Annotated in this window: 50 protein-coding genes; 21 read left to right on the top strand and 29 right to left on the bottom strand. The window is 71.1% G+C overall.

Annotation, left to right across the window (positions count from 1 at the left end; all coding sequences use genetic code 11):
• Window positions 1–16 precede the first annotated feature (16 nt).
• Both Afe05nite_RS24175 and Afe05nite_RS24180 read left to right on the top strand, forming a co-directional pair.
• Window positions 17–625 carry a class I SAM-dependent DNA methyltransferase gene (locus tag Afe05nite_RS24175; protein ID WP_203819471.1) on the top strand — a complete coding sequence of 203 codons (609 nt, stop codon included), beginning with the start codon at window positions 17–19 and terminating at the stop codon, window positions 623–625.
• On the top strand, window positions 622–1,179 hold the full coding sequence (locus Afe05nite_RS24180; RefSeq protein WP_203819472.1) for a hypothetical protein: 558 nt from the start codon (window positions 622–624) through the stop codon (window positions 1,177–1,179). Before Afe05nite_RS24175 ends, Afe05nite_RS24180 begins: the two co-directional genes overlap by 4 nt.
• A gap of 54 nt (window positions 1,180–1,233) precedes the next feature.
• Here Afe05nite_RS24180 and Afe05nite_RS24185 read toward each other — a convergent pair whose 3' ends face one another.
• The gene (locus Afe05nite_RS24185) at window positions 1,234–1,707 is read right to left on the bottom strand and encodes a hypothetical protein (protein WP_203819473.1); all 474 of its coding nucleotides are present in this window, start codon (window positions 1,705–1,707) and stop codon (window positions 1,234–1,236) included.
• Between the two features lie 173 nt (window positions 1,708–1,880).
• Here Afe05nite_RS24185 and nhaA point away from each other — a divergent pair, with 173 nt between their 5' ends.
• Window positions 1,881–3,746, top strand: coding sequence for a Na+/H+ antiporter NhaA (gene nhaA / locus Afe05nite_RS24190; protein ID WP_203819515.1), 1,866 nt, complete (start codon window positions 1,881–1,883; stop codon window positions 3,744–3,746).
• Between the two features lie 980 nt (window positions 3,747–4,726).
• On the opposite strand, the gene Afe05nite_RS24195 is transcribed toward nhaA, so the two are convergent.
• The 10 genes from Afe05nite_RS24195 to Afe05nite_RS24245 all read right to left on the bottom strand — a co-directional run bounded on the left by Afe05nite_RS24195 (window position 4,727) and on the right by Afe05nite_RS24245 (window position 13,809).
• The gene (locus Afe05nite_RS24195) at window positions 4,727–5,323 is read right to left on the bottom strand and encodes a DedA family protein (protein ID WP_203819516.1); all 597 of its coding nucleotides are present in this window, start codon (window positions 5,321–5,323) and stop codon (window positions 4,727–4,729) included.
• A gap of 85 nt (window positions 5,324–5,408) precedes the next feature.
• A complete protein-coding gene (locus tag Afe05nite_RS24200; RefSeq protein WP_203819474.1) occupies window positions 5,409–5,744 on the bottom strand; it encodes a class I SAM-dependent methyltransferase in 336 nt (111 codons plus the stop codon).
• A gap of 33 nt (window positions 5,745–5,777) precedes the next feature.
• The gene (locus Afe05nite_RS24205; RefSeq protein WP_203819475.1) at window positions 5,778–7,049 is read right to left on the bottom strand and encodes a glycosyltransferase; all 1,272 of its coding nucleotides are present in this window, start codon (window positions 7,047–7,049) and stop codon (window positions 5,778–5,780) included.
• Window positions 7,050–7,077: 28 nt separating this feature from the next.
• Entirely contained in the window at window positions 7,078–9,288 is a 2,211-nt protein-coding gene (locus Afe05nite_RS24210) for a glycoside hydrolase domain-containing protein (RefSeq protein WP_307835647.1), read from the bottom strand.
• Between the two features lie 90 nt (window positions 9,289–9,378).
• The gene (locus tag Afe05nite_RS24215) at window positions 9,379–9,858 is read right to left on the bottom strand and encodes a hypothetical protein (protein WP_203819476.1); all 480 of its coding nucleotides are present in this window, start codon (window positions 9,856–9,858) and stop codon (window positions 9,379–9,381) included.
• 16 nt (window positions 9,859–9,874) lie between these two features.
• The gene (locus Afe05nite_RS24220; protein ID WP_203819477.1) at window positions 9,875–10,198 is read right to left on the bottom strand and encodes a plasmid stabilization protein; all 324 of its coding nucleotides are present in this window, start codon (window positions 10,196–10,198) and stop codon (window positions 9,875–9,877) included.
• 66 nt (window positions 10,199–10,264) lie between these two features.
• Window positions 10,265–11,356 carry a GTPase family protein gene (locus Afe05nite_RS24225; protein WP_203819478.1) on the bottom strand — a complete coding sequence of 364 codons (1,092 nt, stop codon included), beginning with the start codon at window positions 11,354–11,356 and terminating at the stop codon, window positions 10,265–10,267.
• A gap of 4 nt (window positions 11,357–11,360) precedes the next feature.
• Window positions 11,361–12,461, bottom strand: coding sequence for a GTPase (locus Afe05nite_RS24230; protein ID WP_203819479.1), 1,101 nt, complete (start codon window positions 12,459–12,461; stop codon window positions 11,361–11,363).
• 129 nt (window positions 12,462–12,590) lie between these two features.
• Window positions 12,591–13,133, bottom strand: a complete 543-nt coding sequence (locus Afe05nite_RS24235; protein WP_203819480.1) for a hypothetical protein — start codon at window positions 13,131–13,133, stop codon at window positions 12,591–12,593.
• Between the two features lie 406 nt (window positions 13,134–13,539).
• Window positions 13,540–13,809 carry a VOC family protein gene (locus tag Afe05nite_RS24245; protein WP_239118156.1) on the bottom strand — a complete coding sequence of 90 codons (270 nt, stop codon included), beginning with the start codon at window positions 13,807–13,809 and terminating at the stop codon, window positions 13,540–13,542.
• 97 nt (window positions 13,810–13,906) lie between these two features.
• Between Afe05nite_RS24245 and Afe05nite_RS24250 the strand changes: the two genes are divergently transcribed.
• Together Afe05nite_RS24250 and Afe05nite_RS24255 are read left to right on the top strand one after the other, a co-directional pair.
• Window positions 13,907–14,368, top strand: a complete 462-nt coding sequence (locus Afe05nite_RS24250; RefSeq protein ID WP_239118157.1) for a GNAT family N-acetyltransferase — start codon at window positions 13,907–13,909, stop codon at window positions 14,366–14,368.
• A gap of 88 nt (window positions 14,369–14,456) precedes the next feature.
• Complete coding sequence (locus Afe05nite_RS24255) at window positions 14,457–15,737, top strand: outer membrane protein assembly factor BamB family protein (RefSeq protein ID WP_203819482.1); 1,281 nt, start codon at window positions 14,457–14,459, stop codon at window positions 15,735–15,737.
• A gap of 48 nt (window positions 15,738–15,785) precedes the next feature.
• Here the strand turns inward: Afe05nite_RS24255 and Afe05nite_RS24260 are convergent, their stop codons facing one another.
• The 10 genes from Afe05nite_RS24260 to Afe05nite_RS24305 all read right to left on the bottom strand — a co-directional run bounded on the left by Afe05nite_RS24260 (window position 15,786) and on the right by Afe05nite_RS24305 (window position 24,874).
• Complete coding sequence (locus tag Afe05nite_RS24260; RefSeq protein WP_203819483.1) at window positions 15,786–16,859, bottom strand: cellulose binding domain-containing protein; 1,074 nt, start codon at window positions 16,857–16,859, stop codon at window positions 15,786–15,788.
• A gap of 139 nt (window positions 16,860–16,998) precedes the next feature.
• On the bottom strand, window positions 16,999–18,330 hold the full coding sequence (locus Afe05nite_RS24265) for a nitrate/nitrite transporter (protein ID WP_203819484.1): 1,332 nt from the start codon (window positions 18,328–18,330) through the stop codon (window positions 16,999–17,001).
• Window positions 18,331–18,348: 18 nt separating this feature from the next.
• Window positions 18,349–18,654: a Rieske (2Fe-2S) protein gene (locus tag Afe05nite_RS24270; protein ID WP_203819485.1), complete on the bottom strand. Its 306-nt coding sequence runs from the start codon at window positions 18,652–18,654 to the stop codon at window positions 18,349–18,351.
• Window positions 18,651–21,107 carry a nitrite reductase large subunit NirB gene (gene nirB, locus Afe05nite_RS24275; protein WP_203819486.1) on the bottom strand — a complete coding sequence of 819 codons (2,457 nt, stop codon included), beginning with the start codon at window positions 21,105–21,107 and terminating at the stop codon, window positions 18,651–18,653. Before nirB ends, Afe05nite_RS24270 begins: the two co-directional genes overlap by 4 nt.
• Window positions 21,107–21,454: a molybdopterin oxidoreductase gene (locus Afe05nite_RS24280; RefSeq protein ID WP_203819487.1), complete on the bottom strand. Its 348-nt coding sequence runs from the start codon at window positions 21,452–21,454 to the stop codon at window positions 21,107–21,109. Before Afe05nite_RS24280 ends, nirB begins: the two co-directional genes overlap by 1 nt.
• Window positions 21,455–21,566: 112 nt before the next feature.
• Complete coding sequence (locus Afe05nite_RS24285) at window positions 21,567–22,241, bottom strand: sirohydrochlorin chelatase (RefSeq protein WP_203819488.1); 675 nt, start codon at window positions 22,239–22,241, stop codon at window positions 21,567–21,569.
• Between the two features lie 29 nt (window positions 22,242–22,270).
• A complete protein-coding gene (locus tag Afe05nite_RS24290) occupies window positions 22,271–23,374 on the bottom strand; it encodes a uroporphyrinogen-III synthase (RefSeq protein WP_203819489.1) in 1,104 nt (367 codons plus the stop codon).
• Between the two features lie 107 nt (window positions 23,375–23,481).
• Window positions 23,482–23,661 (bottom strand): hypothetical protein, encoded by a 180-nt coding sequence (locus tag Afe05nite_RS24295; protein WP_203819490.1) that lies wholly within the window; start codon window positions 23,659–23,661, stop codon window positions 23,482–23,484.
• A complete protein-coding gene (locus Afe05nite_RS24300) occupies window positions 23,645–23,848 on the bottom strand; it encodes a hypothetical protein (RefSeq protein WP_203819491.1) in 204 nt (67 codons plus the stop codon). Before Afe05nite_RS24300 ends, Afe05nite_RS24295 begins: the two co-directional genes overlap by 17 nt.
• A 39-nt stretch (window positions 23,849–23,887) precedes the next feature.
• Window positions 23,888–24,874: an AurF N-oxygenase family protein gene (locus tag Afe05nite_RS24305; protein ID WP_203819492.1), complete on the bottom strand. Its 987-nt coding sequence runs from the start codon at window positions 24,872–24,874 to the stop codon at window positions 23,888–23,890.
• Window positions 24,875–24,934: 60 nt separating this feature from the next.
• Between Afe05nite_RS24305 and Afe05nite_RS24310 the strand changes: the two genes are divergently transcribed.
• Both Afe05nite_RS24310 and Afe05nite_RS24315 read left to right on the top strand, forming a co-directional pair.
• The gene (locus Afe05nite_RS24310) at window positions 24,935–25,618 is read left to right on the top strand and encodes a TetR/AcrR family transcriptional regulator (protein ID WP_203819493.1); all 684 of its coding nucleotides are present in this window, start codon (window positions 24,935–24,937) and stop codon (window positions 25,616–25,618) included.
• Window positions 25,608–25,922, top strand: coding sequence for a DUF4873 domain-containing protein (locus Afe05nite_RS24315; RefSeq protein WP_203819494.1), 315 nt, complete (start codon window positions 25,608–25,610; stop codon window positions 25,920–25,922). Before Afe05nite_RS24310 ends, Afe05nite_RS24315 begins: the two co-directional genes overlap by 11 nt.
• A gap of 26 nt (window positions 25,923–25,948) precedes the next feature.
• Here the strand turns inward: Afe05nite_RS24315 and Afe05nite_RS24320 are convergent, their stop codons facing one another.
• Window positions 25,949–26,956, bottom strand: a complete 1,008-nt coding sequence (locus Afe05nite_RS24320; RefSeq protein ID WP_203819495.1) for an AraC family transcriptional regulator — start codon at window positions 26,954–26,956, stop codon at window positions 25,949–25,951.
• Between the two features lie 70 nt (window positions 26,957–27,026).
• On the opposite strand from Afe05nite_RS24320, the gene Afe05nite_RS24325 reads away from it, so the two are divergent.
• Genes Afe05nite_RS24325 through Afe05nite_RS24335 form a run of 3 tightly spaced genes read left to right on the top strand, consistent with a single transcriptional unit; the run spans window position 27,027 to window position 30,180 of the window.
• Window positions 27,027–28,484, top strand: a complete 1,458-nt coding sequence (locus tag Afe05nite_RS24325) for a flavin-containing monooxygenase (protein ID WP_203819520.1) — start codon at window positions 27,027–27,029, stop codon at window positions 28,482–28,484.
• Window positions 28,481–29,344 carry an SDR family NAD(P)-dependent oxidoreductase gene (locus Afe05nite_RS24330; protein WP_203819496.1) on the top strand — a complete coding sequence of 288 codons (864 nt, stop codon included), beginning with the start codon at window positions 28,481–28,483 and terminating at the stop codon, window positions 29,342–29,344. Before Afe05nite_RS24325 ends, Afe05nite_RS24330 begins: the two co-directional genes overlap by 4 nt.
• A complete protein-coding gene (locus tag Afe05nite_RS24335; RefSeq protein ID WP_203819497.1) occupies window positions 29,341–30,180 on the top strand; it encodes an alpha/beta fold hydrolase in 840 nt (279 codons plus the stop codon). Before Afe05nite_RS24330 ends, Afe05nite_RS24335 begins: the two co-directional genes overlap by 4 nt.
• 19 nt (window positions 30,181–30,199) lie before the next feature.
• On the opposite strand, the gene Afe05nite_RS24340 is transcribed toward Afe05nite_RS24335, so the two are convergent.
• The 4 genes from Afe05nite_RS24340 to Afe05nite_RS24355 are packed head-to-tail and all read right to left on the bottom strand — an operon-like array spanning window position 30,200 to window position 35,110.
• A complete protein-coding gene (locus Afe05nite_RS24340) occupies window positions 30,200–30,859 on the bottom strand; it encodes a GNAT family N-acetyltransferase (protein WP_203819498.1) in 660 nt (219 codons plus the stop codon).
• A 31-nt stretch (window positions 30,860–30,890) separates the two neighbouring features.
• Complete coding sequence (locus tag Afe05nite_RS24345; RefSeq protein WP_203819499.1) at window positions 30,891–31,556, bottom strand: hypothetical protein; 666 nt, start codon at window positions 31,554–31,556, stop codon at window positions 30,891–30,893.
• Window positions 31,557–31,605: 49 nt separating this feature from the next.
• Window positions 31,606–34,401, bottom strand: coding sequence for a PAS domain-containing sensor histidine kinase (locus tag Afe05nite_RS24350; protein WP_203819500.1), 2,796 nt, complete (start codon window positions 34,399–34,401; stop codon window positions 31,606–31,608).
• 4 nt (window positions 34,402–34,405) lie between these two features.
• Window positions 34,406–35,110: an NUDIX hydrolase gene (locus Afe05nite_RS24355; protein WP_203819501.1), complete on the bottom strand. Its 705-nt coding sequence runs from the start codon at window positions 35,108–35,110 to the stop codon at window positions 34,406–34,408.
• Window positions 35,111–35,183: 73 nt separating this feature from the next.
• Here Afe05nite_RS24355 and Afe05nite_RS24360 point away from each other — a divergent pair, with 73 nt between their 5' ends.
• From Afe05nite_RS24360 to Afe05nite_RS24370, 3 genes are all read left to right on the top strand, one after another.
• Entirely contained in the window at window positions 35,184–36,206 is a 1,023-nt protein-coding gene (locus Afe05nite_RS24360; protein WP_203819502.1) for an SPFH domain-containing protein, read from the top strand.
• Window positions 36,203–37,096, top strand: coding sequence for a diacylglycerol kinase catalytic domain-containing protein (locus Afe05nite_RS24365; RefSeq protein ID WP_203819503.1), 894 nt, complete (start codon window positions 36,203–36,205; stop codon window positions 37,094–37,096). Before Afe05nite_RS24360 ends, Afe05nite_RS24365 begins: the two co-directional genes overlap by 4 nt.
• Window positions 37,097–37,224: 128 nt before the next feature.
• On the top strand, window positions 37,225–37,917 hold the full coding sequence (locus Afe05nite_RS24370; RefSeq protein WP_203819504.1) for a hypothetical protein: 693 nt from the start codon (window positions 37,225–37,227) through the stop codon (window positions 37,915–37,917).
• Here Afe05nite_RS24370 and Afe05nite_RS24375 read toward each other — a convergent pair.
• Window positions 37,912–38,328 (bottom strand): MmcQ/YjbR family DNA-binding protein, encoded by a 417-nt coding sequence (locus tag Afe05nite_RS24375; RefSeq protein WP_239118158.1) that lies wholly within the window; start codon window positions 38,326–38,328, stop codon window positions 37,912–37,914. The genes Afe05nite_RS24370 and Afe05nite_RS24375 overlap by 6 nt on opposite strands.
• 61 nt (window positions 38,329–38,389) lie before the next feature.
• On the opposite strand from Afe05nite_RS24375, the gene Afe05nite_RS24380 reads away from it, so the two are divergent.
• The 5 genes from Afe05nite_RS24380 (at window position 38,390) to Afe05nite_RS24400 (ending at window position 44,332) form a co-directional block, all read left to right on the top strand.
• On the top strand, window positions 38,390–39,127 hold the full coding sequence (locus tag Afe05nite_RS24380) for an SDR family oxidoreductase (RefSeq protein WP_203819505.1): 738 nt from the start codon (window positions 38,390–38,392) through the stop codon (window positions 39,125–39,127).
• Between the two features lie 11 nt (window positions 39,128–39,138).
• Window positions 39,139–41,067 carry a helix-turn-helix domain-containing protein gene (locus tag Afe05nite_RS24385; RefSeq protein WP_203819506.1) on the top strand — a complete coding sequence of 643 codons (1,929 nt, stop codon included), beginning with the start codon at window positions 39,139–39,141 and terminating at the stop codon, window positions 41,065–41,067.
• Between the two features lie 10 nt (window positions 41,068–41,077).
• A complete protein-coding gene (locus Afe05nite_RS24390; protein ID WP_203819507.1) occupies window positions 41,078–41,884 on the top strand; it encodes an alpha/beta fold hydrolase in 807 nt (268 codons plus the stop codon).
• 216 nt (window positions 41,885–42,100) lie between these two features.
• Window positions 42,101–43,729 carry a methyl-accepting chemotaxis protein gene (locus tag Afe05nite_RS24395; protein ID WP_203819508.1) on the top strand — a complete coding sequence of 543 codons (1,629 nt, stop codon included), beginning with the start codon at window positions 42,101–42,103 and terminating at the stop codon, window positions 43,727–43,729.
• Between the two features lie 309 nt (window positions 43,730–44,038).
• A complete protein-coding gene (locus Afe05nite_RS24400) occupies window positions 44,039–44,332 on the top strand; it encodes a YiaA/YiaB family inner membrane protein (protein ID WP_203819509.1) in 294 nt (97 codons plus the stop codon).
• On the opposite strand, the gene Afe05nite_RS24405 is transcribed toward Afe05nite_RS24400, so the two are convergent.
• A complete protein-coding gene (locus tag Afe05nite_RS24405) occupies window positions 44,310–44,666 on the bottom strand; it encodes a class I SAM-dependent methyltransferase (protein ID WP_203819510.1) in 357 nt (118 codons plus the stop codon). The genes Afe05nite_RS24400 and Afe05nite_RS24405 overlap by 23 nt on opposite strands.
• Window positions 44,663–45,778, bottom strand: a complete 1,116-nt coding sequence (locus Afe05nite_RS24410; RefSeq protein WP_203819511.1) for a citrate synthase 2 — start codon at window positions 45,776–45,778, stop codon at window positions 44,663–44,665. Before Afe05nite_RS24410 ends, Afe05nite_RS24405 begins: the two co-directional genes overlap by 4 nt.
• 68 nt (window positions 45,779–45,846) lie before the next feature.
• Here Afe05nite_RS24410 and Afe05nite_RS24415 point away from each other — a divergent pair, with 68 nt between their 5' ends.
• The 3 genes from Afe05nite_RS24415 (at window position 45,847) to Afe05nite_RS24425 (ending at window position 48,153) form a co-directional block, all read left to right on the top strand.
• Entirely contained in the window at window positions 45,847–47,082 is a 1,236-nt protein-coding gene (locus tag Afe05nite_RS24415) for a citrate synthase (RefSeq protein ID WP_203819512.1), read from the top strand.
• A 66-nt stretch (window positions 47,083–47,148) separates the two neighbouring features.
• Complete coding sequence (locus tag Afe05nite_RS24420; RefSeq protein ID WP_203819513.1) at window positions 47,149–47,757, top strand: class I SAM-dependent methyltransferase; 609 nt, start codon at window positions 47,149–47,151, stop codon at window positions 47,755–47,757.
• Window positions 47,758–47,811: 54 nt separating this feature from the next.
• Window positions 47,812–48,153 (top strand): hypothetical protein, encoded by a 342-nt coding sequence (locus Afe05nite_RS24425; RefSeq protein ID WP_203819514.1) that lies wholly within the window; start codon window positions 47,812–47,814, stop codon window positions 48,151–48,153.
• The last annotated feature ends 60 nt before the right edge of the window (window positions 48,154–48,213 follow it).

Genomic DNA, 48,213 nt, shown 5'->3' on the forward strand with positions numbered 1-48,213 from the left:
TGACTAGAGTGACGCGGTGAGCTGGGAGCCGGTGCGCGACGCCTATTCGTCCATGTCGGAGCAGTACATCGGGTTGTTCGGCGGCGACTGGGCGCTCCTCGACGACGAGACCGCCCTGGTGCGCGAGCACTTGACCGGGCTCGACGGCCCGGTGCTCGACCTCGGCTGCGGCCCCGGCCACTGGACCGCCTACCTGCACTCGCGAGGCGCCGACGTGACCGGCATCGACCTGGTTCCCGAATTCGTCGCGCACGCCCGGGCGAACTTCCCCGGCCCGCCGTTCAAGCTCGGCTCGATGGCCGAACCGGACGTCCCCCGGCACTCCGTGGCCGGCATCCTCGCCTGGTACTCGACGATCCACCTGCCACCGCCGGAGCTCGACCGGATGCTCACCTCGTTCCGCGACGTGCTGGCCCCGGGCGGCAAGGTGGTGCTCGGCTTCTTCGACAGCGACGACGGGGTGGCCGCGTTCGACCACAAGGTGATCACGGCCTACCGCTGGCCGGTCGACGAGTTCTCGGCCCGGCTGGCCCGGGCCGGCTTCACCGAACTCCAGTGCCTGCGGCAGCAGCCCCCGGACCGCCCCGACCGCAAGTACGCCGCCATCGCCGCGAGCGCCGGATGAGCGCGCCGGGACGGCGGCCGGTGTGGCCGGCGGTCCTCGTCCTCCTGGTCGTCACCGCGTGCACGTCCAGCCGCCGGACCCCGGCACCGGCACCGGCACCGGCCGGCCCGACGCCGGCCGCCACCGGTTCGCCCCGAAACGTCGACTGCGTCCTCGGGGAGGCGCACCTGACGACCGACTTCGCACCCGGCCCGGATGATCTGACGGTCGGTTCGGTCAGCTGGCCCGGCCTGCGGACCTGGGCCGCGAAGAAACCGGCGGATCTCGCCGGCGACGACGCCCTCGACTTCAAGATCGGCGTCGCGGTCCGGGCCGGCGCGACGGTCACGGTCGAGGTCGCGGACGACGACGGCGGGGCCGTCGGCCTCAACTACGGCCAGGGCTCGGGCTATTCGCCCACCCGGGCTGTCACCTTCCACGGCTGCCCCGACACCGACACCGCCTACATCGGCGGCTTCCACGTCGCCGGCCCCCGCTGCGTGCCCCTCGTGATCACCGAGCCGGGCCGCCCGGCCGAACGCGTCCGGGTCTCCTTCTTCGCCGGCCCCTGCTGACCGACGCCTCCCGGGCCGCGCCTTTCGGGCCGTTCCGGCCGGTCAGTGGAGCCCTCACGAACAGTGGTGCGTGACCGGCGAGAGCCATTCCTTGAGGCTGGGGCCGAGGACCTTGTTGACGTCCTCGGTGGTCTTGATGCCCGCGAAGAACTTGGCGTCCTTCGACTTGGCGGTCAAGCTGTCGGCGGTCGACTTGCCGTCCGACTTGATCTGCGCGTCGGTGCTGGTCGCGGTGGCCGCGCGCACCGCCGTGGCGAGGCTGCCGAGCTTGCTCTGCGCGGCCGCCTGGGTGTCCTTCGTCGGCCCGGCGACCATCTTGCTGAGAGCTTCGGCGAACGGCCCGACATTGTTCGTGTACGCCTGACCCAGTGCCTCGCAGGACTGCTTCGTCTCGGCCAGCCCGGACGGGAGAGCCGTGGCACCGGGTGCCGCCTGGTTGGAGCCGGGGCTGGCACCGTTGGCGGTGCCACACGCGGTCAGGACAGTGAACGCACCGCCCACCATCAATGCGATTACGGCACGGCGCATGACAAACCTCCCACGAGCGAACGAAACATTGAGGAAACAGGCCGTACGATACGTCCGCCGTGACAGCGACGTCCATAGATCTAAGGGAGATTTTGGGAGCGCTCCCAATTTTATGGACCCGGGTCTGACGCGGTTCTTAACGAAGACATGCTTGGGTGTACGCCGTGAGCGACATGAACGGCAGCACCGCCTGGACCCGCCGGGTGACCACCCCGGTCCGCGATTTCCTGCGCACCGAGGCGGGCAGCGCCGGCGTGCTGGTGGCCGCCATCGTGGTCGCGATGATCTGGGCGAACGTCGCCGACGGGTCCTACGAGAAGTTCTGGCACACCGACCTGTCGATCCACCTCGGCGACATGAGCGTCGAGCTGACCCTGCGCGAGTGGGTCAACAGCGGCCTGATGACCCTGTTCTTCCTGGTGGTCGGCCTCGAGGCGCGGCGCGAGTTCGACCTCGGCGACCTGCGCGACCGGCGGCGGTTCATCCTGCCCGCGGCGGCCGGCGTCGTCGGCATGATCCTGCCCGTGTCGATCTTCCTGGCCGTCAACCACGGTGGCCCCGGCGCGGTCGGCTGGGGCGTCGCGATGTCCACCGACACCGCCCTGGCGCTGGGCCTGCTCGCCCTGATCGGCAAGCGGGTCCCCGACCAGGCCCGGCTGTTCCTCGTGACCGTCTCGGTCGTCGACGACCTGGTGGCCCTGCTCGTCATCGCGGTCGCCTACACCGACGAGATCAGCCCCATTCCGCTGATGATCGCGGTGGTCCTGTTCGCCGCCACCCTGGTGCTCAAGCGGCTGAAGGTGCGCAGCGGCTATGCGTACGTTCCGTTCGGCCTCGCGATCTGGGGCGCCATGCTGGCCAGCGGCATCGACCCGGTGGTCGCCGGCCTGGCGCTGGGCCTGACCGCGGCCGCCTACACCCCCGCGCGCGACGAGCTCGAACGGGCCAGTGACGTCTACCGCTCGTTCCGCGAACAGCCCACCCCCGAGCTCGCCCGGTTCGCCCGGGTCAGCATGGTGCAGGCCCTGTCCCCCAACGACCGGTTGCAGCGCACCTACCAGGGCTGGTCGAGCTACCTGATCGTCCCGCTGTTCGGCCTGGCCAACGCCGGCATCGCGATCGACGCCCACTTCCTGCGCGAGGCCATCACCTCACCGGTGACGATCGGCGTCTTCCTGGCCTACGTGCTGGGCAAGCCGATCGCGGTCACCGGCGTCTCCGCCCTGATCGCGGTGGTGACCCGCGGCCGCATCCGCCCCGGCGTCGGCTGGGCCTCGGTGCTGGGCAGCGGCACGATCGCCGGCATCGGCTTCACGGTCTCGTTCCTGATCGCCGCGCTTGCCTTCGAGGGCCCGATGCTGGCCGAGGCCAAACTGGGCGTCCTCGCCGCCGCGGTCGCCGCCGCCGTGCTGACCTGGACCGAGTTCCGCATCACCTTCATGCTGCCCAAACCCAGACGCGCGGTGGCCCTGCTCGGCGACGCCGACCAGCTGACCGACCTCATCCCCGACGTCGACGAGGAGCGGGACCACATCCGCGGCCCCGCCGACGCCTCCGTCACCCTCGTCGAATACGGCGACTTCCAGTGCCCCTACTGCGGCCGCGCCGAGCCGATCGTCCGCGAGGTCCTCACCGACGACGACCTGCGCTTCGTCTGGCGCAACCTGCCGCTGACCGACGTCCACCCGCACGCCCAGCTGGCCGCCCAGGCCGCGGAGGCTGCCGGCCTGCAGGGCAAGTTCTGGGACATGCACGACCTGCTCCTGGAGAACCAGGAGAAACTGCGCGTCATGGACCTCCTCGGCTACGCCCGCCAACTCGAGCTCGACGAGGAGCGCTTCCACGCCGACATGACGCAGCCCGCCTGCACCGACCGCATAGTCGCCGACGTCGAATCCGCCGACCTCAGCGGCGTCTCCGGAACCCCCACCTTCTTCATCAACGGCCAACGCCACTACGGCGCCTACGACGTCCACACCCTGAAGGAAGCAATCCGCCTGGCCCGAATCCGCGCCAAAATCGCCGCCCGCCGCCACTAGCCCGCCCCGCCACTAGCCCGCCCCGCCGCCAATAGCCCGCCCCGCCGCCGCACTCCCGCCCCGCCACCGCACACCCGCCGCCGCTAGCCTTTCCGGCGCCCCCGCTAGCCTGTCCGGCGCCGCCGCGAGCCTGTCCGGCGCTGCCACCCCTGCCGCCGCACACCGAGGGCGACCATGCCGCCGGCCCGTAAGGCGAGGACCGCCTGCGCCTGGACGGCGGTGCCTGGACAGAATGCCTCGGCGCCTGCATCTCGGCGCCTGCGCCTCGGCGGCTGCGCCTCGATCGCGGGCCGCACCAGCGGGAGCGCGATCGGCTGATGGGTGCGGCGCGCCGCCCTGCGGACTCCGGTGGCCGGCGGCGTGCCAGTTTGTCGCATATATCCGACTTATCGGGTAGTGCCGGCCCCTTGGCCCGGCATGGTGAAGCCTCGTGCGGGAGGCGCTCACTTCCGAGCCGGCCCGTGCACTCCGGCGCGAGCTCGCCGCGGAAACGAGGCCCCTTCCGCAGTGAAAAGGGGCCTCACCGCGTTCGGAGGCCCCTTTTTCAGTGAAGATGCGGTCTCCCTCGTGGCGAAAGCAGCTGATTCAGGCCCAGTCCACGATGCGGCGCGAGGGCTGGCGCGGATGCCCCGGGCGGTGATACGAAAGCTGGGCTAAACGGTCACGGCGGGCAATTGGTTCTTGCGGGGCTCGCAGTCTGCCGGGCCACGAAGCTCGCACCAGGCCGCACGAAAGTCGTCGCGCCGGGCCGCTGCAAGAAGGTCGCGCTCAGCCGCGTGAAGTCGCGCCGGGCCGCGCGAAAGGCGCACCGGGTGCGGCAACGGGCGGCGCGGGCGGAACACGGCGCGGCGACGCTGGCGCCGCCAGGACACGGCGCGGCGACGATGGCGCCGCCAGGACACAGTGAGGCGACGGTGGCGCCGCCAGGACACAGTGAGGCGACGGTGGCGCCGCCAGGACACGGCGGGGCGACGGTGAGGTCAGGACTCGACTGGGTGGCGGCGGTGGCGGCGGTGGCGCAGCCAGAAGTAGGTGGCCAGGGCGGCCGCGGCGATGGCGACGGCAGCGACCACATAGTGGCTGATGGTGGCGGCTATCTGGTCCAGGTGGTTGCCGGCGAAATAGCCAGCGGTGGACCAGCAACCGACCCAGAGCAGGGCGCCCAGGAGGTTCCACAGGAGGAACTTGCGGAACGGCATCTGGGTGCTGCCGGCGACGACGCCGTTGAACTGGCGCAGGCCCTCGATGAAGCGGGCCACGATCACCATTTTGGGGCCGTGCCGGGACATGAAGGACTCTACTTTTTCCAGCCGGGGCGGGGTCAGGCGCACGTACCGGCCGAAGCGGAGCAGCAGGGGGCGGCCGCCTCGGCGGCCGATCCAGTAGCCGAGGGTGTCGCCGCCGGCGGCGGCCAGGAAGGCGATGAGGGCTACCGCGAAGATGTTGAAGTGGCCGCGGCCGGCGTAGGCGGCGCCGGCGATGATCACGGTTTCGCCGGGGGCGGGGACGCCGAAGCTTTCGATGAAGACGATGGTGCCTATTCCGGCGTAGCCGAAACGGTCCACCGCACCGAGCATGTCGAGCACGCGCCGCCACCTCCCGCCGGGCCTTCACCGTAGGGCCTGCGAAGGGCCGGTGACACGTGTCAGCGATTCACGTCACTCAGGGTCGGCCTTGGTGCCTTCGGCCAGCACGGCGCGGCCGAGCACGTTCGGGTGGCGACTTGTTGTCTTTGATCTCATGGAAGGTCATGCAGCTGACCACCACGTCGAACGTGCCGTCGGGGTAGGCCAGGGCGGCGGCGTTCTGGCGCTCGAAGGTGACGCGGTCACCCACGCCCTCGGCCTCGGCGCCGAAAACCGCGAGGGGAATCAGGAAGAGCAGGAACCACCAGGAGAGTACGGCCAACGCGCACCCGGCCAGGCTCAGCGCGGCCGGCCCCACGATCGGGAACAGCCGGCCGGGCCTGAGCCAGGTGCGGTATCGAGCCTTCGGCATGCGTCGATCCTCAAGGCGGCCGTCGAGGCCGATTCAGGCCACGACGCCCGCCCGCTCCTGCGGGAACAGGCTGTCGAAGACCGCGCCGCGGTCGAATTCCAGCGCTTTCGCCCGGGCCCGGCGCTCGAGATCGGCCTTTTCCTCCGGGGTCATCTCGAGTACGACCCGGTCGAGGGTGTCGGCCAGGGCGTTGATGTCGCCCGGCTCGACGACGACCGCCGTGTCGCCGACCGCCTCGCCGGTGCCGCCGGTCAGGGTCGTGACGATCGGGCCACCGCCGGCCAGCATCTTCTCGGCGAGGGCGATGCCGAACGTCTCGACGAAGTCCGGCTCCGGCTTGGTGGGCAGCGCGTACACCGCGCAGCCACGCATCAGCAGGGTCTTCTCCTCGTCGTCGACGTCGTCGAGGAAGATGATCCGGTCGTCCTCCTTGGCCATCGCCCGGACGTGCTCGAGGGCGGGACCCGTGCCGGCGACGACCAGCTTCACCTTGTCCCGGCACCGCATCTGCCCGTACGCGATGACCAGGTCGTAGATCCCCTTGGCCCGGGCCACCCGGGAGAGGAAGAGGATGTAGCCGTCGCGTTCCAGTCCCCGGCGGGCCAGCGCCGCGTCGACGGCGGCCGGTTCCGGGTCGAGGAACGCGGCCGAGTCGATCGGCGGGTAGCTGACCGTGACCCGGTTGCGGCACTGGTCGGCGAAGTTGGTGCCGCAGTGGGCGTCGACCTCCGCGGCCGACGCGATGATCTCGTCGCGGGTGTATTCGGAGACCGCGACCAGGTCGTCGTTGGCGAGGAACGTCGTGAACAGCACGGTGGCCGCGCCGAACCGGCCCTCCCGCAGGCAGGACCGGATCACGTTGGTGACGTCCGAGCCGACCGCCTTGGCGATCGTGCGGACCTGCGGGTTGAAGCCGGCGGCGCGGGCCGAGGTGACCGCGTCGACGACCACGGTGGTGTGCGGCACCAGGTACATCGACAGGCAGACGGTGGGGACCGGTTCGCTGAGCAGCTCGACGAGCCGGCCGGTGAGCCCGGCCAGGTGGCGCCCGTCGGGTACGCGGTAGTCGCCGACCGCCTCGGGCCGCTCCACCGTGATGCCGTCGCTGTACGGCAGGAGCCGGTCGAGCGGCTTCAACGGCAGACCGGCGGCTTCCAGGGTGGCGATCGGCCAGGTCAGCAGGCGGACGTCGTCGAAGCCGCGGGTGAGGGCGACTTCGGCGAGATTACGGGCCTCACCGGAGTGTCCGCAGATAACCGGATCGGCTCGGACCACGATGACGAGGCGGCGCGAGGGGTGATTCATGGGGGTCCTTGGGGGGTTTTGGGAACATTCAAGAAAGGGATGGCGGCCGCAGGCCCTGTCCCCAGCTGCTGGGCTCGGGGCCCAGCCTCAAATGCAGCCGGCCGCCTCGATGAACGTCAGCGGCGGACAGATGGGTGGTGTGCAGCGGCTCGCCGTTGAGGGTGGCGGACTGCACGTACTGGGCGGGCGGGTCCCGGTCGAGGCCGTCCACGCCGATCGGGGTCTCCCGGTGCCCACTGGTTTCGATCACGAACTCGCCGTCGCCGGCCTGGAGCACCGCCCGGCCGAACGCCGGCGCGTTGATCAGGAACAGGTTCTGGCCGGCGACCGGGAACAGGCCCAGCGACGCCCACACGTACCAGGAGCTCAGGCCGCCGGAGTCGTCGTTGCCCGGCAGGCCGCCGTGCCCGGTGCCGAACTGCCAGGTCAGCGCCGCGTGCACGATCTCGGCGGTACGGTCCGGGCGGCCCGCCCAGTGGTACGACCAGGGCGCTTCCATGTCCGGTTCGTTGTTGAGTCCCTCGAACCGGTTGAGGGCGTAACCGGCGGCCATCTCGGCCTGCTGGGGGCGCTGTCCGGGCTGCTTGACCGGGTCGGCGCCGTAACCGAAGAACCGGTCGAGCATGCCGACGAACGCGCTGTCGCCGCCGGCGAGGTCGATCCGGGCGGCCATGTCCTGGACGAGGCGGAACGAATAGTTCCACTTGCCGCCCTCGTAGAACTCGGAGTCCCGCAGCAGGCCGGTGTCGGGGTCGAACGCGTTCACCCACTGGCGGCCGCGGCGTTCCAGGTCGTCGGCCAGCCGCCGGTCGTTCAGCGAGCGGGCCACCCGGGCGGTGCAGTGGTGGCCGTACGCCAGGTCGAGGGTGTGGGTGATCGGGTGGACCCGGCCGTGCTCGAAGAAGTCCTCGCCGTACATCCGGCGCAGGTCGTCGACCATGTGCACGAGAGCCCACGACCAGTCGATGCCCGGCCGACCGAGTGCGTGCGCGTCCGCGAGCGCGGTGTGCGCGAGAGCGCTGGCCTGCCGGAAGAACCGGTCGGCGCCCCGGGCCATCCGGTAGCCGATCGGGAAGTTGCCCTCCTCCTCGCACACCCGGATCAGCGACTCGAGGATGTCGGTGAAGCGGTCCGGGGCGATCGCGGCCAGCAGCGGCAACTGGGTCTTGTAGATGTCCCACATGGTGCAGACGTCGAACGCGTACGGTCCGGAATTGGGCCAGAACGGGCTCTCGTCGTCGGCCACGCACGGTTTGATCAGCGCGTGGTAGAGAGCGGTGCTGAATACCGTGCGGCGGGCTTTGGTCCCGCCTTCGACCTGTACGCGTCCGACGTGGTCCCGCCAGCGGGCGCGGGTGCGACTGCGGACCATGTTGAAGGCCGGCTCACCCGTACCGCATTCCCGCTCGAGGTTTCGTTTCGCCTGTTCGTGGCCGCGCAGCGAGAAGCCCATCCGGATCTCGACGACCTGCCCCGGCCGGGCCGAGCCCATGAAGAGCATGCCGAACGGGCGCAGGTTGGTGCTCCGGATGCTGTCGAAGTCGAGCCGGGTGCCGCCGTCGATGAGGCGCCTGTCGTACCAGAGCATCTGGCGCCAGTTCGGGGTGTCGGCCTCGACGTAGACGGACAGCGGCACGCCCTCCATCACCACGGTGCCGTGTGCCCGCCCGTACCCCATGCTCTCGACCTGCGCGCGCAGCGGAACCGTGCGACCGAGGTCGATGGCGAGCCCGCCGCAGGACATGTCGATCACGACTCGGGCGGACCGGTGCTCCGGGAACGTGTAGCGGTGCACGGCGGTCTTGGCCCCGACCGTGATCTCGCAGCGGACGCCGGTGTCGAGGGTGGCCGCGTAGTAGCCGGCCTCGGCGACCTCGTCGTGCAGCTCCCACGACTCCCCCAGCGCGTCGAGCGGCTGGACCATCGGGGTGACCCGGACGTAGTTGTAGTACTTGCGGATCGCGCCGGTCCCGGACTGCTGGAAATGCGTGAAACCGGACGCCTGGAGACGGTCGAACATCTCCTCCGGGACGCCCTCGGTGTTCTTCGCGTAACGGCCGTAACCGGTCGGGTAGGCGCCCGAGTAGGCGCACGCCGACACCATGCCGAGCGGGCTGGTCGCCCCCGGGTGCGTGTTGCCCACCTGAGGTTTCGGCCACCACCAGGTGGCGGCCAGACCATGCGCGCGGGGCAGGTCGGTCGCTGCGGTTCCGATGAAGGGATCGATGTCGTCGAGGATGGCGGAACCATACCTACTGCAAGTCGTCCGCCGGTTTCAAACAGGTGAACTCCGTGTTGATCAAGTTACGATTCGGCGGGTCGGCGCTCCTCAGGCCAGCACTCCGGCCAACTGGGCCAAAACATCAATATATTTCCCCAATTCGCCCTGTACGCGTTCCAACTCCCGGTCGAACTCGGCACGCAACGGCCAGGACGACTCGTCGGCCCCGGCACGCACCGCCTCGCTCTCCTCGAAGCGGCGAAGCTCGGTGTGCCAGCGCGACAAGAACGGCCGCAGACCCTCGTTGAGGATGCGGATGGCCAGCGGGCCTAGCGCGTCCGGCCCCTCGGCGATCTCCGGCCCCGCCTGGCGCAGCACGTCACGCGTGGTGGCGAACAGCGAATAGAGCGAGTTGAGCGCCTCACGGGCGAACCCGTGCCCCGACTCCAGCGGCCGCACCGCCACCCGGGTCGCCAACTCCACGTAGAGACTCCAGGCCGCGCGGGCCTCCGCCTCGGACACTCCGACCTGGACCCCACCCAGGCCGAACGGCAGATTGACGGACACGGTGCGCAGCTTGAGACCCATGGCGAGAAGCTTAGGGTCAGCGGGCCAGCGCCTTCTCCAGCTGGTCCTTGGTCATCGTCGAACGGCCCGCGATGTTGCGCTGCCTGGCCTCGTTGTAGAGCTGCGCCTTGGTCCGCCCCTTGGCGCCGGTGTGCGACCGCTTGCCGCCCCGGTGCCCGGACGAGACATCGTCGATCGACGACCGGCTGGCGGTCCGTGACTCACCCGCGCGGGCGCGCTCCTTGTTGACGGTACGGGCGGCGATCTCCTTGGCGACCTTCGCCGACCCGCCCCGCTCCTCGACACTGTCCTTGATGTGCTCGTACTGCCGTTCCCTCTTCGGAGTGGATCCCGCTGGCACGGCCGCCTCCCGTCGTCGTCGTTGAGAGGTGAATCCCCAGCGTGCGCCCGGTCAAACGCGGCGCGATCAGGTCATGACCGGCGTCCCCGCCTGGATCGCCCGCCGGAGCAGACGGGAGACCTCGTCGTCCCGCACGGACTCCCCGCTGTGCCGACGGCGCACGATGTCGGCGCACGCGGACGCGTAGGACTCACCCAGCCGCTCGGTCTGCTTCTGCGCCTCGGCACCCCGGAACCGCCGGCCCACGACCGGGAGCACGCGGACGAGCAGCAGGTGCGGCCGGGCCAGATAGTCCAAGCCGAAGCGCAACAGGGACTTCAGCCACATGCCGGACTCCGCCCAGGGATCTCTCTCAGCCGTCAGCCCGAACACCGCGGTGAGGCGGGCGAGCATCCCGAGTTGCGCGGCCAGCACCAACCTGCCCTGCGGGTCGAATTCCGTCATCGCGGCCCCGGCCGCGGCTGCGGCCCCTGCGGCGACGACCTTCCCGGCCTCCGCCACCTTGATCTCCAGGGAGATGCGCTGGTGCGTCACGAGAGTCTTACGAGCGGCTGCCGGGAGGACAGCGGCGATCCGCTCGACCAGGTCGTCCAGGCCGAACGGGGGCAGCTCGACCGGGCCGAAGGTCATCGGCCGAGCCAGCGTCAGGAAGGGCACCCCACTCACCACCGGTAGTTCGAGGTCTTTCAGGAAGCCGGCGAACGTCCGAACCCGCTCGTCGCCGGGATGCGGGCACTGGGTCAAGGCCAGGAAGGTGGGCGCGATCGTGGCGAGCGTCGCGACAAGAGTCTGCTCGAACTGCTCGAAGCGGTCGTCGCCCGCGCGTACGCAATAGAGCACGAAATGCAGACGTTCGTTCGGATCGCCGCCCTGCAGGCGGCGCGCGAACATCCGGAACTCGGCCTCCACGCTCACCCGATCCCGGCCGAGCTCGAGACCAGGCGTGTCATAGATGGTCACCGAGCTGCCGGGCAGTTGGTACCCGGTGATGGTCTTGGTCACCGGCTTGCCGGTGCCGACCGCCGCGACCTCGCGTCCGAACAACGTGTTGAGAAGGGTGCTCTTCCCGGCCCCGGTCTTGCCGACGATCATGATGTTCAGCGCCGGTTCGTCGCCGAGCGCGTCCCGCAGCAACCGGGTCAGCTGGCTGTCGTCCACCGGATCAGCCCTGCCACATGTTCTTGAACTCGGCGAGGATCTCGGCGGTCACGTCGTTCGAGACGGTCTCACCGGCGATCTGACGCAGGCAGATCGCCTGGCCCGCCTTGATGTACGCGTTGCCCATCTGCTGCGTGATCTGGGCCGCGATCCCGGCGTTTATGGCGTTGCCGACCACCGGGAAGAAGTTGAGCAGACCCCGCGCCACCTGCCGGGCCACTGCCGCGATGCCCATGATGCCGGCCAGCCCGACGACGAGAGCCTTGATGTCGACCTTGAGGCCGAACGTCGTTGTGATCTTGGCAAGCATCGAGAACTGCAGAGCACTGAGCGGAATGGCATCGAGAATCGGAAGCGGCAGGGCCGCGATCCCGGCCGCGGTGGCGGCGTTGACCCGGACCACGCTCTGCGCCTCGGCCACCTTGACCGCCAGCGAGACCCGCTGGTGGCTCGCCCAGGTGCGCGCGGCCGCCTCCGGCAACGCCCGGTAGATCGCCTCGACCAGCTCAGGCAGCCCGAACGGCGCCAGCGTGGCCGGACCGAACGTCAATGGCCGGGCCAGGACTCGGAAGACGTGTCCCTCCTGCATCGGCACGCCGAGCTCGTCGATCTTCCGGGCCAGGTCCAGAGCACGGGGATCCTCGGGTCCGAGACACTGGGTCAGCACGACGAAGACCGGCAGCTCGGTGGCCAGTTGCCGAATGACGTCGAGTTCGAAATCCTCATAGCGGCTGCCGTTTGAATTGATGCAGTACAGCGCGAAATGGATCCGCCGATCCGGGTCCGATGCATTCTTGCGGATCTCCGCCAGATAGTCACCGATCACTCCCTGATGGTCGCGGCCGAGCTCGATACCGGGCGTGTCATAGATCGCGATCGGCGAGCCGGCGAGTGGATAACGCTTGATCCGGGTGGTGACCGAGGCGCCCACGCCGGTGGGCGCCTCGTCGGTTCCGAAGATGCCGTTCAGCAGCGAACTCTTGCCCACACCCAGCTTGCCGGCCATGATGATGTTGAGGCGGGCACCGCCGTCGAGCAGCGACTTCACCTCGTCGGTGAAATGCTGTTCGGGATCGAAGCCGGTAGCGATCTCAATACTCGTCATGACCGGTCATACGGCCGGAAGGACGCACCCGGTCGAATGTGATCAGACGACAATTCCCACCCGATAGGCTGATCCGATCTTGCCAAGCCGGTGTCGTTCGCAGATCTTCCGCGATTACCCGTGAATTTCTCATGTTGACGATGCGACGGCTTGATGACGCGAGGCGGGTAGCAGGGCGGCCCACTCCGCAGTCCATCGGCAACGGTCCAGACCCACGGCGGCGTACTCGTCGAATTGGTCGGCTCGCTGCACGCCCAGCCATCGCAGCAGCACGTTGACCGCCATCTCCCGACGGTCGGTCACGGTGGCATAGTGCTCCTCCGCCTCCCCGTCGGAGGTAGCCGTGAACAGCGGCCCCCAGGCGATCGCCCCGTCCCGCCATGCCATCGCCGCGTGGAATCCCGCACTCCCGAAGAATTCCGTATGCACATAGGCCACGACCCCGTGCTGCGAGAGTCGGCGGGCCCATTCGGCGACGTCTTTCCTCAGGTCGTAGAAGCCGGTCACGGGTGCGGCACCGGCCGCCGTCATCCCCATAGCCGCGACGATCTCGTCCGTCAGCGGCAGGAGCGTCAACCCGCTCCCCGGGGCCAGCGGCACCTCCGGCAAGTGGACCTGCCCGGAACTTTGCTCCGAGATCTTCAAGAGCAGCGCGTGCACCGTTCCGGCCATGCCCGGAGCATATCGATGCGGGCCGAACCCGGCGCACCCATTTGCCGCCGATGCTCGGCTACGTGAACGGCGTGTAACGCGTCAGCCGGGGAGGCGTCGGCCGGCAGGAACCCGAGCTGCCCGGACGACGGTTCCAGCTCGGCTACGTATTCTGCCAACTCGTCGCGAAGCTTCCCCGCAGGCCCGAGCCGGGCGAGGACGTGCCGCCCCCATTCGGCCAGGTTGCGGATGCGCGGTGCGATCCCGTTCGGGTGCAGAGCCCGGCGATACACATTGCGACCAGGACCGATCAAATCGGCCGGACGGCCACCCGATGACCTTCGCGGACTGGTACCGGGCCTGGCTCGGCGAGTCGGAACGGGCGGCGGCCGAAGCGTGAGTGCTGCCCGTCTCGAGGCGGTCGCGGCTACGCGTCGTGGAAGGGTGCCGGTTCGGCTGGGATCTGCTTGGACATCAGGCAGAACTCGTTGCCTTCCGGATCCTCCAACACCACCCAGGAGCCACTGCCGGTGATGTTCGACCGCTTGGCGCCGAGACCGAGCAACCGCGCGAGTTCCTCGTCCTGTCCGTGATCGGTGGCGCACACGTCGAAGTGCAGGCGGTTCTTCGTGGTCTTCGGTTCGTCGACGCGGATGAACAGGATGTCCGGGCTGATCGTCGCCCCGCGGATGGCCACCCCGGTCTCGTCCCGAGCGAAGATCCGATAGCCGCCGTGGGGAGGCCCGCGCGCCGCGTGGGGCCGGGAACGGCAGGTGGTGCTGCATGATTGCGGGGTGACTGACTTGGCTCTCTGGCCCCTGACCATTCGAGCTCGGGAGGCGCCGGACCTCGATCAGTGTGTGGAGATGCTGCGTGAGGTGCGTCTGACCAACGGCTATCCGGCGAAGTGGCCCGCCGATCCCCGGGCCTGGCTGGACCGGCCGGAATTCGATCAGGCGTGGGTGGCCACCAGCTCACCCGGTCGGATCGTCGGGCACGTCGCCGTCCAGCACGGCCGGGAGGTGACCCGGTTGTTCGTGACGCCCGCGGCCCGCCGACTCGGGGTTGCCGGGGCGATGCTCGACCACGTCAGCATCTGGGCCGGCGGCCGCCTCATCCTCAACGTCGTGGACAAACCGAATTCCGCCGCGGTCGCGTTCTACGAGAGCACCGGATGGCGATACACCCGGACGACGACCGCTGACTGGACCGGCCCGCGCGGCGAGGTCGTGCGGTTGCGGCACTACGTCCGGTAGAGGTCGGGGGCAAGCCGTGCGGGGCCGGGCCGGCAGCATCTCTTGGCCGCGGCCCGCGATCGGCTATCTTGCCTAGCAGGGGCTGACGATGACACTGATCGACCTGGGCGATGTCGCGGAGCCGGCCGAACGTCCGGGGGCCGGTCCGGTGAACTTTCTGCGGGCGGCCCGGCTGACGCTGGCCGCGCTCTCCGTGGTCGGGCTGCTGGCGCTGACCTCCTCCGCGGCGCCGGCACCGTCGCTGGTGCGCCCGCTCTGGACGGCGGACTTCCGGCCGGGGGACGCGATGGCGCTGGACGCCGCGACGGTCTATCTGGACCGGACCGCGCCGGTGGGTCCGCGCGAAGTGACGGCGTACGACCTGCGCACCGGAGCGGTCAAGTGGAGCACCCCGGCCGGTGTGCGGATGTCCGACCGCGGCGTACGCAAAGCCGGTGATGTCCTGTTGGTGCCGACCGAGGCGTCGGGGGGTGCGGGCACGACCGCCCTTGATGCCGCGACCGGCGACCTGCTGTGGCGGTTGAACGGCGTGGCCGCCCCGTCAGTGGGCAGCGACGACGTGGTGCTGGCCGAGACCGACAAGTCGGGCGCAACGACGGGTTTGCGGCTGGTCGGGCTGCGAGACGGCCGTCAGGTGTGGAAGCGGGCGACGGCGCCGGCCGAGCAGTGGATCACGCTGGCCGAGGGTGGCCGGCCGACCTCGATTCTCACGGTCACCAGCAGCGGGGAGACCACCGTCTACGGTTATGCGGACGGCGCCGAGCGGCAGCATGCCCGCATCCCGTGGAACGGGGTCTACGCGTCGACGCTGTTCCCGGCCGGCCCCTATCCGGTGGTGGTGCGGACAGCCTCGGCGCAGACCGTCGCGACCATCTACGACTCGGCCGATCTGCGCCCGCTGTGGCGGTCCGACGAGACGGTCGGCTATGTCACCGGCTGCGGGTCGCTGATCTGTGTCGCCGGTGCCTCGGGGGTGACCGCCCGCGAGCCGGCCACCGGCCGGGTGCTCTGGCAGCGGCCGGACGCGCATTTCGTGTGGGATCTCGGCGGCGGCCGGATGCTCCTGTCGGCCGTCGCCAACCTGGCCTCGGCGACGACGGCGCTGGTCGACGCCGCGACGGGGGTGACGATCGGGCACTCGTTCGGCGGGCAGCAGGCGTTCTCGGCCGATCGGGCCGGTTCGCTGTTGCTGCTGCGCGGCGCGGGGACGTCGCCGGACCGCACCGTTCTGCATCGGCTCGACCTGACCACCGGACGGCAGACCCCGCTCGGTGCGGTCGAGCGGTTCGACGAGCAGGACTGTCAGGGGACCGGTGGTTTTCTGCTCTGCCCGCGCGGCGAGACGCTCACCGTGGCCGCCGTCGGTTGAGCGGCGGCGCACCGCACCGTCCGGGGACGGTGCGGTGCGCGCTCGGGGTCAGCCGGTGACCACCGCGGTGACCTTCCACGGGACCGTCGGTGACGGGCACGGCGTGGGTTCGTGGTTGCAGGCGATGTCGGTCTTGGTGGACACCTCGACCGTGCCGGCCGCCGTGGCGACGTAGCGGGCGGTCAGCGGCTGACCGGTCGGGTAACCGCCGGTGACCTCGCGTTCGACGAGGACCCCGGGGGTGGAGAGCTTCGGCGGGAGGTAGTTCCACGCCAGGCTCACCACGAGGGTGTCGCCGATGCTCAACCGGACCGTCTTGAGGTTGTCGGCGGCGGTGACGACGACGGTGTGCCCGTCGGCGGCCACGACGTTGACGTGCAGGGTCCACAGCATGACCGGCACGGTGCAGGGCGGGGTGGTGTGCAGACAGGCGTTGTCGGAACGGGCGGTGATGTCGACCGAGCCGGCCCCCGCGGCGCGGTAGAGCGCGGTGACCGGATCTCCGCTCGGGTAGCCGCCGCTCGCGGAGACGGCGGTGAGGGCACTGCCGCGTACGGTCGGTGGCAGGAACTCGGCGGGCAGCGACACGCCGAGTGTCTGCCCGGCGACGAGGGTGACGGTGCCCAGGTTGTCGGCCTGGGTGACGGCGACGTCGGACCCGCCGGGCGGCGGTGACGTGGTCGGCGGCGTGATCCCGTTGTCGCAGCCGAGGGCCGGGACGGACGCGACGCCGGCGAGGTACAGGCCGAAGGTGGTCGAGGCACCGGCGGCGAGGGTGCCGTTGTAGTCGGCGTTGGCGGCGGTCACCGTGCCGGCCGCCGCGCTCACCGTGGCGTTCCAGGCCGAGACGATCCGCTGGCCGGCGCCGAGCGGCCAGGTCGCCGTCCACTTGGTGGTGGTCGCCGCCGAGGTGTTGACCACCTTGACGGAGAGGATCTGACCGCCGCTCGCCCCGGTGCCCCACTGCGAGTCGACGTGGGCGGTGGCGGTGCACCCGCCGGCCGCGTACGTCCCGGCGGGTGGGCTGCCGGCCGAGGCCGGCGCCGTCGCGAGCGCGCCGAGCCCGACGATGACGCCGGACGCGGCGCCGAGAAACAGGATCGATTGCCTGGAAAACGCCATGAAGACGCACCTTCCCCCGGTTCGGGGCGGGCCCGTGCGCGTCGGCGTCGACGGCGAGCGGTGGCTCTGTGGGTCCGCCCGACTTCAGCGCAACATAAGACAGGCATCGACCTGTGTCAATCGCATAGGAACCGGCGACTCAGACCCGCGCACCCCGGCGCAGATAGACGGCCCAGGTGACAAGCACGCACAGGGCGTAGAAGGCGATGAAGCCGAGGTACGCGGCGTCCGCGCTCTTGGTCTCCAGGAACGACTGCCGGAAAGCCAGGTTGACGAGCACCCCGCCGAAGGCGCCGATCGCGCCCGCGATGCCGATCACCGCGTTCGACAGGCGCCGGGCGCTCAACTCGTCGGCCGGGAACTTGGTCCGGAAGATGGCCGGGATCATCTTGTAGGTCGAGCCGTTGCCGATGCCGCTGAAGATGAACAGCGCCACGAAACCGACGATGTAGAGCGGCATCGACATCTGCTGCGCCGCCAGCAGCACCACGCCGGTGCCCACGGCCATGGCGATGAAGTTCACGAACGTCACCCGGGCGCCGCCGAGCCGGTCGGCCAGCATCCCGCCGACCGGCCGGACCAGGGAGCCGAGCAGCGGGCCCAGGAAGGTCAGGTAGGCGGCCTTGACCGGGGTGGAGAACTCGGTGTGGAACTGGACCTGAAGCACCTGGCCGAAGGCGAACCCGAAACCGATGAACGACCCGAACGTACCGATGTAGAGCAGCGACATGATCCAGGTGTGCGGGTCCCGGGTGGCGTCGCGCATGGCGCGCTTCTCGGAGCGGGCCTGGGTCAGGTTGTCCATGTAGAGCGCCGCGCACAGCGCCGCGATCACGATCAGCGGGATGTAGACCCCGGCCACGATCCCGGGATGCCCGGCGCCGAACACGGCGAGGACGAAGAGCCCGACGAGTTGTACGGCCGCGACGCCGAGGTTGCCGCCACCGGCGTTGATGCCGAGCGCCCACCCCTTGAGCCGGTTCGGGTAGTACGCGTTGATGTTGGTCATCGACGACGCGAAGTTGCCCCCGCCGACACCGGCGACCGCGGCGAGGATCACCAGGGTGGAGTAGGAGACGCCGGGCCGGATCAGCCAGGCCGCGAGGACGGCCGGGACCAGGAGCAGCAGGGCCGAGAAAACGGTCCAGTTGCGGCCACCGAAGCGGGCCACCGCGAAGCTGTACGGGATCCGCAGCGTCGCCCCGACGAGCGTGGGCACCGCCGTGAGCAGGAACTTCCCGGCCGGGTCGATCCCGTACGCGGGTCCGAGGAACAGCACGAGCACCGACCACAGCGACCACACCGAGAAACCGATGTGCTCCGACAGGATCGAGAAGATCAGGTTGCGCTTGGCGATCGGCGCGCCGGTCGTGGCCCAGAAGTCGGGATCCTCCGGCCGCCAGTCGTCGATCCAGTGTCCGCGGACCGTCCGGGTAGCCGGGCGGGTGGCAACAGGCAGCGTGGCTGTCATCTCAGGTCTCCAGGGTTCTCACACATCGAGGATTATCGAGTCGTTGTCGACGCGGACGGGATAGACGGTCACCGGCGGCTGGCCGCTGAGCGAGCAGCCGGTGGTCAGGTCCCAGGCGTTCAGGTGCAGGGGGCAGACGACCTGTTTCAAGTCGATCTGCCCGTCGGCGAGCGGCCCGCCCTTGTGCGGGCACACGGCGGACAGCGCCCGCAGCGAGCCGTCGCGGAGCCGGAAGACAGCGATCATGGCGCCGTCGACCGCGAACGTGCGGCCCTCGCCGAGCGGGATGTCGTGCAGCGAGCCGAGGATCACGGAGGTCCTCATGCGCGCACCGGAACCTGGGGCAGCACGGTCAGCGGCAGGGAGGTGCGGAACTGTCCGGGTGTGGCCGGTTCGGCCCGCTCCTTCCACGGGTCGACATAGGCGGCGACGGTTTCGTCCATGCGGGCGTCCAGGTCGGCCGCGATGCCGTCGGAGTCATCCACCACCACGGCCCGGATGCGGTCGATGCCGACGCGCGGCACCCAGGCGTAGGTCCGCTCCAGCCAGTTCGCGCTCTCCCGGTAGTACTGCAGGAACCGTCCGGTGAGCGTGATCACCTCATCGGCCGAGCCGACGGTGGTGAGCAGGTCACCCTTGCGGACATGGGCGCCGGCCGCCCCGCCCACGTAGATCTCCCACTTCCCGCCGTCGATGGCGACGACACCCAGATCCTTGACGTACGCCTCGGCGCAGTTGCGCGGGCAGCCGGTGACCGCCAGTTTCATCTTGCCCGGCCCCTCGACGCCCTGATAGCGCTCCTCCAGCGCGATCCCGAGCGCGGTCGAGTCCCCGACGCCGAAGCGGCAGAAGTCGGAGCCGACGCAGGTCTTGACGGTGCGGAAGCTCTTCGCATAGGCGTATCCGCTCGGCATGTCGAGTTCGGCCCAGATCTGCGGCAGTTTCTCCTTGGGGATGCCGAGCAGGTCGATGCGCTGCCCGCCGGTCAGCTTCACCATCGGCACGCCGTGCCGCTCGGCCACCTCGGCGATGCGTTTGAGGTCGCTCGGGGTGGTCACGCCGCCCTTCATCTGCGGTACGACCGAGAACGTACCGTCGCGCTGGATGTTGCCGTGCACCCGGTCGTTGATGAACCGCGCGTCGCGTTCATCCACGTAGGACGCGCCCCACATCATCTTCAGCAGCGACGCGAGCCCCATCTTGCTCTTGGCGTCCTCGTCGCCGCCGAGCTTGCCGAAGACCGCCGAGACGCTCTTGAGCTCGTACTGCCGGATGGCCGCCATCAGCTCGGACTTGGGCATCGGCACGCCCGGCACGTAGTAGGAGGCGGCCGGGTCCTCCTCGACCGCGCCGCCCGCCGCCCACTCGACGATCCGCTGGACGAGCGGTTTGCAGGTGCCGCAGCCCTTGCCGGCGCGAGTGGCGTCCATGACCCCGCTCACCGTCTTGCAGCCACCGTCGACGCACGACTTCAGGGCGCCCTTGGAGACGCCGTTGCAGTTGCAGACCTGCTCGTCGTCCGGCATCTCGGCGACGTTCTCCTCGGCCGCCGGGCCACCCAGGTCGAACAGCAGTTCCGACCGGTTCGCGGGGAGCGGCAGGCCCTTCTCGAACGCCTTGATCAGCGCTGTCGCCTTGCCGTTGTCACCGATCAGGGTGGCGCCGACGAGCCGCCCGTCGCGGATGACGACGTTCTTGTAGATGCCCCGCTTCGGCTCGGCGAACTCGATCAGCTCGTCGTCCGCCGATTCCGGGCCCCGCAACCCCATCGAGGCGACGTCGACGCCCGCCACCTTGAGCTTGGTGGCCACCTGCGAGCCGTGGTAGGCGGCCCCCGGATCGGTGCCGGTGATCTGGTCGGCGAGCACCCTCGCCTGTTCCCACAGGGGCGCGACCAGTCCGTACACCTGGTCACGGTGTTGGGCGCACTCCCCCACCACATAGATGTCGTCCTCGTCGACGGCGCGCATCCGGTCGTCGACGACGATGCCCCGCTCGACGACCAGGCCGCTGTCGGCGGCGACGGCCGAGTTGGGCCGGATGCCGGCCGCCATGACGACCACGTCGCAGTCGATGATCCGGCCGTCGCCCAGCTTGACCCCGGTGACCGCGTGCTTGCCGAGGATCTCGGTGGTCATCCCGTCGACCACGACCTCGATGCCCAGCTTCTGCTCGACGGTGGCCTGCAGGGTCTTGCCGGCCTGGACGTTGAGCTGGGCGTTCATCAGGTGCCCGGCGGCGTGCACCAGGGTCACGTGGCCGAGGTGGTTCTGCAGGCCGCGGGCGGCTTCCAGGCCGAGCAGGCCGCCACCGATCACGACGGCGCGCTCGTGCTCCCGCGCGTACCGGATCATCGCGCGGGTGTCGTCGAGCGTGCGGAACACGAAGACACCCTGGTGGTAGCCGCGGCCCGGGACGTGCGCGCCCTTGATCGGCGGTACGAAGGCGGAACTGCCGGTGGCGATTATCAGCTTGTCGTAGCCGGTGGCGGAGCCGTCCGATCCGTACACCATCCGGGCGTGCCGGTCAATACGCTCGATCCGCACCCCGGTGTGCAGGGTGATGCCGTTCTCGGCGTACCAGGAAAGGTCGTTCAGGAAGATCCCGGACTCGTCCTCGATGCCGGCGAGCACGTTGGACAGCATGATTCGGTTGTAATTGCCGTAGGGCTCGTCACCGAACATGGTGATGTCGAATTCGCCGCCGCGGGAAAGGATCTCCTCCACCGTCCGGGCGCCCGCCATCCCGTTGCCGATGACCACCAGTCGCTGTTTCATCAGACCTCCACCAGGCCCAGGTCGACGATCACGGTCCCGCTGGTACCGGCCGGCGCGGCCAGCCAGACCTCGACGTTCGCACCCGCGTGCAGGTCCTCGACGACCCGCAGGGAGACGTGCACATCGCTCTTGGCGCCGATCGGGAAGTAGCGCATCGGCCGCCCGTCGCGCATCAGCACCGCGCAGACGAGTTCGGCGGCGGCGTTGCCGCCCCGGAAATACACGGCCTGCGCGGCGGCGCCGTCGGGCACCACGTAGGACAGTTCGGTTCCGAGCGGTGCGGGCCGGTCCAGGCCCTTGCCCTCGAAGAGAAAGACGCCCTGCAGAAATCGCGGTGTCGAATGCACCTGTCATTCCCTTCGTGAACGCGAACGCGTATCGGTCGCCGTCACGAAGGAATGTTTCCGGGGATTTGTTTTGCGGCGTGACCGCCGCGATTGCACGAAGGTTCGGAAAACCCTACATGCGGGCCGGAGCGGTTGTGAGGAGTGCCGATTCGTAGCGGCGCACGACGAGCGGGACGACGGCCGGGTCGAGCGCGAGCGGCGGCGTCACCGAATCGGCGCCGGCGCGGTGCAGCGTGCGGTAGAACAGGCCCTCGGCGAGCAGGTAGGCGGCGATCGCGATCCGGCGGGCGCCCTGTTCGCGCAGGCCGGCGACGACCTCGGCAACCGACGGCGAGCTGCCCGAGACATACCCGACGTGGGCGCCGCCCAGCGACCGCGCCGTCGCGGCCACCGACGCGCGCCACCCCGGGTCCGACGATCCGGCGGCGGCGAGAACCACGGCGTCGGCGTCGGCGTCGGCCGGCAGGTGCCGGGCCAGGCTGTCCAGCAGTACGTCGTCGGGACCCAGTGGCGCGGTGACCGGGAACCGGGTTCCGTCGACGGCGCGGGCGATGTCGACACGCACGTGGAAGCCGGCGGACAGCAGCAGCGGAACGACCACGGCGGCGCGGACCGTCGGCACGACCTCGCCGATCCGGGGCTGCTGCACATCGGCGTAGGAGAGCCGGATGTCCACTTCGGGCCGGCGGCGCGCGACCGCGGCGACCAGGTCCCGGATCTGCTTCTGCCCGGTGGCCGAGCGGGTGCCGTGGGCGACCGCGAGCAGCGTAAGCCGAGTCGAGGGCATGGGCACAACCTCCAAGGGCGGACTGGAGCTCAGGCGGCTTCGTCGACGCGCAGGCGGTAACCGCGTTTGATGACGGTCTCGATGTGCCGGCCGGAGCCGAGCGCCGTGCGCAACCGGGCCACCGCCACGTCCACGGCGTGGCCGTCGTTGCCGCGAGGCAGGGACGCGATCAGCTGGTCCTTGGACACGACGACCCCGGGGCGGGCGGTCAGCGCGCTCAGGATGGCCATCGCGGCCGGGGCGAGCGAGCGCGGTTCGCCGTCGAGGAGCACGGCATGCCCGCGTACCTCCAGGGTCTCGCCGGCGACCCGCAGCTTGACCGCCCGGCGGGGCAGTTCGTCGCTCACCGCTTTGACGAGCGCTCCCAGCCGGAACCGTTCCGGCACGATCACCGGCACCTCGCGCGCGACCAGCGGCGCCGACGTGACCGGCCCGACGCAGGCCACCAGGGTGTCCTTGCGGAACCGATCGAGCACGGCGGTCACGTCGTCACCCGCCACCTGCAGGAACGACTTGACCGCCGGCGCGCTGGTGAAGGTGACGGCGTCGACCTGCCCGGCCTTGATCTGCTCGACTAGCCGGCGCACCGGCGTGGTGTCGGCCGGCGGGGTCCAGCGGTAGACCGGCACCTCCACGACGGCGGCGCCGGCGGCCCGCAGCGCGGCGACGAACTCGGTCTGCGGCTCGCCGTGCTCCTGCACCACGACGCGCAGGCCGGCGACGCCCTCGGCGAGAAGCCGCTCGAGGACCTCCTCGGACGCCTCGGTCTTGGCCGCCCACTCCTCGCTGAGCCCGGCCGCCCGCACGGCGCCGCACGGTTTCGGGCCGCGGGCGATGATGCGGGCCTGCCCGAGCACCTCGCGCAGCCTCTCCCCGAGACCCCAGCCCTCGGCCGCCTCGAGCCAGCCCCGGAAGCCGAAGCCGGTGGTGGCGATGACCAGGTCGGGGGCGAGGCCGATGCAGGCGGCGGTGGCGGCGTGCAGGGCGGTGTCGTCGGCGAGCGGCAGGATGGTGATCGTGGACGCGGTGATCACCCGCGCGCCACGGCGCTGCAGCAGCGCGGTCATCTCGTCACGGCGCCGCTCGGCGGTCACCGCGACGGTGAAGCCGGTCAGCACACCGCTCTCGCTCATCCCGCAAGAGTTCCTAGCGGCGGTTACCGACGCGTCGAGGTGGTGTTTCCGGCGAGTCAACGCGCATGCACAACCGGGACGCGGGCGTTGTGAGATCCGGCCGGCGGTCAGTCGTCCTCGACGATCTTGCGGACCGAGGCGAGCATCCGGAAGATCTCGAGCCGGCCGTCGAGGAAGCCGATCCGGTAGTCGCGGCCGCACTCGGGATCGGTCGCCCGCTGCGCGTCGCGGTGCGCGGCCAAGCCGTCGGCACGCCCCACCGCGTACGCCTCAAACGCCCGGTCCATCGCTCTTCCGGTCCAGCGCCCGACGGACGGCGGCGACCAGGGCCTCCTCGAAGGCGGCGACCTGGCCGTCGACGATGCCCACCAGATAGTCGGCGCCGGTGGCCGGGTCGACGGCTTTGGCGCCGTCGTGCGCCCCCGCCTTGCCGTCGGCATGACCCGCGCCGTAGGCCACCAGTGCGTCGTCCATGCCGTCCTCCCGAGCGAGCCGAAACCAGGCGCAAATCTGTCACGCGCCCGGGACGTCGCCCACCGGCTGATCGGGTCGACCGAAATCCTCAAGGACGAGGTCAACCCCACGATCAGGCAGAACAGTGTGATCTCGGCAGGCGGCCGGCAGCAGACCGGAGCGCCGCCACAGCGGCCGGCCGGGACCACCGATCAGGTCCAGCTCATCGAGGTACGCCACCACGCGCTCGCCGGACCAGCGGATCGTCTCCTGGAAACGCGGGTTGGCCATCGCCGCCCGGTGACCGGCCTCGGGGTCCAGGCCGATCGACCGGTAGACCCCGGGGTGGATCAGGCGCCGGCCGCAGAGGTAGGCGGCCCGGCCGATCACCAGCTTGTCGAAGAGCAGCCGCCCCCGGCCCGCCGTACGCACCTGCCGCGCCAGCTCCTCGCGGGCGTAGCGGACGTGCCGGGCCTCCTCGACCACGTGGATGCGTGACACCATGCGCACCAGCGGCTGCACCTGCTCCGAGGCCATCGCCTCGCGCTGCAGGGTGTCGAGGATCTCCTCGCAGATCAGGATGGCGGCGAACATCCGCGGCCCGGTGCCGGTGGCGGCGATCCACTTGCCGAGCGCCTCGTTCACCCCGGTCGGTTTGTAGACCGGGGTGCCGAGCCAGTCGATCATCCGGCCGAACATGACCGAGTGCCGGCACTCGTCGGCGACCTCGGTGAGGGCGTACTGCGCGTGGGCGGCGGTCGGGTCCTGCTTGTAGTAGCCGCGCAGCAGCAGCTGCATCAGGATCGTCTCGAACCAGATGCCGAGCCCGGCGATGCTCGCCACCTCGTGCCTGGTCAGGGTGATCCGCTGGGCCTCGGTCAGGCCCGCCCACAGGTCGGTGCCGTAGAGGCTCGAGCGGTGCGGGGGCACGAAGTAGAGGTCGGGCTCGTACGGCGCGGCCCAGTCGATCTCCACCTCCGGGTCGTACGAGTGCTCGGCCGAGGAGCGCAGCAGGCGGGCGGCGGTGCGGTCGCGTTCGGGGGTCATCGCAATCTCCCGGATGTGATGCACTTGACGTTACCCGAGGTAACAGTTACTCCTAGTACTATGAAGCTGGACGAGGAGCCGGTCAATACCGACGGACGCAAGGGCCGCTGGGCCGGCCACCGTGAACAGCGGCGGCGCGAGTTGACCGAGGCGGCCGTCGAGGCGATCCGGGAACTGGGCCCCGACGTGGGCATGGAGGCGATCGCGGCGCGCGCCGGCGTGAGCAAGCCGGTCCTCTACCGCTACTTCGCCGACAAGTCCGAGCTGTGGCTGGCGGTCGGGCAGAAGTCCGGCGAGCTGGTCCTCGAGGCGATCGTCCCGGCCGTCGCCGCGGTGCGCGAGGAACGCGACGCGATCGCCGCCGCCATCGACGCCTATCTGGCGCACATCGCCGCCGACACCAACCTCTACCAGTTCGTGGTCCATCAGCCCGACATCCCCCGCGGCCGGGACGTGGTCGCCGACGTCGTCGACACGGTCGCGAGCGGCCTGGCCCGCATCTTCGGCGACCGGCTGCGGGCCCGCGGCCTCGACTCCGGCGCGGCCCTGCCCTGGGCCTACGGCGTGGTCGGCTACGTCCAGTCGGCCGGCGACTGGTGGTTGCGCCAGCAGCAGCCGATCAGCCGGGAGGCGCTGAGCGAATACCTGACCACGTTCCTGTGGGGCGGCGTCGCCGGGATAGCCCACGCCGCCGACATTCCCGGCGGCCTGGCGGCCTACCAGGACGTGCGCCGTGAGCACTGACGACCACGAGGCCGGGAACCGGCCCGACGAGGAGTACCGGGGGCCGGCCAGGCTGCGCGTCGGCGACGACGAGCTGGCCGTGCTGATTCGCGTGTCGGCCCGGTTCGAGCCGGTCGAGGGACGCTTCCGGTGGGCCGGGCGCACCAGCCCCGACGCCGGGCTGCGCGAGCGGGTCTCCGGCGGGCTGCGGGAGGCGTCGCTCACCATTCCCGGTTCGCCGGCGGCGACGGTCCGGCTCAGCGAGCCCGACCCGTGGGGCGGCGTGCGGTTGTCCGGCACGGGAACCCCACCGTGGTTCCGCTGACCGCCCACGCCCCCGCCCGCGGCCGGTCAGCCGGTGGCGCGGCGCAGGGCGCGTGGGGAGGTGCCGAACCAGCGCCGGGCGGCTCGGCTCAGGGCCGACTGCTCGGTCAGCCCGACCATGGCGGTGACCTGAGTGAACGGCAGCTCCGTGGTGGTGATGAGGCGGTGCGCCATCTCCCGGCGTACGTCGTCGAGGATCTTGTCGAAGGTCGTGCCGGTGGCCGAAAGACGGCGCTGCAGCGTGCGGGGGTGGGTCTGCAGCCGGCGGCTGACGGCGGCGAGGTCCGCCGGAGCGGTGCCGAGCGACTGGGTGAGCAGCATCCGCACGCGTTCGGCGACGGTCGGCTCGGCCTGCGGGAAGTGGGTGCGGATGTAGTCGAGGGCGACCTCGCGAAGCACCCGGTTGCCGCCGGCGACCTTCGCGTCGGTGAGGGTGGCCGGCACCCGCAGCACCGCCGCCTCCTGGCCGAAACGCACATCCGCGCCGAAGAACTCGGTGTAACGGGCCACCGGCGCGAGCGGACGGTGGGTGAGGTGCACCGAACGCAGTCCGTAACGGCCGCCGCCGAGCCGGACGATGATCCGGTGCAGCAGGCCGAGGCCGTTGTCGCAGATCTGCGGCGGCAGCGGGTCGAGCTCGGTGCTGCCGTAACGCAGCCCCACCACACCCGGCCGGCCCGACGGGTCGGGCACCTGGGCGACCGTCAGCGCCGGCGAGTGCACGAACAGGAAGCGGGTCGCGCAGTCGAGCGCCTCGCCCATCGTCGCCGAGTTCTCGATGGCGATCGCGAGCGGGCCGAGGATCGCGGTGTCCTGCCGCTGGGCGAGGCGCAGTCCCAGGTCGGGGCAGTCGAGCTGGGCCGCGGCGGTCTCCAGCGCGCGGCCGGCGTCGAGCGTGCGGATCACCGCGTCGTCGGTGTCGAGCGCGGCCGGGTCGATGCCGATCCGGCGCAGCAGAGCGCCACCGTCCCCGCCCAGCTCGTCGACGAGGGCGGGCAGTCCGCGCAGCCCAGCAGCCCGCACCATCGACCTCATGGCACGAAAGGATAAATCAGTGTCGCGTGACGGCAAGTCCGGCGGATCGATCGGTGGCGACACTGACGGCATGGCCGAGCATTTCGACGTTCTCATCATCGGCGCCGGGCTGTCCGGGATCGGCGCGGCCTGGCGGCTCCAGGAACAGCTGCCGGGCAAGACCTACGCGATCCTCGAGGCGCGCGACGCGATCGGCGGGACGTGGGACCTGTTCCGCTACCCGGGCGTGCGGTCCGACTCGGACATGTTCACGCTGAGCTACCCGTTCCGGCCGTGGCGCGGCGCCGAGTCGATCGCCCCCGGCGAGCAGATCCGCCGCTACATCGAGGACACGGCGATCGACGGCGGCATCATGCCGCACATCCGCTTCGGCAGCCGGGTCGAGACGGCGGACTGGTCGTCGGCAACCGCCCGGTGGACCCTGCGGCTCACCGACAGATCCGAACTGACCGCCGATTTCGTGTACGGGTGTGCCGGCTACTACTCCTACGACACCGGCTACCAGCCCGACTTCCCCGGCCTCGACGACTTCCCCGGCCAGGTCGTCCACCCGCAGTTCTGGCCGGCCGACCTCGACTACGCCGGCAAGCGAGTCGTGGTCATCGGCAGCGGCGCCACGGCGGTCACGCTCGTGCCGGCGATGGCGCAGGACGCGGCCCACGTGACGATGCTGCAGCGCTCCCCCACCTACCTGACCGTGCTGCCGCCACGGGACGTCGTCTTCGACGTGGCCCGCCGGATCCTGCCGCTCCACGCCGCCAGCAAGGTCGCCCGGGTCAAGAACCTCGCCGTCACCCAGGGCTTCTACCAGCTCGCCCGGCGCCGCCCCAAGCGCGTGCGGCAGCTCCTGCGGGCGTTCGCGGTGCGCGCGCTGAAGGACCCGGCCTATGTCGACGAGCACTTCAACCCGGCCTACGAACCGTGGGACCAGCGGCTGTGCGTGATCCCGGACGGCGACCTCTACCAGGTGATCCGTTCCGGTCAGGCGGCCGTGGTCACCGACCACATCGACCACTTCGAGGCGGGCGGCATCCGGCTGCGGTCCGGCCGGCTCCTCGAGGCCGACGTCGTCGTCTGCGCGACCGGTCTCTCGCTGGTCCCGCTGGGCGGCATCCGGGCCAGTGTGGACGGCACCCCGGTCGACATCGGCGCGCACGCCGCCTACCGCGGCCTGATGCTCAGCGGCGTGCCCAACCTGGCCTACTGCATCGGCTACGTCAACGCGTCCTGGACGCTGCGCGCCGACCTCGTCCACCGCTACGTGCTGCGCCTGCTCCGGCACCTCGACCGGCACGGCTTCGCCGCCGCCGTCCCGAACGACCCCGGTGGTCAGGGCCGTCCACTGCTCGATCTCTCCGCCGGGTACGTGCAACGAGCGCTCGACAAGTTCCCGCGCCAGGGCGACCGCGACCCGTGGCTGGTGCGCCAGAACTATCTGCGCGACGTGCTGAGCTTCCCCCGGGCCGACGTGACCCGGGACATGACCTTCACCCGCCGGCTCGCCCCCCTGGAGGAGATCGCCTCATGACGCCCTACGTGTTCCGCGGCCGCACCGCCGTCCTGACCGGTGCCGCCGGCGGTATCGGTGAGCAGCTCGCCTACGGCCTGGCCGGGCGGGGCAGCGACCTCGTGCTGGTCGACGTCGACGCGGCCGGGCTGGCTCAGGTCGCCGACCGGATCGGCCGGGTCCATCCGGCGGCCCGGGTCGAGACGATCGTCGCCGACCTGGCCGAGCGGGCCGTGGTCGACGACGTGGCGGACCGGGTACGCACCTCGCACCCGACGCTCGGGCTGCTGATCAACAACGCCGGTATCGCTCTCGGCGGGCGGTTCGACCAGATCACGGTGGACGAGTTCGAGACCGTGATGAACGTGAACTTCCGCGCCCCGATGTTGCTCACGCACGCGCTGCTGCCGGTGCTGAAGGCCGGCCCCGGCAGCCACCTGGTGAACGTGTCGAGCCTGTTCGGACTGGTCGCGCCGGCCGGCCAGTCGGCCTACGCGGCCAGCAAGTTCGCGCTCCGCGGTCTCAGCCAGGCGCTGCACACCGAACTGTCGCTGTTCGACATCGGCGTGACGACTGTGCACCCCGGCGGCATCCGTACGCGGATCGCCGAGAGCGCGCGCGTCGGCAGTGGCGTACCCGAGGAGGAGGTCGAACCCAACCGCGAGGTCTTCGCCAAGCTGTTGACCTTCCCGGCCGACCGGGCCGCCACCCAGATCCTGGACGCCGTCGCCAAGCGCCGGGCCCGCCTGCTGATCTCCACCTCGGCCAAGGTGCCCGACCTGCTGGCGCGCCTGCTCCCGGTGGCGCACGAGAAGATCATCGCGGCCGCGACCACCGCGTCGGTGTCCCGCCGGCGAGCCCCGCAGGGGGTCGCCCGATGAACTACGTCGACGTGCGGACGGCGCGGATCCGCTACCACGAGTCGGGCGAGGCGGACGCGCCGCCGGTGGTGCTGCTGCACGGGATCGGCCGCAGCCTGGAGGACTGGGACGCGCAGCACCCGCTGCTCGACACCGACCACCGGGTGCTCAGCATCGACATGCCCGGCTTCGGACTGAGCCGGCGGCTGGCCACCCCCACCACGCTCCCGGTTCTCGCCGACGGCGTGTGGGCGACCCTCGACGCGCTCGGCGAGACCCGGCCGGTGCACCTCATGGGCAACAGCCTGGGCGGGGCCGTCGCCATGCGGATGCTGGCCGACGACCCCGGCCGGGTGCGGACCCTGACCCTGGCCAACAGTGCCGGCTTCGGCAAGGAGGTGACGGTCGCCCTGCGCCTGCTCGCCGTGCCCGGCCTCGGCCGGAAGCTGCTCAGCCGCATCGACACCGTCTCGGCGCCGCGACTGGAACGTTCCGTCTTCGCCGATCGCGCGATGGTCACCCCGGAACGGATCGCGCGGGCGGTCCAACTGGCCCGCCAGCCCGACTTCGCCACCGTCTACCTCGAGGTGGCCCGGGCGCTCGGCGGTTTCCGGGGCATCGCGCCGCACTGGCGTTCCGAACTGCTCCCCCGGGTCGCCGCGCACGCCAAGCCGACCCTGCTGATGTGGGGTGACCGCGACCGCATCCTGCCGGCGGCGCACCTGGCGGCGGCCCGCGCCGCGTTCCCGCACGCGCGGTGGCACCTGTTCGAGCGGACCGGGCACATGCCGCAGATCGAGCGCCCGGCCGAGTTCGCGAAGCTGGTGCGGCCGTTGCTGGCGCAGGTGGCGGCCTGACCTCGCCCCGGTGGGCGGGTCAGTCCGGGTACTTCGTGCCCGGGGCGGCGGCGATCAGCACGTCGGCGACCGGACGCCAACCCAGGGTGCGGTAGAGGTGTTGCCCGTCGTCGCTGGCGATCAGCAGGCCGGTCTCGGCGCCGTGCTCCAGCGCGGCCCCGGCCAGCCCGCCCATCACCACGCTCCCCAGCCCACGCCGCCGGTGCGCCGGGTCGGTCGCGATCCGGTCGGCGACCGCATCGGTCCCGCTGAGGCCGGCCGTCCCGCCGGCCCCCACCGCGCCCGACTCGTCGAGCACCTCGACCGTGACCACGCCGTCCTCGACCCGGGTCTGCGCCCGATAGGCCGCGGCCGGCCCGCGGCGCGGATGTTTCCGCAGATCGACGGTCATCATCTGCTCGGAGCGTTTGAGCAGGACCAGCCCGGCGGCCTCGAGGGCGGCGGCCGCCCGGTGCGGCTCGGTGGTCGGGACCGTTAGCCAGGTGACCGCCCGCTCGCCGAGGACGAGTTCGGCGAGCCGGCCCAGATCCGCGCCTTCGAGGGCGAAATACTCCACCTCGCGCCCGCGTTGCCGGGAGTCCACCCGCACCGCGCCGCCGACGTCCACACCGGCGGGCAGGGAGCGCGCGACACCCCAGCCGCGCTGCCACCGAACGACGAGGTCCCCGAGCTCAGTCATCCGCCAAGTGTGCGCAACGCCGGCGCGCAAGTCAGGCCGGATAGCCGATCGCGTCGATGTCGGCCCCCAGCTGCCGCACGGACACGGCCGGGTTGAGCCGCTTGACCAGCGCATCGGTCAGCGGGGTGAGGGCGAACACGTCGTTGATCACGTCCGGGTCGACCACGACCTCGTAACAGTCCTCGGCGAAGCGCCGGTAGGACGCCGGGGTCTCGTCGAGCAGGATCGCGAACAGGTGGTCCGCGCCGTCCGGGTCGGTGCCGGGCGGATAGTCGACCTCGCCGGTGTGCCAGCGGTCGTCGCCGGTCTCCCGCCAGACGCACACGGTCGCGTAGAACTGGGCGCCCCACCCGAACGCCGGCTCGTCGAGCTGGGCCGCGAACGCCGCCGGAACGGCATCGGTCAGGCCCGGCCACAACTGTTCGTCGTTGCGGGCCGGGCTCATCACCGACTCGTGGTCGAAACCGCGCACGAAGACGCCGCCCGGCCCGAAGACGATGTGCCACTCGTCGCCCGACCCGTCGCGCATCTCGGCGATCTCCGTGCCCGGCCCCCACGAGGAGTTGTAGCCGTAGTACCGGTCCTCCTCGTCGGGGCTCAGGATCGCGTCGAGCATCGCGAGCGCGCGGCACCGGCGGCGCAGCGTCGCGACGCCCGGCAGTGCACCGGCCAGGTCTTGTGCAGTCACGGGGCCCATCAAACCTGATCAACCACGTCGTTGTCAGACCCGGCCGGCCACGAAGCTGTCACATGTCCCCGGTCGGCAGCACGACGGTGAACGTGGTTCCGCCACCCGGGGCCGGACCCGCGCTTATCGCACCGGCGTGGGCCTCGACGATGGCCTTGGTGACGGCGAGGCCGAGCCCGGTGCCCTTGATGCCCGCCTGGGTGGCGTTGCTGGCCCGGAAGAACCGGCTGAACAGGTGGGCGTACTGCTCCAGGGGGATGCCGATGCCGGTGTCGCTGACCTCGATGGCGATGCCGGTGCCGAGCCGGTGCGCGCGCACCGTGACAGTGCCGCCCAGCGGGGTGTACTTGATCGCGTTCGAGACCAGGTTGTCGAGGGCCTGACGCAGCCGCTGACCGTCGGCCTGCAGGGTCAGCCCGTCCTCGATCCGGTCGACGACGGTCAGCTGCTTGGCGGCCGCGAGGGGGGCGTGGTTCTCGATCACGTCGCGGACGAGCCGGCTGCCCGGCAGCGGTTTCGGGTCGATGCTGATGTGGCCGGCCGCCAGCCGGGCCAGGTCGAGCAGATCGTCGACCAGGCTCTGCAGGTGCAGGGTGGTGCGCTCGACGACCTCGGCGTGCTTGCGGTCGGCCGGGTCGAGCCCCGGGTTGTCCAGCAGCATCTCGTTGTAGCCGCGGATCACCCCGACCGGGTTGCGCAGCTCGTGCACGACCATCGCGGAGAGCTCGTCCTTCATCCGGTTAAGTGTGCGCAGCTCCTCCACCTGCAGGCGTTCCTGCTCCAGGAGCTCGTCACGCTTGTCGGCCAGCTCACGCCGCTCGGTGACATCGGTGCTGAGGCCGTCGACGAAGAACGCGCCGTCCTCCCAGCGGGCCATGGCCCGCGTCCAGATCCACCGGACCACCCCGTCGTAGCCGATGACGCGGCACTCCAGCTCGGCCTTGTCACCGTCGACCAGGACGCGCTGGAACGTCGCCATCAGTTCGGCGTCGTCCGGATGGATGCGCTCGGTGATCGTCGGGGTGGCGCCGTCCGGGACCGGCCCGAACACGCCGGACGCGTTCGGGCTGCCGTAGACCACGGTCGGCACGGCGTCGTCGCCCACCTCGACCGTCCATACGTAGTCGTCGACCTGCTCGACGACACGGTTGAAGTTGCGCCGGGCGTTGGCCAGGGCGAGCGACATGTCCTCGGCCCAGCGGCGCTCGAGGAAGTGCCCGAGATGCGCACCGACGGCGTCGAACATGCCCGCGGTGTCGGAGTCGTAGGGCAGGTCCTTGTCGGTGTAGAAGGCGAGCACGCCGAGGGTACGCCGGCCGGAGCGCACCGGGACGCCGACGGCGACCCGGATGCCGACCTGCTGCAGGGCGTGCCGGCCCGGGGACACCATGTCCTCGGGCAGCACGCCGGTGTGCCACCACACCTCGTTGTTGCGGTTCCAGACGAGACCGGCGAGGCCCTCGCCGCGGACGAAGGAGAGCGGCTGCTCGTCGGTGAAGGCGGACAGATCACGGTCGCCGGTGGTGTGTGAGCTCAGCCGTACGATGCTCTTCCGGTCGTCGGTGACCTGCCAGTACTCGCCGACCATCCAGCCGAGTTCGTCGGTGATGGCCGCGACCGCCTCGATGCTGGCGTCCCGCGCGTTCGTCGCGTTGGACAGCACCTGGGCCACCGCGTGCCGGGCCCGGCGCAGCTCCTCGGCCCGGTACGACTCGGTGATGTCCCGGGTGACCGCGACGGCACCGAGCCGGCGGCCGTCGGGGGTCTCGATCGGGCGGGCGTTTATCACCAGCCGGCGCCACGCGTCGTCGCGCCAGAACATCAGTTGCTCGCCCTGAACGATCTCGCCGGCCTGGGCTCGGCCGAGCGGGGTGCGCGTCACCCGGGTGCGGCCGTCAAGACCGTAGACGCCGTAGTGCTCCGACCAGTCCTCCATCGGCAGGTCGGCGGCCGCGTCCTGGTGGAGCATCTCGCGCAGGCTGCGGTTGAAGTAGGTGAGCCGGCCCTGGCTGTCGCAGGCGGAGACGCCGGTGTCGAGGCTGTCGAGCAACGCCTGCAGGAACGCGCTGTCCGGCGCGAAGACGTAGTAAAGGACGTCACCGACCGCCTGCACCATCATCTCGGCCGGGAACTCCCGACCGGAGCTGCCGACGACGGTCACCGACATCTGCTCGCCGACGACCGGCGGCGTGCTCCGGAGCCGGTTCGGCAGGATCAGCTCGGCGATCGGCCGGCCGATCGCGTCGGCGGCGGCGTAGCCGAACATCCGCACGGCGGCGGCGTTCCAGGTCAGCACGAGGCCGTACGGGTCGGTGGAGATGAACGCGTCGTGCGTGCCCCGCAGCACCGCCTCGGTCTTCTGCCGGGCTTCGGACTCGCGGGCGCAGGCGAGCCGCAACGCGACCTCGCCCGCGGCCGCCTCGGCGAGGTCACCGAGGGTGGCGAGCTCGTCGGTCGTCCAGTCGCGCTCGCGGGAGTCGATCACGCAGAACGAGCCGAGCACGTTTCCGTCCGGCGCGCGCAGCGGGAAGCCGGCGTAGGCGACCGCCTGGGGGTCGGCGACGTCCCGCAGCCGCCGGTCGAGGCGCGCGTCGGCGACGATCAGCGGTGCGTCGTCCTGCACCACGTACTTGCAGTACGAGTGCGTGAGGGGCGCGTCCCGGTCGTCGTCCGACATGCCGTGCACGCTGACCAGACGCTGGCGGTCGGCGTCGATCAGCGACACCATCGCGGCCGGCGTGCCCAGCAGGCGCGAGGCGAGCGAAGTCAGTCGGTCCAGGGACGCGACCCGGTCGGCGTCAAGCAGACCGGTGGCGTGCAGCGTCTGAAGGCGAGTGGCCACTCTCTGGGACATGGCCTCAGCAATCGGTCGCCGATCGCCCGCCTTGAGCGGAACCGAGACCGGGGCGCAACAAAGCCGGGTGCAATAAGGTCGCCGACCCACGCCGGAACAGTTGCGCGGGCCGGCCGCGGTCGCGGATGACGCTTTCGCCGGTCGTCTCGACGAATCCGGCGGCGCCGGTGACCTTCCGGTGGAAGTTGCGGGGGTCGAGCCTCGTGCGCCACACCGTCTCGTAGACCGCGCGCAGCTCGGCGATGGTGAACGACGGCGGGCAGAATGCGGTGGCCAGCGGGGTGTACTCGAGTTTCGAGCGCGCCCGCTCCACCCCGTCGGCCAGGATCCGGTCGTGGTCGAAGGCCAGGCCGGTGAACGGCACCGGCCGCCAGGAGGCGTCGGCGGCGTCGGTGCCGGCCACCGGGGCGGGCAGGTCCGGCAGCAGCGCCAGGTAGGCCACGGTGATCACCCGGCCCCGTGGATCCCGCTCCGGCGAGCCGTAGGTGCCGAGCTGTTCGAGGTGCGCCGGCCGGACGCCGGTCTCCTCGCTCAGCTCGCGGGCGGCCGCGTCGCCGAGGTCCTCGCCCGGCAGCACGAAGCCGCCGGGCAGCGCCCAGGCCCCCTCGAACGGCGGGATGCCGCGCCGGATGAGCAGCACTTGCAGCTTGCCTTCCCGGATGGTCAGCAGGACGAGATCGACCGTGACCGAGACCACGCTTAGCGTCATGTTGACGATAATAGACGACACGCTTTATCGTCATGTTGACGACAACGCGATGAGACATCGGAAGGCGGCCACCATGGCTGACGTGACCCGGCGGTTCAACATGCGGCACCTGCGCGCGGCCCCCACCAGCTGGGTCAGCCTCAGCCGGGGTGGGCGCACGCGGCGGCAGGGCACCGGACTCTCGTTCTGGTACCGGCCGCTGACCGCGGTGCTGTCCGAGGTGCCGGTCGACGACCGGGAACTGCCGCTGCTGTTCCACGCCCGCACCCTCGACTTCGCCGACGTGACCGTGCAGGCCACGGTGACCTACCGGATCAACGATCCGGTCGCGGCGGCGACCCGCCTCGACTTCTCCATCGACCCCTACCGGGGACGCCGGCCCGGACAGCCGCTCGACCAGGTCGCCACGCTGCTGGCCGAGCTGGCCCAGCAGCCGGCTCTCGACCTGCTCGCCCGGGTTCCCCTCGCCGAGGCGCTGACCAGCGGCATCGCGGCGCTGCGGGAAGCGGTGGCGGGCACGCTCGCCGACGACCCGCGGCTGACCGAGACCGGGGTGACGGTGGTCAGCGCCCGGGTCATCGCGATCCGGCCCGAGCCCGACCTGGAGCGCGCGCTGCAGACCCCCACCCGCGAGCAGGTGCAGCGGGAGGCCGACCGGGCCACGTACGCCCGCCGCGCCGACGCCGTGCAACAGGAGCGCTCGATCGCCGAGAACGAGCTGCAGAGCAAGATCGAGCTGGCCCGCCGTGAGCAGCAGCTGGTCGAGCAGCGCGGCGCCAACACCCGGCGTGGCGCCGAGCTGGACGCCGAGTCGCAGCTGGTCGCGGTCCGGGGCGAGGCGGAGCGGGCCCGGACCACCGCGGCGGCCCAGGCCGACGCGACCCGGGCGCACGACGAGGCCCGCGCCGCCGGTGCACGTGTCGTCGGCCTGGCCGAGGCCGAGGCGGAGGCCGCGCGCCTGGCCGCCTACCAGGATGTGCCGCCGGCCGTGCTGCAGGCCCTGGCGGTCAAGGAGCTCGCCGGTCACCTGCCTCCGATCGGCGCCGTGACCGTCACGCCCGACCTGCTCAGCAAGCTTCTCGGGCAGCTCGGATGAACCCCGCCCGCAGCACCCTGGCGCCCCGGGTGGTGGTGGTGAGGCGGCGTAGCGAGCTCGACGAACTGCTCGCCCGGCACGGCACCCACGGCGCCGCCGCCTACTTCCTGCGGCAACGCGGACGCGACCTCGACGAGGTGTCGGCCCGGCACGAGGCGCTGCACCGGGCGGTGACGCAGGTGAGCGCGGCGATCCCGGCGGACTGGCGGCGGGGCGCGGTGGAGCGCGCCGATCTGCCGCGTTTCCTGTTCGCCCCGGAGGACATCGTGATCGCGGTGGGCCCGGACGGCCTCGTCGCGAACGTGGCGAAATATCTCGACGGGCAACCGGTCATCGGCGTCGACCCGGAGAAGGGCCGCAATCCCGGTGTTCTCGTGCGCCACCGGGCGGCCGACGTCGCGGAACTGCTGCGCGATCCCGGGACGGCGCAGAGCCGCACGATGGTGACCGCGGAACTGGACGACGGCCAGGAACTGCACGGCCTGAACGAGATCTACGTCGGGCACCCGAGCCACCAGTCCGCCCGCTACGTCCTGACCACCCCGGACGGCCGGCGCGAGCGCCAGTCCTCGTCGGGCCTGATCGCCGGCACCGGCACGGGCGCGACGGGCTGGTGCGCCTCGATCGCCCGGGAACGGGCCACCGCCCCGCCGTTCCCGTCCGCGGCGGCCCCGCAGATCTGCTGGTTCGTCCGCGAGGCGTGGCCCTCCCCGGCCACCGGCGTGAACTGCGACGCCGGCCTGTTGAACGCCGGCGAGGAACTGGAGCTGGCAAGCGAATCGGAACGCCTGGTGGTCTTCGCCGACGGCCTGGAGTCCGACGCGATCGAGCTCTCCTGGGGCCAGCGCCTCCGGATCCGGGCCGCCGATCGGCGCCTCCGCCTGGTCTAGTCCGGTCGCCGACAGCACCCTGTGCACGGCTGGCACGAAGCGGGGAGCAACGGTCCGGCCACCGTTCGTAACGTCATCGGCGGGGCGGCCCGGCATCGGTGGCCGCCATTGTCCAAACGGGGTTCACCATGTCGCGCCGCATCGTCGCTCGCACCGCCACCGCCCTCGCCGCCCTGTCCGCCGGCGCCCTGTCCGCCACCGGCTGTTCCGGGCCGGCTCACCCCACCGCCGAGGCAATGCCGAGCTCGGCGCCGTGGAGCCCGACCGCGGCCCCCGCCCCGGGCAGCACCGCCCCGGGCAGCGCCGGCTCGGGCAGCACCGGCTCGGGCAGCGGCGGCTCCGGCAGCGGCGGCTCCGCGGTCAAGGCCGACCCCACGCTCGCCACCGCCAAGACCGGTCCGCGCTGGGCCGAGGTGGTGCGGGAGTGCCCCTACGACGATCAGCCGGTCGTCGTCCAGAAGGTGGTCCGGGGCGACGTCAACGCCGACGGTGTGCCGGACAGCCTGGTCGTGCGCAGTTGCAAGCCGTTCACGTCGTACTGGGCGTCGGTGGTGGAGATCTTCGACGGCACCTCGCACGTGTCCCGGCCGCGCCGCATCGGCACCCTGCTCACCGACGCCGCCGAGGGGCCGTCCGTGCACGAGCTGAAGGTCGACCGGGGGATCGTCGACATCACCGCCTTCGGCGTCGACGCGAGCACCGACAACTCCTGCCCGAACGTGGTCTTCCGCTACCGTTTCCGGCTGGCCGGCAAGACCTGGCAGACCCTGCGGCGCACCGGCGACGAACGGTTCGACGACTGCCCGCGGATCGGCTCATGACCGGGCGGCGAGCCAATCGGCACCGCGGCGTTTCGAGGCGCGCGACAACCACGCGTCCTGGATGATCTCGGCGAGCTCCTCCCGGGTGAGCTCGCCGATCCGCGCGGCCCGCAGCAGCACCGACGGATGGCCGTCGAAGTGCGGCGTGGTGAAGAACGGTGTCGACTCGTCGCGCACCAGCGCCTGCTTGTCGTCGTCGGACTCGACCCAGAACACGATCACGTCGGGATAGCGTTCGCCGGTCACGGGATCGACGGCGTCGGGGCGCGGCGTCCGGAAGAACACGAACGACTTGCGGCCGACCTGATAGACCGGGTTACCGCTGTTGCCGTCCTCGACCGTGACGTGCGGCATCGCCCGCGCGATCTCGTGCACGTCGTCGATCCGGGCGGGCCGGTTGTCCTGAGGCACCACCCGATTATGTGGGACGAGCACATGTGCGGGCGGCCGCGAACCCTCGTAAGTTCACGACATGACGACGGGACATGTGGTCGACCTGGACCTGACCGGCAAGACGGCGCTGGTCACCGGGGGCGGCAGCGGCATCGGCCAGGCCTGCGCGCGACGTCTGGCCGCGGCCGGGGCCGAGGTGGTGATCGTCGACCTCGATCCGGGCGAGCACACGATAGTCGCCGACCTGAGCGACCTCGCCTCCATCGACGGCCTGCCGGCTACGGTCGACGTCCTGGTCAACAACGCCGGCCTACAGGTCGTGTCGCCGATCGCCACCTTCCCCGACGATCGGTTCGCGCTGATCCAGCGGGTCATGGTCGAAGCACCCTACCGGCTGATAAAGCACGTCCTGCCGCACATGACGGACCGCGGCTGGGGCCGGATCGTCAACATCTCGTCGGTGCACGGCCTGATCGCCTCGCCGTTCAAATCGGCCTATGTCACGGCCAAGCACGGGCTCGAAGGGCTCTCCAAGGTCACCGCCCTCGAGGGCGCACCGCACGGAGTCACCTCCAACTGCATCTGCCCGGCGTTCGTGCGCACCCCGCTCGTCGACCGGCAGATCGCCGACCAGGCCCAGCTCCACGGCATCCCGGAGGCCGAGGTGGTGGAGAAGATCCTGCTGGCGCGGGCCGCCGTCAAACGCCTCATCGAACCGGCCGAGGTCGCCGAGCTGATGGCCTACCTATGCACCCCACCCGCCTCGCTGATCACCGGTTCCTCGATCACGATCGACGGCGGCTGGACGGCGCACTAGCTTTGACGATCATGCTGAGCCCGCTCGAATACCTGGACCTGCTGGCCCGCGAGGCCGCGCCGGTCGAGTTCGAGCGCCCACTGCTCGCCGCCCGCCAGGCCGGGGCCCCGCCCGACGATCTGGTCGAGCTGGAAAAGATCAAGAGCACCGCATTACGGGTACGGGCGTTGCTCGCCCGCCGCCGGCGCCGTGAGGAGGAACTGTCCGCCCTCTACGACACCGCGGGTGACCTGGCCGGCCTGCGCGACGTCGACGCGGTGCTGCGGGCCATCGTGCACCGGGCGCGAAACCTGCTGGGCGCCGACGTCTCCTACCTGACGCTCAACGACCCGGACCGCGGCGACACCTACATGCGGATCACCGACGGTTCGGTGGCGGCGAGCTTCCAGACCCTGCGGCTGCCGGCCGGGGCCGGGCTGGGCGGTCTGGTCGCGGTCTCCGGGACGCCCTACGCGACCGCCGACTACGGTACGGATCCGCGGTTCCGCCACACGCCGGAGATCGATTCCGGCGTACGGGACGAGGGCCTGATCGCCATCCTCGGCGTACCCCTGAGATTGGGTTCGGCGGTGATCGGCGTCCTGTTCGCCGCCGACCGCACCGAGCGCGCGTTCGCCCGCGAGGAGGTGGCCCTGCTGGGATCGCTGGCGGCCCACGCCGCCATCGCGATCGACACCGCCCGGCTGCTCACCGAGACCCGGGCCGCGCTGGCCGAACTGTCCGCCGCCAACACCGTGATCCAGGCCCACAGCGCCTCGGTCGAACGCGCCGCTTCCGCCCACGACCGGATGACCGCCCTGGTGCTGCGTGGCGGCGGTGTCGAGGACGTCGCCGACGACCTGGTCGACCTGCTCGGCGGCACCCTGCTGGTGCTGGACGCCGCCGGCCACCGACTCGCCGTGGCGAAGTCCCCCCGATCAGCCGAGCCCGGCGACGGCGTCGCGGTGGAGCCGGCCGACCTCGACGAGGCGGTGGCCGCTTCACGCAGCGCCGGCCGCAGCGTCGAGCGTGGTGACGCCCATGTGGCGGCGGTGGTGGCCGGCACCGACAACCTGGGCGCCCTCGTCTTCCGGCCGGCGCGTCCGCTGGCGGGCGCCGACCAGCGGATCCTCGAGCGGGCCGCGCAGATCACCGCCTTGCTGCTGCTGTTCCGGCGCACGGTGGCCGAGGCCGAGGGCCAGGTGCGCGGCGAGCTGCTGGACGACCTGATCGGCCGACCGGTACGCGACGAGCAGGCGCTCCGCTCGCGGGCCCGCCGGCTCGGTCTCGACCTGGACACCGCGCACGTGGTGCTGGCCGCGACCGACGGCACCGAGGGCGGCCTGCGCCGGCCGGCGGAGTCGTGGGCTCGCACCTTTGCGGCCGCGCGGGGCGGCCTGGCGGTGGCCAAGGACGGCCGGCTGGCGATGATCCTGCCCGGCACCGACCCGGCGGCCACGGCTCGCCCCGTGGCCAAGGAGCTGTCCCGGGCGCTGGGCCACCCGGTCACGGTGGGCGCGGCCGGTCCGGCGGCGTCCCCGGCGGCGATCGGCCCGGCCTACCGCTCGGCCGACTCGTGCGCGACCGCGTTGCTCGCGCTGGGCCGGGCCGGGGAGGGCGCGAGCCACACCGAGCTGGGTTACGTCGGCCTGCTGCTGGGCGATCAGCGGGCCGTCCCGGCGTTCCTCGCCTCGACCATCGGCCCGGTCGTCGACTACGACACCCGGCGCGGCACCGCCCTGATCAAGACGCTCGAGGCGTACTTCGGGTCGGGCGGCAGCCTGTCGCGGGCGGCTGAGACGCTGCACGTGCACGTCAACACGGTGACCCAGCGACTGGACCGGATCGCCAACCTGCTGGGCGCGGACTGGCAGACTCCGGCCCGCGCCCTCGACCTCCAACTGGCCCTGCGGCTGCACCGGCTCAGCGGCCCGCCGGCCACCCCACTCCACGGCTCCTGAGGGGAAAGACATGCGGGAATTCGACGTCCCGGTCGACGGCGGATCGCTGCGGGTGCTGGACTGGCCGGGCGACGGCCCGGCGGTCATCGCCGCGCACGGCATCACCGCCAACGCGCTGTCCTGGGCCGCCGTCGCCCGCGAGCTTGACGGAGCCGTACACCTGCTGGCTCCTGATCTTCGGGGCCGGGCCCGCAGTGCCGGCATCACCGGGCCGTTCGGCATGGCCGCGCACGCGGCTGACGTCGTCGCGGTCGCCGATCACCTCGGGCTGGACCGGGTCGGGCTGGTCGGGCACTCGATGGGCGGCTTCGTGGTGACCGAGACCGTCAAGCGGCACCCGGACCGGGTCTCGGGCGTGCTGCTGGTCGACGGCGGGCTGCCCCTGCCGCTGCCGCCCGGCCTCGACGTCGACACCGCGCTGCTGGCCACGATCGGCCCGGCCATGCGCCGCCTGTCGATGACGTTCGCGTCGGAGCCGGAGTACCTCGCCTACTTCCGGGCCAATCCGGCACTCGGCGACCATTGGTCCGACGACATCGCCGATTACGTCCGCCGCGACTTCACCGGAACCGGCTCGTCATGCCGACTGGAAGCCGTCCGGGCGGACGCCCGCGACATGCTGACCGCACCCGCCCCGGCGCCGTTCCCGCTGCTCGGCGCCCCACGTGGCCTGCAGGACGAGGAAACCGGCATGTACCCCGGCGCGACGCTCGAGGCGGCCGGGGCCGAGGTCGTCCCCGACGTGAACCACTACACGATCCTGCTCGGCAAGGGTGCCGCCACGGTCGCCGCCCGGATTCGCGCCACCCTCATCTGAGAGCCTGGTGAACAAGGGTCTCAGGTCAGCGGCGGCCGACGTCCACGACGTCGGTGTGATGGAGCATCGATCACTCTTCACGGGACAGAGGGTGTGGGCGACGAGGGAGGAGCCGCGCGGGCCGCTGCTCAGTGATATCGGGTTCGGGTCGATCTGGGGAGTGAGTTCTGGCTAGGGCTGGGTGTGTTGTGAGCTGCGGTGAAGGTGGGTTCGGGGATGGCGACAGCGGCAGTGACGGGCGGGCGTAAGCGGGGTCGCTCCTGGGGTGATCTGCCGGTGCTGGCGAAGGTCATGTCCGCGGTGTTCGTCGCCGCCCTCGCCGCCGCGGTCGCGGGCGGGATGGGGATCGTCAAACTCGCCGACGTTGACGCTGTCGGGGGTGGGATCTACGAACGCAACCTGGTGCCGATGAATCTGCTGGCGCAGGTCGATGGTGACTCGAACGAGGTCCGGGCGACCATCCTGCGGCACGTGATCAGCACCAACCCTGCCAACATGCAAGCACGCGACAAGGAGATCACCGAGTTTCGCAGCCACCTCGACGGGTTGTGGACTCAGTACACGGCGATCCCGGGCACCGCCGATGAGCAGGCCTTGCGGGAGCAGTTCGAGACGGCGTTGGCCGGCATGTACAAGGTGGCCGACGAAGATATTCTGCCGCTGAGCCGGGCGCAAAAGAACGCGCAGGCTGCCACGGCCGAGAACGACCGGTTCGATCCTGCGTTCGACAAGGTGAGCGCGGCGTTGACCGCGCTGAACGAGATGGAGACGGCGCAGGCCTCCGCGTCCGCTGATCAGGCGCAGACGACGTTTCTGAACGCCCGCATCCTGCTGATCCTGATCCTGGTCATCGGTCTGACGCTGGCCATGGCCGTGGGGGTGTACGTGGGGCGGTCGATCAGTAAGCCGCTGAGCCGGGTCGTGGCGGTGCTGCGCCGGGTCGAACAGGGAGACCTGACCGCGGCGGCCGACGTGCGCAGCGGCGACGAGGTGGGCCAGCTCGGTACCGCGCTGAACGCCACCAACGCCCGGCTGCGGGAGATCATCGGCGGGCGGATGTCGCAGACCGCGGTCAGTCTGTCCGCGGCGGCGGAGGAGCTGTCGGCGGTCGCCGCGCAGTTGCAGGCCGGTGCGGCCGACGCGTCGTCGCGGGCTGGTTCGGCGTCGCATGCCTCGGAGGAGGTCAACGCCGGGGTGCAGACCATCGCCGCCGGCGCCGAGCAGATGAGCGCGTCGATCGGTGAGATCGCTGCCAACGCGGGGCAGGCGGCGCACGTCGCCCAGACGGGCATGGCCGTCGCCGAACGCACCACCGCCCAGGTCGCCGAGCTGGGTGCCGCCAGCGCGGAGATCGGTGACGTGGTCAAGCTGATCACCAGCATCGCGGAGCAGACGAACCTGCTCGCTCTGAACGCCACCATCGAAGCCGCCCGTGCGGGGGAGCTCGGTAAGGGCTTCGCCGTCGTCGCCGGGGAGGTCAAGGAACTGTCGCAGCAGACCGCGAAGGCAACCGAGGAGATCACCGCCCGGATCGGCGCGATCCAGGGCTCCAGCAGCGCCGCGGCCGTCGCGATCGGCGAGATCACCGACGTGATCCGACAGATCGGCGACTACACCACCACGATCGCCTCCGCGGTCGAGGAACAGACCGCCACCACGGCGGAGATGAGCCGATCAGTGGCCGATGCCGCCACCAACAGCGGCGACGTGGCTCGGACCGTGTCCGGCGTCGCTGCCGGAGCCGCCACGACCGCGGACGGTGCTAGAGCCACCCAGCAGGCCGCCACCGAGCTGTCCCGTCTGGCCAGCGACCTCACCGCCGTCGTCGGCAGCTTCCGCCACTAACTCACTACGCAGACGCCACGATGAACGAGATCGATACACCGTGGTGACCCGCCGCGCCCGTGTGCCGGCTTCCGGCAGCCGATTCACCCAGCCGTGAATGCTGATAGCGATCTCGGTGTGCTGCGCCATCAACGCGTTGTTCCGGCCGGCGGCCTCGGATGCGCCCGCGGGGCGGGTCCTGAACGACCTTGACACGGCCGCGTTGTCACGGCCGCGGCAAGCCCGGGCCGCGGCGCTGAAACGCTTTTTACCAGACTCTGAGTATTCACACTCATCCGCCTGGCCGGCTCGGCGGAAAGGATGTCCGCCATGGACATCAACGCGCAGCCGAAGGTCACTACCGCGTTCTACGCGCAGGCGGCCGCCTCGTTCGTGATCTCCCTGCTGGCCCTGGCCGCCGGCATCTTCTACCTGCCGGTGGGCGGCTGGATCCGCAGCTTCCTGGCGATCGGCCTGCTCTACGTGGTCACGTCGTCCTTCACCCTGGCCAAGTGCATCCGCGACGCCCAGGACGCCGGCACCGTCGTCCGCCGCGTCGACCAGGCCCGCATCGACAAACTGATAGCCGAACACAACCCGTTCAAGGACAACGCGGCCGTCTAGCCAGCACATGGAAGACGTGCCAGCTTGTTCCGCCGTACGCCGGGCCCTCGCCGTCCTCCTCGTCCAGCCGCACCAGCTCCAGGCCGTCGACGAGGGTCCGCACCGCCCGCTCGGACACGAACGTCTCCCCCGGTGTCCCGGCCCATTCGTCCCGGTCACCGAGCAGGTCGACGGCGAGCCAGCCACCCGGTGCGAGGCATTCCCGGATCAGCCGCCAGACCCGCTCGAAGTCGGCCGGCGCCAGATATTGCAGCGAATATCCGGAGTGGACCAGGCCGGCCTCCGGCAGCCGGTCGTTGTAGGCCGTCCAGTGCTCGCCGTCGCGTGTCCTCACCCGGCCATTGTCCGCTTGACCGCCGCGTCCCAGCCCGGCAGTTCCGTCGCGGAGCGCGCCGGCGGGCCGACGTAATCGGCCGACGGCCGGATGATCTTCGCCAGCCGCTTCTGCTCCAGGATGTGGGCGCTCCACCCGGCCGTACGGGCGCAGGTGAACATCGACGCGAACAGCTCCGCCGGCACGCCCGCGAAGTCGAGGACCACCGCCGCCCAATACTCCACGTTGGTCTCCAGCACCCGGTCGGGCTTGCGCTCGCGCAGTTCCGCCAGCGCCGCCTTCTCCAGCTCCAGCGCCACCTCGTAACGCGGGGCCGCCAACTCCTGGGCCGCGGCACGCAGGATCGCCGCCCGCGGATCCTCGGCCCGGTAGACGGCGTGCCCGAAGCCCATCAGCCGTTTGCCGCCGTCGAGGAGGCCCCGCACGTACGCGCGTGGGTCGGCGCCGCGCTCCACGTCCTCGATCATGCTCAGGGCCCGCGCCGGAGCCCCGCCGTGCAGCGGGCCGGACAGCGCGGCCACCGCGGCGGAGAGGCAGGCCGGCACGTCGGCGCCGGTGCTGGCGACCACCCGGGCGGTGAACGTGGACGCGTTCATCCCGTGTTCGGCGGCGCAGATCCAGTAGCGGTCGATCGCCGCCACGTGCCGCGGGTCGGGGTCGCCCTGCCAGCGCAGCATGAACCGCTCGGTGGCGGTGCCGCCGCCGTCGACGATGCGCTGCGGCACCACCGGCCGACCCGTTCCGCGGGCCGACTGGGCCACGTACGACAGCATCGTCACCGACACCCGGGCGAGGTCGTCGCGGGCCTGCTCATGGTCGATGTCGATGAGCGGCCGCAGGCCCCAGTGGGGCGCCAGCATCGTGACCGCCGCCTGTACGTCGACGCGGGTGTCCCCCGACCGCACCGGCACGGGCAGCGCCTCGGCCGGCGGCAGCGGCCGGGTCAGGTCGCCGTCCGCCAGCAGGCCCCACACCTCGGCGAAGGTGACCTGCCCGGCCAGCTCGCGCACGTCCACGCCGCGGTAGCGCAGCGACCCGCCGTCCCGGTCCGGCTCGGCGATCTCGGTGTCGAACGCGACGACACCGGCAAGTCCTGGGTTGACAGTCAGCATCCACCCACGATGTGGAGGACGACATGTTGACGTCAACATTGACGCGATCAACATGAGAGCATCAACACATGGAGCCCCACCTGCTGACCACCGACCAGGTCGCCGAACGACTCGGGGTCAAACCCGCGACCGTGTACGCCTACGTCAGCCGGGGAATGCTCACCAGCCGCCGCAACGCCGACGGCAAGGGCAGCCTGTTCGAGAAGCCGGAGGTGGACGCTTTCGTGGCCGGGCGGCGCCGGACCACGACTCCCGGCATCCGGACCGGCCTCACCCTGATCGAGGACGGGCGGCTCTTCTACCGCGGCCACGACGCGTGCGAACTGGCCCGTACGGCGAGTTTCGAGTCGGTCGTCACCCTGCTGTGGACCGGCGAGCTGACCCACGCCGCCCTGGAACCGCAGCCGGAGCTGCTCGAGCTGGCGACCCGGGCGGTCGCGGTGCTGCCGTCCACCGCCCGCCTGACCGACCGGCTGCGGGTGATCGTGGCCGCGACCGCCGCCGCCGACCCGCTCCGTTTCGACACCTCCCCGCCCGCCGTGGTGGCCACCGGCCGCGCGATGCTGGCCACCATGCCGGCCGCCTTCGGCACGACCGGCGGCATCCGACCGGCGGGCCTGGCCGCCACCCTCTGGCCCGCCCTGACCGCTTCGGACGGCCTGACCGCGCCGAACGGCGGGGCCGCTGCGGATCGCGGGGCCGGGCCGGCGGGCGGCACCGGGTCGGACAGCGGGGCCGAGCTGCTCAACGCCGCTCTGGTCCTTCTCGCCGATCACGACATGGCGGCCTCGACCCTGGCCGCCCGGGTGGCCGCCTCGACCCGGGCCAACCCGTACGCCGTGGTCAGCGCCGGCCTGGCGGCCCTCGACGGGCCCTTCCACGGCGCGGCGAGCGGACTCGTGCACGCCATGCTCCGGGAAGCGCTGGCCGCCGAAGACCCGATCGCCTCGCTCACCGACCGGCAGCGGGCCGGCCGGCCGATCCCCGGTTTCGGGCACACGCTCTACCCCGACGGCGACCCGCGCGCCACGACCCTGCTGGCGATGATCGGGGACGGGCCGGTGCGGGAGACGGCCGAGCGCCTCGTCGAAGCGATGCGCACCCGGTCCGGCGTACACCCGAACGTCGATTTCCCCCTCGCGGTGCTCGCGCTGACCCACGGCATGCCGGCCGAGGCCGGCGAGGCCGTCTTCGCGGTCGGGCGCACGGCGGGGTGGTTGGCTCACGCGCTTGAGGAGTACGCCGACAAGCCGCTCCGTTTCCGCCCGTCCGGCCTCTACGACGGCCGTCCGCCGGGGCCGTGACCGGGCGATTTGCCGTTTCGGCAACGAAAGTCGGCGGAGCGGCCGGGAAACCGCATGCTGAACGGCATGAGCGACGAGCAAGCGTGGGACGCCCGGTACTCCGAGGAGAACCGGATCTGGAGCGGCAAGCCGAACGTCGAGCTGGTGGCGGAGGTGTCCGACCTGCCACCGGGACGCGCCCTGGACCTGGGCTGCGGAGAGGGCGCCGACGCGGTCTGGCTGGCCGGGCGGGGCTGGCAGGTGACCGCTGTCGACCTGTCCGGGGTGGCCCTGAAACGGGCCGCCAAGCACGCGGCGGACGCCGGCGTGACCGTCGACTTCCAGCAGCACGATCTCGAGAAGACGTTCCCGGCCGGCGAGTACGACCTGGTTTCCGCCCAGTTCCTGCACTTCTGGGCGGATTTCGACCGGGAGAAGATCCTGCGGCGCGCGGCGGAGTCGGTCGCCCCCGGCGGCGTGCTGCTGATCGAGGGACACATGGATCACGGTCCGTTCAAGCACGACGGCCACCCGGAGATCCACTTCCCCACCCCGCCGGAGCTGATCGCCGCCCTGAACCTCGGCGACTCCTGGGCGGTGCTGAAGGCCACGACTCATCCCCGCCAGCAGAAGGGACCCGACGGTGACGTGATCGAGCGGACCGACAGCACCGTGAAGTTGCGACGCACGGCGTGACCTGCCTGGTTCCCGGGGTGCGGGATTCGGTTCGCAGCGGAGCCGGACGCAGCCGTGCTCGCGCTCAGCCACCTGACTTCCCGGTCGGCGACCATGCCCCAACTGCCGCCGCCGAAGCGCGAGCACTTTCAGCAGAACACTGACGCCCGCGCGTTCTACGAACGCCACGGTTTCGCCGTTCTCGACATCAGCGACGGCGATCGCGACATGGAGAATCTGCCGGAGATGACCCACCCGCCCACGCTCGGTGAACCGGGCCGCCCGGATGAGCCGCACGGTATGACCGGTCCCGTTGCGCCACGGTGGCGAGAGGGGCGTCTGCCCCAGCGGATGTCCTCGCGAACGTGGGCGTGGGCGCGGGTCGGCGTGCGGGGCACGGGGCGGGGACGACGGTAAGCCGCTCGGGTTCGCAGGCGCGGCCCAGCAGGTGCGACCCAGCAGATGCCGCGCTAGCCG

This window comes from Paractinoplanes ferrugineus (genome assembly GCF_016862195.1).
Taxonomy (GTDB): Bacteria; Actinomycetota; Actinomycetes; order Mycobacteriales; family Micromonosporaceae; genus Actinoplanes; species Actinoplanes ferrugineus.

Excerpts from the sequence above, each read along its gene's own strand:
- Afe05nite_RS24180 (WP_203819472.1), top strand. The coding sequence starts at position 622 with ATGAGCGCGCCGGGACGGCGGCCGGTGTGGCCGGCGGTCCTCGTCCTC.
- Afe05nite_RS24185 (WP_203819473.1), bottom strand. The coding sequence starts at position 1,707 with ATGCGCCGTGCCGTAATCGCATTGATGGTGGGCGGTGCGTTCACTGTC.
- nhaA (WP_203819515.1), top strand. The coding sequence starts at position 1,881 with ATGAACGGCAGCACCGCCTGGACCCGCCGGGTGACCACCCCGGTCCGC.
- Afe05nite_RS24195 (WP_203819516.1), bottom strand. The coding sequence starts at position 5,323 with ATGCTCGGTGCGGTGGACCGTTTCGGCTACGCCGGAATAGGCACCATC.
- Afe05nite_RS24200 (WP_203819474.1), bottom strand. The coding sequence starts at position 5,744 with ATGCCGAAGGCTCGATACCGCACCTGGCTCAGGCCCGGCCGGCTGTTC.
- Afe05nite_RS24205 (WP_203819475.1), bottom strand. The coding sequence starts at position 7,049 with ATGAATCACCCCTCGCGCCGCCTCGTCATCGTGGTCCGAGCCGATCCG.
- Afe05nite_RS24215 (WP_203819476.1), bottom strand. The coding sequence starts at position 9,858 with ATGGGTCTCAAGCTGCGCACCGTGTCCGTCAATCTGCCGTTCGGCCTG.
- Afe05nite_RS24230 (WP_203819479.1), bottom strand. The coding sequence starts at position 12,461 with ATGACGAGTATTGAGATCGCTACCGGCTTCGATCCCGAACAGCATTTC.
- Afe05nite_RS24235 (WP_203819480.1), bottom strand. The coding sequence starts at position 13,133 with ATGGCCGGAACGGTGCACGCGCTGCTCTTGAAGATCTCGGAGCAAAGT.
- Afe05nite_RS24255 (WP_203819482.1), top strand. The coding sequence starts at position 14,457 with ATGACACTGATCGACCTGGGCGATGTCGCGGAGCCGGCCGAACGTCCG.
- Afe05nite_RS24260 (WP_203819483.1), bottom strand. The coding sequence starts at position 16,859 with ATGGCGTTTTCCAGGCAATCGATCCTGTTTCTCGGCGCCGCGTCCGGC.
- Afe05nite_RS24265 (WP_203819484.1), bottom strand. The coding sequence starts at position 18,330 with ATGACAGCCACGCTGCCTGTTGCCACCCGCCCGGCTACCCGGACGGTC.
- Afe05nite_RS24270 (WP_203819485.1), bottom strand. The coding sequence starts at position 18,654 with ATGAGGACCTCCGTGATCCTCGGCTCGCTGCACGACATCCCGCTCGGC.
- nirB (WP_203819486.1), bottom strand. The coding sequence starts at position 21,107 with ATGAAACAGCGACTGGTGGTCATCGGCAACGGGATGGCGGGCGCCCGG.
- Afe05nite_RS24285 (WP_203819488.1), bottom strand. The coding sequence starts at position 22,241 with ATGCCCTCGACTCGGCTTACGCTGCTCGCGGTCGCCCACGGCACCCGC.
- Afe05nite_RS24290 (WP_203819489.1), bottom strand. The coding sequence starts at position 23,374 with ATGAGCGAGAGCGGTGTGCTGACCGGCTTCACCGTCGCGGTGACCGCC.
- Afe05nite_RS24295 (WP_203819490.1), bottom strand. The coding sequence starts at position 23,661 with ATGGACCGGGCGTTTGAGGCGTACGCGGTGGGGCGTGCCGACGGCTTG.
- Afe05nite_RS24300 (WP_203819491.1), bottom strand. The coding sequence starts at position 23,848 with ATGGACGACGCACTGGTGGCCTACGGCGCGGGTCATGCCGACGGCAAG.
- Afe05nite_RS24305 (WP_203819492.1), bottom strand. The coding sequence starts at position 24,874 with ATGACCCCCGAACGCGACCGCACCGCCGCCCGCCTGCTGCGCTCCTCG.
- Afe05nite_RS24310 (WP_203819493.1), top strand. The coding sequence starts at position 24,935 with ATGAAGCTGGACGAGGAGCCGGTCAATACCGACGGACGCAAGGGCCGC.
- Afe05nite_RS24320 (WP_203819495.1), bottom strand. The coding sequence starts at position 26,956 with ATGAGGTCGATGGTGCGGGCTGCTGGGCTGCGCGGACTGCCCGCCCTC.
- Afe05nite_RS24325 (WP_203819520.1), top strand. The coding sequence starts at position 27,027 with ATGGCCGAGCATTTCGACGTTCTCATCATCGGCGCCGGGCTGTCCGGG.
- Afe05nite_RS24330 (WP_203819496.1), top strand. The coding sequence starts at position 28,481 with ATGACGCCCTACGTGTTCCGCGGCCGCACCGCCGTCCTGACCGGTGCC.
- Afe05nite_RS24335 (WP_203819497.1), top strand. The coding sequence starts at position 29,341 with ATGAACTACGTCGACGTGCGGACGGCGCGGATCCGCTACCACGAGTCG.
- Afe05nite_RS24340 (WP_203819498.1), bottom strand. The coding sequence starts at position 30,859 with ATGACTGAGCTCGGGGACCTCGTCGTTCGGTGGCAGCGCGGCTGGGGT.
- Afe05nite_RS24345 (WP_203819499.1), bottom strand. The coding sequence starts at position 31,556 with ATGGGCCCCGTGACTGCACAAGACCTGGCCGGTGCACTGCCGGGCGTC.
- Afe05nite_RS24350 (WP_203819500.1), bottom strand. The coding sequence starts at position 34,401 with ATGTCCCAGAGAGTGGCCACTCGCCTTCAGACGCTGCACGCCACCGGT.
- Afe05nite_RS24355 (WP_203819501.1), bottom strand. The coding sequence starts at position 35,110 with ATGACGCTAAGCGTGGTCTCGGTCACGGTCGATCTCGTCCTGCTGACC.
- Afe05nite_RS24360 (WP_203819502.1), top strand. The coding sequence starts at position 35,184 with ATGGCTGACGTGACCCGGCGGTTCAACATGCGGCACCTGCGCGCGGCC.
- Afe05nite_RS24365 (WP_203819503.1), top strand. The coding sequence starts at position 36,203 with ATGAACCCCGCCCGCAGCACCCTGGCGCCCCGGGTGGTGGTGGTGAGG.
- Afe05nite_RS24370 (WP_203819504.1), top strand. The coding sequence starts at position 37,225 with ATGTCGCGCCGCATCGTCGCTCGCACCGCCACCGCCCTCGCCGCCCTG.
- Afe05nite_RS24380 (WP_203819505.1), top strand. The coding sequence starts at position 38,390 with ATGACGACGGGACATGTGGTCGACCTGGACCTGACCGGCAAGACGGCG.
- Afe05nite_RS24385 (WP_203819506.1), top strand. The coding sequence starts at position 39,139 with ATGCTGAGCCCGCTCGAATACCTGGACCTGCTGGCCCGCGAGGCCGCG.
- Afe05nite_RS24390 (WP_203819507.1), top strand. The coding sequence starts at position 41,078 with ATGCGGGAATTCGACGTCCCGGTCGACGGCGGATCGCTGCGGGTGCTG.
- Afe05nite_RS24395 (WP_203819508.1), top strand. The coding sequence starts at position 42,101 with ATGGCGACAGCGGCAGTGACGGGCGGGCGTAAGCGGGGTCGCTCCTGG.
- Afe05nite_RS24400 (WP_203819509.1), top strand. The coding sequence starts at position 44,039 with ATGGACATCAACGCGCAGCCGAAGGTCACTACCGCGTTCTACGCGCAG.
- Afe05nite_RS24410 (WP_203819511.1), bottom strand. The coding sequence starts at position 45,778 with ATGCTGACTGTCAACCCAGGACTTGCCGGTGTCGTCGCGTTCGACACC.
- Afe05nite_RS24415 (WP_203819512.1), top strand. The coding sequence starts at position 45,847 with ATGGAGCCCCACCTGCTGACCACCGACCAGGTCGCCGAACGACTCGGG.
- Afe05nite_RS24420 (WP_203819513.1), top strand. The coding sequence starts at position 47,149 with ATGAGCGACGAGCAAGCGTGGGACGCCCGGTACTCCGAGGAGAACCGG.